Origin of the sequence: Chitinophaga filiformis, assembly GCF_021646545.1 — a bacterium.
Lineage (GTDB): Bacteria > Bacteroidota > Bacteroidia > Chitinophagales > Chitinophagaceae > Chitinophaga > Chitinophaga filiformis_A.
This window is the reverse complement of the sequence record NZ_JAKIRP010000002.1, coordinates 865070-908834: the sequence shown is the minus strand read 5'-3', so window position 1 is coordinate 908834 and position 43765 is coordinate 865070. Positions and strand designations below refer to the sequence as shown.

Genomic DNA, 43765 nt, shown 5'->3' with positions numbered 1-43765 from the left:
CTGTATTTGCTGAAGAACATGCTCCGCACGGCTGCGATCATGCTCCAGCGCATCTACAAAATATCTACGTGCGTGAGCCATGCAATGGATGAGATTTATTCCACTGCTTTCAGCGATAGTGTCGTAGACCTGGTAGCCATCCGTCTGGATTGTACCTTTAAATTTTTGTAGCATTTGCGTAGGCCCATCTTTATTGCGCCCCTCCTGGTAATCGAAGACCACCAGCTTGTTTATACTGTCCTGGTAGGCCCAGAAGAAGCCTCGATGAGTTTTTCCTTTCTTGTCCTTGTCCAGCACTGGCATTGGACTCTCATCGCACTGTATGTAATCAGCATTAAGTACCTGATCGACGAGAGATCCATAAAGAGGGGTTATCAGGTTGGCTGCAGCACCAACCCAATCCGTCAACGTCGAGTAAGGAAGTTTTACGCCGGAACGCTCAAAACGTTGCATTTGACGATGCAGGGGCAAGTGATCAACAAATTTGTCGATGATCATCTGTGCTAACAGACCCGGCCCTGCAATGCATTTTGGTAATGGCATGTCTGGCAACGGTGCCGTTATTATCTGAGAGGAGTCTACTGCATTAGATTCCGGTGCCAGGTACTTGGGCCGGATGTATCTTTTAACATATAGTTCTGCAGCCTTATATTCCAAAACTTCTGTTTCCAGTTGCCCAATCCTCTTGCTTCCTTGTGGAAGATCTATCGGGTCAATGATAATTTCCTCTCTGCGTAAGTGATCGGGTAGTTTATTTCTACCCGGGTGCTGAACCGGTTCGGTATTGATTTTGTTGCGGGTGTAGGAGATTCTCTGAGCGCTTATAACACTGCTGGTAATCGTTTGGTCAGCTTTCATATCCAGTGACAATTGTTGTACTGATGCTTCTGTGGAAACAAACTTCTCATGACGGCTGCCAAAGATCATCTTCTTCAATACTGCCAGCTCGTGCTTTAACTGGCTGATGGTTTGCTCAGCCTGTTCATAACGTTCCTTATAATCAATGTTAGGGTGTTGCATCGCTGGATGCAATGTTAGCCAATCATTGCGTAAATATTGTTAGCGCGATGTTAACGTGCTGGCATTTTTTGATTATATCGTTTTCGATAGTGTACCTTTTGCAGACTAATCCCCTGCAAGATCAATATCAGCTGGCTATAGTTAATCACCACATGTGTTTGATCGTGCAGGAATGGTGGTAATTCAAACGTACCTTCCTCCAATCGTTTATGAAAGATGGCAAAGCCATCGCCCTGCCAAACGAGTAATTTCAGCTGGTTACGATTATTGTTCAGGAAAATAAATACAGCCAGCGACAATGGGTCTACCTTCATCTGCTCTCTAGCGATAGATGCCAGGCTATAAAAGCTCTTGTTGATGTTAATAGGGGATCTGTAAAGGAAATACCTGCATTCTGGGTTTAAAGCAATCATCTTTCTGCGGATAATAGTTCATTGAGGAAAGACACCGGAACAGGATGGTTGATTATGAGTTTCCTATTATCAGGCAACAAGTATTCAGCAAAAGGAATTACCGGGTTCGATCTTTCTGGAATCAGGGCAACAAAAGATCCAGGTTGATTTACTTTGGACTTTCTCTTACGCCCCATATCGAACTGCTTTATCCAGTTCTTCAACGCATTTACTGATATTTGCTTTTGTTCACAGAATACTTTCATCTTCAGGTTACTTTGCTGCCATTCAGAAAGTAACCGCTTCTTTTCAGTGACAGACATACACACCGCTGCCGCTTCTATTGGTTGTGATAAATCTTGGCTCATAATGAGCGCAAACTAGTCACTTCCGATGATTAAGGGAAGATGCTGTTGCTCGTGGGGATACGATCTCGGATTACGTTAATCTAACATTTTGTATTCTTATGTATAACTTATCTATTTCGGATTGCATTTCCTTCAGCCCCTTTTAGTTGCCCTGTTTATCGGTCTTTAATGAATTAGTGATACGCTGGAGTAATAGTCGATGATTGGTGCATTGATAGCTATTTCGTTTAAGTGTCTAATAAATGCCTCGTTGATTGTATCTGCCTGGAAACGCTCTTGATACTGCTTGACAAACTGGCAGTTATAATAGTAATAAATCCTGCCATTACCCTTAGAACCACTTCTGCCTATCTGCCTTTCACAACGGGGGCAAACTAGAAAGTCTCTAAGCGGTAAATGTTCGTCAATTTCGGTAAACACATTCACCCCCGTACATCGTTTCCTACCTTTCAAAACACCCTGACCGTCGCCAAATAACTCTCGGGAACAATAGCCTAATGGCTGAACTTCCTGGAGATCCTTCATAAAAGGTTTCCATCTTTGTAAGAAACATACTTATGAGAGTTACCTATCTAATGTACAATGCAAAGTTGTACTTCTATTGAGGGAAGATGCAAGAAGGACAATACGATAGTGGAATATTTTAAGCCAACAAGGCTTCTATTCCCTTGTTGTAATAGACCTTACAGTGGTACAAAGTGTTGTATGCTCTTCAGATACCTTTGTAACAGATATATTTCCATCAATATTTCTTTCCAGTAAAATTTTTGCTCTTACAATAACTCCTGTCCCTCTTACCTTAAATTCTTTGCCATCGTAAAAATATGGTTGACCCATAATTTCTTGTGGATTAGAAAAATTAAGTTCTTCAAATTGAATAACGAATTTTGCGTGAGTCCTTTCTAAATTAGGGTCAAATGCCAAGTTCACGCAATTCGACGAAACATCAAAAGGAGATCTTGCAGTCCCCTCAAAATCTAAATAAACAGTCTCGCCAACCTTAACAGTATCCACATTAATTCCTTGACTTCCACGTGGTATAACAGCTTTCTTCTGCTTTTTTAGTGTTGTTGGTTCCGTGGGGAGGTACTGTTCATCCTTAAAAGTTGTTATATAAGGATCATAAGTATTGTTTAAGTCTTCGTTACATTCATTACATACAGTTGAAGAAATTGCACACGTTTTTGCGCAATCAGTCAACTTATCAGTCAATGATTCGTAAGTACGTATCAATTTTTTTGCAGAGTCAACAGATGACTCTCTAAATAATGAAGCATTATCTATAATAAATTGTGAACTGGCCGATGCAGTCCTAATTTCGTCAATTTTTTTTGCAACTAGTTCTATTTTTCTTTTCCTATTGTAAATATTCAGTAAGTACGATTGTGGAAAAGATATGGGCAAATTATCAACATTTTTTATGGGCTCAGTAATTACTTCAAGTGCTACTGGATTCTTAGAATTTCTAACTTTCTCAGGAAACCTAGCGGCATACCTTATCAAAGAGTCTAAATCGTTTTCCGGTATTGAATCAATTGTACCTTCTCGAATTACTTTAATATGCAATTCAGAACTTGATTTTAATTCTTCTAATGCTGATTTGAAATTAGCAGAAGTTGCCCCCCCGGCACTCATTTTCCTTGCGGAGGCGGTAATAGCGGCATTTGTTTTAGAGAGTTCTTCTTTACTATTGCTTGAGAATTGAAAAAAAATGTATAATTCTCCACCACTTACTTTGCCATAAATATACTCATCACCAAACATATCGAAGAACTCTTCCTTAGATTTTTCTATTAAGCTTTGTGCTCGCATGGTCAAGCAGGACGTTTTTAATATTTCTGTTGGGTTTTTAACTATTACCTTTGCTAACAGCAATGCTGTGTATTGATCTATTTTTACTTTATTGTAATAATCATATTTAGCTGAACCCTTAAAAATGCCCCATTTTAGGGAAGCATTCGTTTCTAAGTCCATCATTTTCTTCAGTTGATCGTATGATTTTATAACCTTTACGTCGAAATCAGTCGTTTGCCCCTCTGTCTCCGAAACGGTTTTCAAATCATTACTATCGGCAAATTCTACTACTTTACCTGTCACTTCATTATTTACCGTATTATAACCTCTGCCTATATCGAATCGGTCACCGGGTAAAACTTCTCTCAGAGCAAAGAATGTCGTCATTGACGTATCTCCATTGGATGTAATAGCGATACTATCAATTTGAACAGAATCCATAATCGGGGTGGATCTAATTTCTTCAATTATAACTTTACCCTGCATCTTTCCATTATTCGAACAACTAAATAAAATAACGGCTACAAATCCCATGATTAGAGCGCGCATAAGTTCGATCTTCATATATTTCAATTAATATCGTAGTTAATAATCATTTCTTTCATACCATTATTATATCTACTAGTTCGCGTGATCTAGCAAGCCAAAACGTCTCAACATCCAACTTTTAATTTAATTGAATTTGGACCTCCTCCGACGTGATAAGATCGTTCCATTAGTTATATTTTCAGTGTTTATAATGGCGAGGCGAAATAGATACTAATCTTTCGGTTAAAGGTGTCGAAAATTGTATTATTGGACAATACCAACTAGTTGGTATTTTGGGAAATTTCATTTCAGAATGGCCTTTTCCTTCAATTGCCATTGCATTCTTACATGTCTGATTCTTATTATAGCTACCAATTTTTCTTTCTAATGGCGCCTTCGAAAGAGAATGCAAGTAGATTACAGACACTATTTGAATATTTTTCGAGTAATATCAAACATTAGTGAAAGACTAATAAGGTTAACTTCCCTCTGTACTCCGATTATAATATACCAAACAATACTGCATCCCCGATTAAGTCAACAATATTCTTAACTTACTAAAAATCAATATCACTTGGTTCCGGGTAGAGCGGATTGTTACCTCCCCCGCTCCCCCACAGACCCGTGCGAGTAGCTTTCCTGCACCCAGTTCCTCTGTTTACGGCTTCGCTAATTGATAGCTGTGATAGACCTTCGGCCTTATAAGGAGCCTCCATTCGGGCTAATAGTTGTTTGACCATATCAACATTGGTAAACACCCGAGATCGAGGCGTATAGATTTTATCAGAATAAAATCGTAGTAATCAATTTAAGGATATCCAGTTGTGCGCGAGTAACTCGCTAAGTCTGTTCACGGGATGGTTGTTAATTCGCTCAAAGATATCTTTCAACCATTCATAAGGATTTACATTGTTCATAGCACAGGTACCAATGAGGCTATATAACATGGCCAAGCGATGAGCACCTTTTTCACTGCCTGCAAATAAGAAGTTTTTTCGTCCCAATGCGATAGGACGTATATTTCTCTCCACCGGATTATTGTCAGGGATAAATTATCCCATCTTTCAAGGGAGTATTTCAAAGCGGCAGTAATAGGTGCAGATGGTAGTGTCTGGTATTGTTGCTGCATCCATTTATGCAGATCATCTAATATTGGAACAGATTCTTTTTGCCTAATTTTTCTGATCTGGTCGTAGTCCAGTTGCTGTTCTTTACATACCCTTTCAATGGCGTATAGCTCATTAAACCTGGTCAGTGCATAACCTGCCAGTTCCTTATCATAAACTTGCGCGTCTGTAAACTTTCTTCTTGCATGCACAAGGCAGCAGATCTGGGTAATATCTTTTTGTTTAGCTGCATTTTTTTCATAAACCTGCCAGCCATCAGTCTGGATCACACCTTTGAAGTCCTTTAGAATCCCTATGGTGCAGTTTTGCCTTCTGCCTGGCTGATAATCAAAGAACACCAACTTTTTGATGCTATTGTTATAGCACCACATGTAGCCATCATGTATTTTCTGGCGGGATCTATTCTCTTCTGCACAAATAACTTTCAGCGTTGTCTCATCAACATGGATATATGGGAAGGCAAGTGCTTCCTTTCTTAAAGAGCCATATAACGGTGTTATCATATCAGCGGCAGCTCCATACCAATCTAACAATGTATTATAAGGCAAGCCACTACCGATGCGTTCAAAAGCCTTACTCAACCTATACAGTGGCATATGATCACAGATTTTAGCCGTAATCAGATGTGCAAGCATAGTTGATCCGGCTATACATTTAAACAATGGCTGTTCCGGAGCTGGCGCAGAAAGAATAATAGTCTGATCTTTATCTGCGTTTATATTGATTTTATATCTGGGAGTAATAATTACACGAACGAATAGTTTCCCCGGAGTATATTCAAGAACCTCATGTTGCTCTTCTCCAATCTTTTCAGCACCTAATGGTAAATGATTAGGTTCTCCGGTTTCATACACCCTGGGCAGTTTTTCCAGATAGGCATGTAATGACGATTGTTCTGCCCTGGACTTTTTATCCGTTTTTACGTAGGTAACTTTCTTTACATCGTTTAACGAAGAAGAAGGATAAGCTTCTGTTGTGTTAAGCTCTAGTAATAATTGAGCAGGATTATCAATAAACCGGTCCCGTTTACTGCCAAACAACATTTGTTGGAACTTATTCATCTGCAACTGCATTTTATGCAGTTCAGCTTTAAGCTCCTGGTTCTCCTTATGAACCTGTTCGTAGAGTTGTTTGTAATCTTTTTGGGGTACCGTATCCATGCTGATACAATATACGACAATAACATCACAGCGGATTGATTACCAATTATTCCGGACGACTATATCGTTTTCGGTAAGTGACTGTATTCAGAACAATCCCTTTAAGAATCATAATTAGTTGTGCATCTGTAAGGGCTATAGACCGGAGCACGGGATCGTATAACGGTGATTCAAACGTCCCCTTCTCTAATCGCTTATAATACATAGCAAAGCCATCACCTTCAATGCTTAGTAGCTTTATGGCATTGCGTCGTTTACTCAAGAATATATAAATGTCTCCATTCAATACATCCTGTCTCATACTGTATTTTACCATTGCAGCAAGGCCATGGAATGATTGCGCATATCAGCTGGTTCACTGCAAAACAAATACCGGTTGGTTGAGGATATGTGCAGCATTAGATTAACACAGTGACTTTATAAATTCCACCGATACCTGCCTGAATAACCTAATTATTATTCCTCCTGGCTTTTCAACTTCAACGAATGGGCAATCTCCAGATGATTTTTTTTGAATACTAGCCGGAAGAAACGTTGTTACATTATCGGATTGAGATACAACTCTCTTTTGCCAGTTATAGTAAGTAGCATCGCTGATGCTGTTTATCTTGCAAAATTCTTTGAAGGGAATACTTTCAAGTTCCTTCTGCTCCAGTAGACACCGGATTTCTTCAACTGTACGTTTATTGCGTTTCATATTTTAAACTTTTGATCCGCAATATTATTTTGATGCTTTTAGATTAAAAAGACGCTCTATCTCGGGTGTTTACATTTTACCCTCTGATTGAATCCTGCCACCTTAATGACATTGATCCATTTACATACCTATGCGATATATATGATCGCCTGCATGACTGCCCCGCTAATCAGCTGATTAATTTATTACCGCACAACTGGAAGAAGAAAGAACAGACGCAAAGATAATGCCTCTGCTGATTGGTTCATAGATGCCGAGAACCGAATCGTTACGCAGCATCTGGTAGCTCTGTAATTAGTATTTGAGTTAAAGGTCAAAGGTTAATTGTGTTGCTTGACTCTTAAAAAGCTCCATTCCAGAGATGTCATCGTAGCGTTCATTAAGCTTACTTCTTAAACCAAACAACCGTTTTTCCGCAGTATCTACCAATTGCGAAAATGTAGACAAGCGAATTTTCCCCATTTCCACATCATTCGCATTTTTTACAGTAGCTATTGGCTGAAGATTTTTAGCAAACGACTTTCCAATAACAAATGCTTCTATATAGGGAGATCCTATCAAGCTTCCACAATTCATAAAATCCTCTACATACCCTTGAGCTTGATTCCTTTCTTCACGGGTTAAATTGAAGCCACCTCTCTTTAGTTCAATTATTAGAACTTTATTTACACTAGCTAAGCCAGAATCGTTATCAAAAATTTCCGTACCAGTTATAGATGCAGTTGATTCTTTTAATAAAACTATATCAGGTCTCTTTCTATTATTTAAGAATACTGAGGGATCAATTTTCTTTTTGAATACTTGCTCTACTGCAGTTTGCAACTGCCTATTTGAGGAATACTCAGCAGATTCAAACTCAGGCCCAAAGAGCCAACGAGCACCCGAAACCAAAGGATGCAAAACATGTAACTCGTCAACGCCAGGATCCGATGACAACTTTCGAATCGCTTCGATCAACGAAATACGATTGTCTATCTCATTTAATACAACGAGAGCATCTTTAACAGACCATTTTTGCAAAAGTTCACCCAATCCAACGAAATCATCTTCCGAGAGGCTAGCAAGTCTCACCAATAATTCTTTTCCAGAGCGTGTTTTTTCAAGATTGATGATAGCCTGAACCGCGATTGAAACTGTTTCATGACGAGCTGTTGGATGAGTAGATGTGATGGAGTCTATTGCTTCAATAACTTCGTACTTTCCTAAAGGAGTTAACTGTGCTATCTCTTCATGAAAAGTACTTTTCAAATGTTGTTTAGTGTCTTCGATGTATTCATCAGCGACAGTTGCAAGCATCCTTTTTACATATTTCACGACCTCCTCATATATCTTCTCCATATAAGGATGGCTCTTAAAACCGGTCCAATCTTCTATTATATAGTCAGCAAGATCATTTGTTTCTACTACTATAGTATATCTTTTAGCAAATTTAGTTCTTCCATCTATAATAATTTCTCCACCTAATGACCATGAAGGTTCTCCTACCAGTTTATTGCTTTGCCAAAAAGCAATACCCTGATAAATAGTAGACCTCGCACTTTGCTTTGAATCTAAAAAATGAGCTTTAAGAGTAGTTTTATCATCTATCCTCAAGACAGAGGTGTCTATTAACCCAGTATGTTGGCTTAGCTGAACAGATTGTCTATTTATCAAGACTCTGAACTGCGGATCATGGAGAAATCGTGCAGATATTATTTGCAAAATTCGCTCTGACTGAGGTAAGTTTCTAGTTACAAGAACTTTTAAAACTGTACCGTAAGTATCAGATTGCTCAACATTCTTTTCTTTGATAACAAATGGCTGCTCTTCACTTTCAGTTGTTACAATGAATGTTGACTTTTTACCATTAGAATGAGTAACAACTGTGTATTCGTTATTGAAGCAAAGCAATCCGTGCCTACCAATCCCATTTCGACCATATGCCAACCTATTGCCTTCTACTCCCGGCGGGAAGACTACATTCTTCCCTTGATGTTTTAATCTGTTGTACCCAAGTTTCATCCAGCGATTTTCAAATTCATCTGGTGTCAATCCCATTCCATTATCTTCTATAGTTAAATAGTCCCCGCTACGTTCTGGGATGAAAATTCTCACTTCGGTGGCACCTGCGTCCCAAGCATTAGAAACAAGTTCTGTCAATGCAACTTCAGATGAGGTGCCGAGGGGTCCAAGTGTTTTTATTAGGTAATCTTCTTCAAATAATGATCCTTTTACGAATGAATTTTTATTGTTCATAGATTACTTTTCACAGAGAAATTTAGCACAGTAATGCAAAAATAATTTAGAAAGGTAACATTATAATGACTTAAAAATGATCGGTTTTCTAAACGATACAGAATTGCATCGCTTTCCAAATATACGAAGTAATAAGCAGATTTCAACTCTACATTTACAGCATGTTGTTAAACAGTATAGTTTTAGGTATGGATATAAAAAATGTACGACAATTCTTATATAAAACTCGGCCGCCTTCAATGCAAGAAGCCGTCTATGGCTTGATGACAAGACCACTCTTTTGAGTTTGCATATGGCATCCTATAGAAAATGATAAAAGAAGTTGCAGCTTGCCGAGCAATGTCTGCTTAGAGAAGATTATTTTTATAGGAATAACAAAGGCCGGTTCCTAAGAACCAGCCCTTATAGATCTTTTTTTATTCTTTTTTATTCTCGAGGCTTGTTTTTCAACATAGAAGACGCCCCCTCCGATGCAATGAAAAAAAAATACCAGCTATTTATTATAAGGCATAACAATCACCTTATACCCACCACTCTCCAACAATTTCCTCTCAAAAAAAATCTCCAGCTGTTTACTCTCCCCTTTCATCAACGTGAAATAGTTATCACTCATCACCACCGGCAATACCCGTTCATTGTCACCCGCTCTTACCACCTGCACACAGACCGCAAATGCAGGTGCTGCGGCATTGGAAGGATTGCTCACTGTCGCTGTAATGCGCGTACTATCACTCACCTGCACCGCCTTCGAACTCACCTTCAGCTGTACGGCTGGTAGTTCATTCAACGCTGTATAATCACCATTCCGGTTGCCTCTCCAGTAGAAATTATCAGATTGCAGATTACCTTTCGCATCACTCAGGCGCAAGCGTATAAATTGTACATCTGAAAGGCTTGTACTACGTTTACCATATATCTCCAGCTCATACAAAGAATACCCCCATTGTGAAGCCCGCTTACGTCCCAGCATTCTTACATAACGCGCTCTCACCGCCTGCAAGGCAATAGTTTCCGTACCGCCTTTACCTGTCTCTGTCTTATAGACATCTGTCCAGGACTGCGCATCATCAGAGACCTGTAAACTATAAGCAGCCGCATGTGCATCTTCCCAGATCAATACGACATTACTGATTTCCTGCGCAATACCCAGATCCACATAGATCCATTCATTGTCGTTATAGTTACTGCTCCAACGGGAACCAACACTACCATCTGCTACAGCAGTAGCACCTGCGCTCTCCGGGGAAGAAGAGGAAGCAACCACTGTTTTCCTGAATGCCAGATTATCGGCGTTAAAATTCAAATCAAAACAAGGTGTTGTATTGTTGGCAACAGCACGGATAGTCGCCGTCCGACCAATTTGCCTGGCCACCGTTCCATCCATGTTATATACAATCGCTTCCGCCTTCAGGTTACTATAATCCTGTAAAGTAGTATTCACCACCTTTACAGAATTATCTGCCGCACTCCATTGAATGTGCAAAGGCTCACAGGCTTTTTTCACGCCCCAGTAAGCGCCTGTCAGGTCGTAGTAGTAGTCGTAAGTCTGCCATACCATACTTGGGTAAGCCGACTGACTCATCCAGGTCATAATACCCGAAGCATCATTCCACATATGATGTAACCAACCCTCATACATCGCCTTATTGACTTCAATATTCACCAGCTGGGCCTTCCGGCAATAGTCTTCAATATTACTGGCTGTACCGTAACCTTTGTTGATCGCTTCGTCATATCTGTCCGGACCAGCATTAGCCGCCGAAGGACCAAAGAAATGCAGGTCCCACATTTTATTACGTGGCCACCAGCTGCTATCAGGCATAAACTGTTTAAAGCTCTCAAAAGAAGGAAACACCGCGGTACCGATCTCTGTACGTAGTCCCCATCCGGGCGTACCGCCAAATCCACCGGGAAATCTGGTAAAATACCAGGCGGGGGCAAAGTTCGTCCACGGACCACTACCCGTCAGACCATCAGCATGAGAATTTGCCTGGTACAGACGGTCATTCCCATCAAACGTGGCGACGTCCTCTTTCAGCCAGTTGTTTAAGGGGGGTAAAGGATACCCTTCATTATCGCCACACCATACCGCGATACTGGCATGATTACGAAGCCGCTTGATCTTCCCGACCGCATTCCTGTTGAAAGCAAAGATATCTTTGGGCAGGTTCGGATGTGAATTTAACCAGAAATCATCCCATACCAGCAAGCCATATTTATCACAGGCATCATAGAATTCTTCATCTGTCGTACTCCCGATCCAGTTGCGCACCATATTAAAATTCATCTCCCGATGCAGCTTTAGCTTCGTATCATACTCACTGCCCCGACAACGTAACAGGTACTCCGACATCCCCCAGTTACCGCCCTTGATGAAGATCTTTTGTCCGTTGATATAGATATGCAACACACCACCGGTGGTATCATAACTGAAACGTCTCACACCAAAAGTCACTTTTCGGCTGTCAGACGCGCTGTCTTTTACGGTGAATTGCAGATCGCAGGTATATAACGGCTGACTACCATACCCGTTCGGCCACCAAAGCTGTGGATGGGCTATTTCCGGCTGAAAAGAGACTTGTTCCGTCTGTCCGGCTGATAGCTTTATATTTTTGGAGAAACGGATATTACCCGGCTGAATCGTGCCGGAAATAGTACCCTCCTGCGCCTGTGCTGAATGATTCTCCAACTCCATCGAAACACTCAGTTTCGCCAGCGCCGTATCAGCACTGCTGGTGCGTATCCACGGATCCTGGATAGTAATGGCGCCGGAACCGGTAATGTATACATCATCTGTAATACCCATGTTCAGTCCGGGCACATAAGGCATCCAGTCCCAGCTGGCACTGGAGATATACGTAGGACTTGAATAGTTCACAATAGGTGTCCCTGGCCAGCTCACCAGCAAAGCCAGTACATTCGGCTCGTCATACCGCAACAGGTTCGTCACATCGAACTTTCCCCGGTCCATAAAACCATCCAGTAAACCAAGCCGATGGCCATTCAGGAAAACTTCCGCTTTCCTGTTCACGCCTTCAAAATTGAGCCATTGCTGCTCTCCTGCTTTCCGGCGGGAAAATGTAAACGTGCTGCGATACCAGAAGTCCCGGTCATACTTCGCTTTATCTACCCGGTAAATGTTATCCGCATAATCAGGATCTTTCTCCAATCCCGCCGCCACAAATGAGCCGAACACCGTCCCGGGTACAATCCCCTTCACCCAGTCCTGGTCATTATAAGCTGTTGTATGAATATCCGTTGTCTGTCCCAGCTCCGCTGCCGCTTTTACCTTCCACTTCACGGCCGCATTGCTGCTGTTTAAGGTCATGATCTTTTCCTGTCCGTTTGCCGCCAGGCATAATATCCCTAAGACCGCTGACAGCACCCATCGTTTGTTTCTGAACATTTTAGCAAATTTTCCTCGTTAGTTTGTATTTATTTAAAGCCGATCTGCACCCCCAGATTGACAACGCGCTGATTGATATAAGCGTCGCCCGCTGAGTTGCTGGATACCTCGGGGTCCTGCTGGTACTTATCGTAGTTGGTCCATGTTAACAGGTTATAAGCACTCAGGTACAGTCGCGCGTTGTTAAGGCGTTGTGGTAACCAGCGGCTTGGCAACTGATACCCCAGATCGATCGTTTTCAGACGTACATAACGTGCATCGATCAACCAGAAATCTGACATATAGGTGCGTGCGCTATTTACAGTAGTCGGATTGCTGGTCAGACGAGGGAATTGTGCATTATCCGCATTCTCCGGCGTCCATCTTTCCTGGTGGATAGGCTGAAACTGACTCTGAAAAGTCTCGATACCGGTACCTACCACACTGAAACTATACCCAAACGCTCCCTGGAACAGCAGACTCACACTAAACCCTTTATAATTAGCTGCCAGTGTCAGACCAAGCACCGTATTAGCCAGATTCGGACGACCGATAGGGCCGCGGTCATTATTGTCTATAATACCGTCGTTGTTCAGATCCCTGTATTTGAGATCACCTGCCTGGATCGGATATTCACTCAGCGGCGTAGCGGGTTTATCATGCGTATTCGCCTGGATCTTCTGAATATCCTCCGGTGTATAATACCCGATAAAAGTATAGCCGAATGGCTGATCGATAGGACGACCTGTTTCCCTCAACCAGGGGAAAGCCGGCTGTGCTTCATCCTTGAACAGTACCTTGTTTTTGAAATGCTGGAATACCAGGCTGGTGGTGAAGTTCACGCGACGGATGCTGCCACGGTAGTTGATCTGCCCGTCAAACCCCCTGTTACTTGTCCTGGCCACATTCGTCGGACTGAAACCAATACCGATAATACCGGGAACAGAACCCTTCCGTACCAGCTGATCATAGCGGATATCATGGAAATAATCGACCGTCACAGAAAGCTTGTCTTTAAACAGATTCATATCGATACCCACATCTGCTTTCTTCGCTTTCTCCCAGCTTACATCCATATTACCCAATTCTCCCTCATAAATAGAACTTTGTTGCGAATCATTCTCTCCGAAGGAGTAACCGCCACTATAGTAATACTCCTGACGATAGAGATAGCGGTTGCCCGACGTCACATCAGATCCCACTACACCATAGGAACCACGCAGTTTCAACAGACTGAAAGGCAGATTACGTTCCTTAAAGAACGACTCCTGTGAAATATTCCAGCCCACACCTACTGCCGGGAAGAAACCGTTCCTTTTCTTCGCCTGAAAACGGTCAGAACCATTATAAGCCCCGTTAAAATCGATCAGATATTTCTGCTGATAGTTGTAGCCAACCTTGAAGGAAAGTCCGCGGAAATTGGCCGGAACATCCGATTTAAAGGCATAACTCTGCTTATTGTATAGTATGAGTGAGTTAAAGGTATGCGCACCAAAGCTGCGGTCGTAATTCAGGAACGCCTGCGTGTTCACATTCCTGCTGTACAGGTCCGTATTCCCTGTAACCCTGTAAGCCTGTAAACGGTAATTTCCACGGGGATCCAATGTATAAGACCTGTCCACGGGATTATAGTGATAAGAAGGCGGATCCTCTGGCCGGAACAGGTTCCTGGAATATTGCTCTACACCGGCATAAGCCACACGGGCTGTCAGGGACAAACCCTTCGTCATAAAATCCAGTTGCTGCGTAGCACCAAATAAGGCATTAAAGTCCGTACGCTTACTACGGGTATACCCCCCATTCGCCAGACGGGCGTTGATAGTCGGCAGCTTATCTTTTGTATCCGCTGCAAACGCATAACTACCATCCGGGTTCATAACAGGCGCGGAATAAGGATGTATCTTTTCAAAATTATAGACTTCCGATACCACATTCGCCGCATGTGGTTCGTTGATATCACCGAAACGCGCTGTCAGATCAAGACGCAGTGTCAGCGTCTTATTCGCCCGCATATCGAGATTGGAGCGGAAGTTATATCTGCGGAAGAAATAGTTTGTATTCACTTCATTACGGGGATCAGAAAAGTCCTTTACAAGCCCGTTCTGTGTTAAAAATCCACCGGAAATAAAGTACTTCACGGCCTCCGTTCCACCGGAGATATCGACGTTGGTATTTGCCTGCTGCGCAAATTTCTTAAACACCGTTTCATACCAGTTGATATTCGGATGGCCATATGGATCTTTCCCATTTCTGAATAGCTCCAGGTCTGCATCCGTAAACAGTGGCGTCAGACCGTCATTCTTGTAGGCTTCATTTACCAGCAATCCCGTATTGTAAGCATCCAGTAACCTGGGCGTCTTTACCGGCGCCTGCAGACCTGATTCTGCACGCACGTTTACCTGCGGACGGCCGCTTTTACCTCTGCGGGTCGTTACCACCAGTACGCCATTAGCACCCTTAATGCCATATATCGCGGTAGTGGACGCATCTTTCAGGATAGAGATACTTTCAATCTCATTGACGTTGATCTGTTGCAACTGGTCATAAGAGTATTCAATATCATCCACAATGATCAATGGCTTGTTTCCCTCGCTGTTCAGCGAACTCACACCACGGATAAAGAAGTCAGACGCATCCCTCCCCGGCTGACCGGAACGTTGCTGCGACACAAATCCTGGCAGTTTACCCATCAGTGTATTTTGTACATTGGCAGTGGGTACATTCCTGATCTCAGCCCCGGTAATACCACTTACCGCACCGGTATTTGTAATACGTCTTGTCTGCGTAAAACCCACCACAACTACTTCATCAATTCCCTGTGTAGCAGGTTGTAATATGACGTCAAGCGTCACTAAACCTGTTACACTGATTTCCTGGGTTGTAAACCCGATCAGCTTCACGATCACCGCATTCGACTTTCCCTTCAGGGTCAGTTTAAACCGGCCATCTGCATCTGTAATAGCCCCATTCGTAGGCACGCCCTTCTCTACAACTGCCGCACCAGGCAATACGCCATTCAGGTCTTTCACAGAACCGCTTATGCTTTTTTGCTGTGCCATCGAAGACAGGGAAATGGCCAACAGCAGCAACAGTAAAATATGTTTCATCTTCAATCAGTTGATTTCATGTCAGGAATAAAGCTTACCATCCAGGATTCTGGCGCATATTGTCGTTTTTCACTACCTCGTCGTACGGTATCGGATACAGGTACATTTTCGGCGCACTGAACACCGGTTTGAAGGCTTCCGCTACGCTATAAGACAGATCTCCTCCGTTCCGGATAATACTCATGCCATGCAGCGGCTTGCCATACACCTGGTGTGCGATCTTCCAGCGACGGATATCCCAGAAACGATGCTCTTCAAAGGCCAGCTCTATACGACGTTCATTGCGGATCTGCTGACGCATTTCATCCTGAGATAAACCCGGACGTAATCCATACAGCCCATTATCTCCAGGTGTGATACCTGCACGGGCACGCAGGTCTTTCAATACCTGGTACACCTCTCCCGTAGGACCATTGTACTCGTTTTCCGCTTCCGCAAAATTGAGCAGCACTTCGGTATAACGCAGCAGTATCCAGTCATGACTGGTATTACTGTATTGGGTCGCATTCTCAAAATTGCCCATGAACTTGCGCATATAGTATCCTGTCCTGGTACCAGGCTCCGCTCCGCCGGGTCTGTGCTGACCGCCTTCATACGTTTGTATCTCTGTATTCAGCCATCTCGCACCGTTGTAAATGATGCTCATCGTCAGACGTGGATCACGATGCGCATAAGGGGCATTCGCATCATATCCTGACGCCGGGTCAGTAATAGGAAGGCCCGCATCCGTAGGAAAAGCATCTATCAGCTCCTGTGTCGGATTGGTACGACCACGGGCTACCTGCGCAAAACCTACCGGACCGTTCGTTGATTCAATATCCGTTGAATTACCTCCCTGACGGAAGAAGATGACCTCACTGTTATTCTGTGTGATGAAGATATCTTTGAAGTTAGGCAGCAGGGAAAAAGTATTTTCGTCTATCAACGCTCTGGCCGCATCTGCCGCCAGTTTCCAGCGCTCTTTATTATAACCGGTATAACCGGTGAGTGGATTGCCTGCATCGATATTCTCCCCGTTAAACAGCGGGCTCGCAGCATACAACAGCACCCTTGCTTTTAATGCCAGTGCTGCACCCCTGGTAGCACGGTGACTGTTCAGCTCCGGCGCTACAACCGGATTCGGACGCAGACTATCCTTGATCGCATCACATTCACTAACGATATACTGTACGCATTCTTCAAAAGAACTACGTGGCACCTGTACATCATCTCCTAATTCCCGTACTTCATCACCCATCAAAGGCACACCACCATAACGTTTCAGTAATTCGAAATAAAACAGCGCCCTGATAAACCGCGCCTCTGCTTTCCAGGCATAACGCACCGAATTACCATTAGGCAACTTATCTTTCACCGGAGAAATATTAATATTAGACACAAAGATGCTTGCCGCCCGGATAGCCGAATAAGCGCTGTTCCAGGGTGTTTCTTCCGCAATCGTCTCAAAAGAAGTATAAGCGCCTGTTGCGAGTTTAGATACGCTGGTAGTGCCGGTAAAACCAGAAATAGCATCATCAGAGGCTGCATCCAGCAGATCACCGCCTACGCGGTTGTAACCGCCGGGTAATTTGGAATACACCGTATTCAGGAACTTATTCGCATAAGTACCCAGCGAATCATCTTTGTCAAAGACATATTCTATCGTCACTTTCTCAAGCGGTACCGCTTCGTAATCCTTTTTACAGGCTACCAGGGCAATCAGGAAGCCGGCCAGGAGAAATATAGTTGGGAATTGCTTCATGTTACTTTATTTAAAATGGCTGACTAGAACTTAATATTCAGACCTGTATTCAATACCCGTTGAATCGGATAGGCGCCTACTCCAACTTCAGGATCTACAAAATCGTAAGGTGCATGTGTGAACAGGTTCAACCCGTTGGCAAAGATTTTCACCCCGCCCAGTTTCAGTCGCTGTACCCATACATAAGGCAGGTTATAGGCAATACTCACATTCTTCAGACGGAAGTAGTTGCCGTTACGCACCCAGAAAGTAGAACTGGCTTTATTGTAGTTGTAGTTTGCATCTGCAGACAAACGGGGATATGTTGCTGTACCTGCTGTTTCAGGTGTCCAGCGGCCGGTAATCTGTTCGTAAGCCTGTCCGTAAGTGAAGTTGACGAACTGGAATCCTAACTCTGTAGCAAAGTTGGCTACGTAGTTTGTGCGGTTACTGACACCCTGCAACAAGGCGCTTAATTCCAGCCCCTTCCAGGAAATACCGGCGCTGATGCCATAGTAAATACGTGGACTGGATCTGGCAATAGGCGCTTCATCAAATTGATTGATCACACCGTCTCCATTCAGGTCTTTATATTTGATATCGCCGGGTAATGGCTGGTAACCGGTAATGACAGGTGCAGCGGCAGCTTCTTCGGCTGTCTGCAAAAAGCCATCTGCAATATATCCGAAACGCATACCTACCGGTTGTCCTGTTCGTTTGTTCCATTCATAATCGCGCCGTTGTTCATCCATGAAAATCACCCTGCTCTGCTCCACGCTGCCATTTGCAGTGATGAAATAATGGAAGTCGTTGATATCCGACTGCCAGGTCACCGTCAGCTCTCCTCCTTTGTAAAGATTGATGCCAATGTTTTCCGGTGGATAGGCCGCTCCGGATAAACCAATACTCTTTCCTCTTATCTGTAAAAGATTCGCGTAACGGTCATGATAATAATCACCCGTTACCTGCAAACGGTTATTGAACAGGGAGATGTCAACACCTACATCTATCTTACGGGCTGTCTCCCATGAAATGTTTTTGTTCGCCAATCCATTTTCCTGGAAACCGGACGCCGGTGAACGGGCAGTACCCTGTTCATAAATACCACCACCTATGCCATTGTTCTCACTGAAATCCTGACGCCAGATATAGTAGCCGGAATTATCGATCCCATTGCCCGTCTGCGCATAGGTAGCCCGCAGCTTCAACTGGTTCAGCCAACCTGCCTGGTCCTGCATAAAGGCTTCCCTGGCGATGTCCCAGCCAATGCCGCCCGCATAGAAGGTACCGTATTGTCTGCCCGGCATATAGCGGTTATAACCGCTTCTGTTGATGGCAGCTTCCGCAAAATATCGGTTACCATAGTTGTACGTAGCCTTCGCTGACAGGTTCGTGGCTTTACCCGGAAGGTCATAGTTGAAGATCGTCTGTCTTCTGTCCGCCAGCACAATGGCACTCAGTCCGTGCCCACCAAACTGACGATCATAATTCAGAGAGATCTGTCCGAAGAAATACTGTGCATTGAAAACAGAGATAAAGTCATTGTGCTGGCTCACCGACTGCCCAAACCTGGCATACGTGGTGTCGCCCTGTGTGACGTTCATTTTATAAACAAGATCCTGCTTACTGCGGTTAATCGCATTGGCGGACTGGATCGACAGGTTGCCCTTGCCTTTCAGCGACAAACCAGGCAGCCAGTCACCCAGGTCATAACGGAGGTCCACATTCGCCATCACGTCTTTACTATTGTCCTGAATATAACCACTGTTGACCGTAGATGACAGCAGGTTGGTGGTCAGGTTACCTGTACCACCCCAGCTGCCGTTGATATTGGTGATAGGATAGGCTGCATTGGGAGTAGAAAGCAGATCACTCAGTATTTTACCGGTACCTGCTCCTGGTTGTGTACCTTCCTGTAAACGGCCGAATAACTGCATGCCGACATTCAGGTTACTGGTGACGTCGATATTGACGTCTGTGTTGATCAGGTATCTTTTCAGACCGGCATTCGTCGTATAACTATTCTCTGGTGATGATTTGAAGATGCCCTGTTGACCGGTATAATTCAGTGATACGGAATAACGGGCTACATCCCCACCGCCATTGATGTTCAGATTATATCGTGACAAAGGCGCATTATCTCTCAATACCTGGTCATACCAGTTCACATCAGGGTGACCATAAGGATCGGAATGATCACGGAACGCACGTATGTCTGCTTCTTTGTATAAAGGCGCTTTGCCGTCATTCTGCAAAGCTTCATTTAACAGGTATGCATACTGCCAGGCTGGTAAAGCTTTTGGCATACTTAAAGACTGCTGTATCGCTGTCTGTGCGGTAAATGACAAACGTGGTTTACCGGCACGGGCACGTTTGGTGGCCACCAGTAACACACCCCGTGAACTACGCTGTCCCAATAAGATAGTAGACAATCCATCTTTCAGCACAGAAATAGATTCAATATTCTCCGGATCTATAGAAAACACATCGCGTTGTACACCATCTACGATCGTGACAGGCGTTTGTCCCCGCAACCACAGATTGATCTCAGCGTTGTCATTCGCTTCCAGTGCGCCCGACCTGGGGATATTTCCTACAAACTGATCCACATCAAAGTTATTGCCGGTACCAGGATTGCGGAAACCACTTGTTTGCTGGGTATACAAGCCCGCAAGACGTCCTGGTAATGCATAGGCATACAAAGTAGCCGGTGTAGATGACAATTGACTGGTATATACAGTGCCTATCGCGCCCACACTACTGCGACGATCCGCCTCTCCGTATAATACAGGGATGTGCTCCGGATCAGGAATGAAAACTTCTTCCATACGCAACACGACGGTATTGTTTTTTACAACATGTTGCAGCTGTTTATAGCCGGGATATTGCATTACAAGAACGCTGTTGCGCCCGGCTGCCAGTGTAAATTTTCCTGCTGCGTCGGTAAATGTGCTGTCGCCTGTTCCTTTAACGTAAACAAGGGCTTTTGCCAGCGGCTGACCATAAGCATCTACCAGTCTGCCGCCAATGCCAGCAGCCCCCTGCCCGTATACGCTGCCGCTAAGCAGGCATAGCAGACAGCTAAGCGCAGAGATATATCGTTGAATATAATTGAGTGCCATTGTATAATTTTTATGCGACATGTTTTACTGGCATTTGAACGTGTAGACGAATGGATTAGCTGTATTGCTGTAACCCACGTTTGTAGTACCGCTGGCATCTGTAAAGAAGTACGTTATCTTCTCCAGCTTATCCCCTTCCTGCATACTGAAATACGTACGGGGCCAGAAAGTAATAGCCGATTTCCTGCCGGTGTAAGGCTTCAGCTTCGACTGGTCTGTCTGTATACAGGCGTCCAGCAGTTTACCGGTACTGGTATAAGCTTTCGCGCACAGATAGATATTCGCTTCTCCGCTGAGCGCTGTAGATACTACATCCGGATCAAATGAGATAGTCAGCAGGTCATTGTCTGTCGCTACGCCAGGTGTTACCGCGCCGATCTGCGGATTACAGAAATCAGTCAGATCGCTGATACCATCACTCACGGTGAAGCAATCCATAAAGCGGCTTTTATACACGTTGTTAGAACCGAATACATCGCTGAGTCCATCCGTACTGGTACCCACGAAATAGCCGGTTTTAAACTGTACGCTCTCCGCACCAGGCATTGTCTTAATCGTTACATTAATCGTCTCTTTTACGCCCTGCGGCACACTATAGGACTGCTCCGTCCAGAACACCACCCATTCGAGGTCGTCTGCCATAAAGTTGCCGCCCATGCCGAAACGGTTCTTCAGGGCTGCCGGCCAGTTTTGTCCGCCGCCGGCATCTACGCTCAGTGGTACGGGTACCATTTTGCCACTACCATAGGCCCTAGTGGTATAAGTGATAGAAGAATTTGCACCGGCCTGCCAGTTCTTAGGCGCCAGGAAACCAATGATCAGCCGCACATTAGACCGTCCGCCATCTGCCACATCAATGCGCGTTTCCATCGTAATGGTCATCTCTTCGCCAGGTCTGGCATCAGCAGGTTGCACCACATTATCAAGGAACACACAGCCTGCCAGGAACAGCAGCATCCCGCTTATAATCCATATATATTTTTTCATATCGTGTCGTATTGAATCAGGTTAGGGAGCCACTCTTTCAAGTGTGTACAGATAAGTATTGGATGCGCAACCAGGACTGAAGGAAAACACCATGTTACGTTTACCATTCACTACCGGATAAGTAAAACCGGTACTGACAGCAGCATCGGTGCCCGTTTGCAGGAACGAGATGCGTAAAGGATACGCGGGATCATCCAGTGAATAACTACCGTTTTTGTTCACGACAAAAGGCATCGGATGCTCAATATTGTACTGCCCCTCTTTGAAATGTATTCTGAACTTCGTGAAATCTGCCAGCGTAGTAATTTCTACGCCATTCCGGACTGCCTTGACGATACGCCACTCACCCGAAATGTCTTTTATCTGCTCAGGCACAGATATTTCCTGCCGTTTGCAGGCATTGATACTGAGTAACAGTATCAGTAAACAAAAGGAGATGCTTACTTTCATGGTGGTTGTTTTACCAGTTTGGATTTTGCGCCAGTTCGGGAGATTTGGCGGTTTCACTTTGTGGAATTGCCCACAGGTACATAGCCTTGCGGAAATTATGTTTACGTACGGGAAAGACGGTATATGTGGCATTGTTGCCATTGCGGACTACTTTCATACCGGTCATCGCCTTATTCTGTGTGGTTTCAGCGATCTTCCACCTTCTCACATCCCAGAAACGATGTCCTTCAAATGCCAGTTCCACTCTCCTTTCGGCCTGTATTGCCTCCCGCATCTGATCCTTTGAGAGTCCGGCAGGTAATTCATAGGGCATCAGTCCCGCTCTTCTGCGCACCAGTTGTATCGCATCGTACACCGCTTGTGTCGGCCCGTCAAATTCATTACTCGCTTCTGCGAAATTCAGCAGTACTTCTGCATACCGGATCAATGGAAAACAACGCTGACTACCATGAATAAAGTTGGCGCTGATATTTTCATCCAGCATCTTCTTCGTATAGTAACCGGTAGGCGTTCCCGCCAGTACGGCGTCCTGGCTCACACCACTGCCACCTGTGGTGAGGTAGATATTGACCGGTTCTTTCAGACCATTGTTCTGTATCAATGGCGTCTGGTCACGAATCACAGAATAAGCAAGCCGTGGGTCCCTGTCCTTATAAGGATCCGTTGCGGCATAACCCGAAGCAGGATCTGTGATCGGTTTACCATTCGCCATACCAAAAGCGTCTACGAATTCCTGGTAAGGAAATCCTCCCTGTCCACCGCCACGGGAAGGTGGTTGCCAGGCAGTCTCCAGTTCACGGTTCAACCCCTGCATTTTTGCCAGGATATACTCTGAATTGACACGCAGGGTAAACACTTTATAAAAGCCATAACCCGGCGCCGTGGCATTGTCCTCATACAAGGAATAAGCATTGGAATTCATCACAAGGGCTGCTGCATCTGCGGCCAGTTTCCATCTCTCGGGCACATTATCGGTATAACCGGTCAGCGGATTCTGAGGATCTACGTTTCCGCCATTGAACAGCGGACTGGCAGCATACAGCAATACCCTTGCTTTCAGGGCCATTGCGGCGCCACCACTGGCGCGGCCATAATCCTCTCTTACCCGCTCCAATGGCAATGCGCCAGCGGCAGCATCACATTCGGAGACGATATAGTCCACACATGCTTTAAAAGAATGACGGGTGGCCGGGATCTGGTCCGTAACATTATACACGGAATCGCCGACAAGCGGTATCCCCCCGTAATGCTTCAGGAGGATGGCATAATACCACGCCCGCAGGAAACGGGCCTCTGCCCCCATTACATTACGGATATAGGAAGGAATAGGCGTACCTGGAAGATGTTTCAGCAGGAGGTTGACCCGCCGGATGTTCGTATAACATAAACTCCAGGCGTCACCGCTGATAATAGAAGGATTGACGGTTCCCGTGGCAAACTGGACAGAAGTGGTGATAGAAGCCGACTTCTGCGGCTCAGCCTCATCACAGGCAGCGTCCAGTCCACCGTTCCCGAAACGGGTGGCATTCTCAGTAAAACCGATGTCAATGTAAATGTTGGTAAGGAATTGTACTGTCCTGGCACTGTCGGAAAAGACCGATTTCTCGTCCAGGTTGCTTGTCTCCGTCTGATCGAGGAAGTTCTTGTCACTGCAGGATACCAGTGTAAGAATTCCCATGCACAGGCACAGGGAAGCTGCGAACATGAAGGTCAGTTTCATAACGTAATACGTGGTAGCGTTCAGTTTTTGGTGATAAAATCTATGTCCCCATTTTTATTATGACACCTCAAAAGAAGCCTACCGCCATCCGGATACTGATTTTATCAAAAATGACCTCCCTGCGCCTGTACAGGGTCCTAATATCCCTCATTCTGTCGTAGCAGTCCGTTACTTAACCGGATCTCCCGCAAAGGGATAGGCAGGTGATTGTGTATCCCTTCTTTATAACCGGGTAATGTGCCTGCCGCCTTGCCGGTCCGCACCAGCTCAAAAAAACGGATATGATCCCCCAGGGCCGTTTCTACCCGCTGTTCATGGTAAATATTGTCCAGCGTCACGGTCCCATAAGGCGGTAATATCCGCATATCGGTATTCCCACCACTTTTACGCGCCCTTTCCCTCACTTTGTTAACCAGGTCAGTCGCATGACCCACCTCGCCATTATGCACTGCCGCTTCAGCCGTCCATAACATGACCACCGCCAGGCGGTAAATACGCTCATTGGTCGGACCATCCCCTGCGCCGCCCCCGTTATTGTAAGGAATCTCATTCTGAGGTAGCCAGTATTTCTTATTATAGTATCCTGTCTGGCTGGAAGTCGTATTTGCCACCGTACCATCCGAAAGAAGGTCGCCATTGGCAATAACGGTCGCTTTTAGCCTCGGATCGCCTGGTTCGAAGCTGTTCACCAGGTTTTGCGTCGGACAAACAAATCCATAGCCCCAGGTATTCCGGGGATTCTGCCAGAGGTTGATATTACTTCCCACGTTTTTCCCCGGCACATTTGCCATATTGATCTCAAAGATGGAACCGATATTGAACTCTCCTGCCGTGGTAAAGATCTTTGTATAATCCGCCGCCAGGGTATACTGACCGGAATTGATGATCTCATCTCCTATACGTTGTGCATCCGCCCATTTCTGCTGCCACAGATATGCATACAATAACAATGCTTTCGCTGCGCCAACAGTCGCTTTTCCGTTCTTATCAACGGTCAGTTCGCTCTGCTGTGGTAATACCGCTATCGCACTATCCGCATCCAGTTCGATCTGCGCCCATATCTGTGCAGGTGTGGCTTGCGGTTGGTTATAATCTCCTGTCTGTAACGGTTTCGTGATCAGGGGTACATTCCCAAATAGCTCCATCAGCTGCAAATAAAAATAAGCACGGAAAAAGCGGGCCTGCCCAAGGATCCTTTGCTTATCCGTCTCATTCATCGCAATAGGTGGCACCCTGTCCAATACCAGATTAGCCAGGTAGATGCCATGGAAATTAGCCTGCCAGGCGCCTTCTACATAACCATTATCCGGTTTGGCAACAAATAACTTCAGTTGCTGCATCTCCGCCACATCGGAAGCGCCGCCGCCACCTTTTTCCGCATCATCCGACATAACATCACCTACCGCAATACGGGTTTCCAATGCAAAGAAATTCTGTGGCCTGGCGGCGGCATAAACGGCATTAATAGCAGCTTCTGCATCAGCAGCGGTTTTATAATATGTAGTGGTAGATAAATGCGCTGTAGGATCCTCTTCCAGGAACTTGGAACAGGAAGTAAATACAACAGTAAAGACTAAAAGAAAATTAATAAATTTCATACAACTGTTTTTAATGGATACGATAAGATGATACCCAGACTGACATTTACTATATATTTGTTACCCTGCATTCGTTCCTCGTTGCATGAACGAAGGAATGCAGGGCAAGCATTATAAAGTAAGGTTCAAACCGGCAGTAACAATTCTCGGCTGCGGGTAGTTCACCTGATCCTGTCCCAGGTTCAGGGTACCGGCATTACCACCGAAAGTGATCCCGATTTCCGGGTCATAACCGTCATACTTTGTAAACGTCAGCAGGTTTTGTCCGGAGACGAATACCCGCAGTCCACTCATCTTCCATCTCTCCATCAGTTTACCCGGGAAATTATAACCCAGGGTCACATTCCGCAGACGCAGATAAGAACCACTGCTCAGATAGTAGCTGGAAGCACGCGCATTGTAATTCGGATCATTCGCATTCAGGCGGGGAATAGTATTACTCGTCCCTTCACCATGCCACCGGCCCAGTGTCTCCTGTTCCATATTGTAGTTGGAGATAAAGAAGCCGTTTGTGTTGTATTTGTAGGATTGATAGATCTTATTGCCGGCTACGCCGAAAAAGGACAGGTTCAGGTCAAAGCGTTTATACCCTGCACCCACATTAAAACCATACTGGATTTTCGGGATAGGCGATCCCAGGTAAGTCTGATCAAGATCATTGATCACCTTATCATTATTCAGATCTTTAAAACGGATATCGCCAGGCGCTGCATTCGGCTGTGTAGCATGGTTGGCAATCTCTTGCTGGTTCTGGAAAATACCGTCAAATACATAACCGTAGAATTCAGCAACCCGTTGGCCTGCACGGGTCATATTCGGACTACTGAAGATCTGTGCCCCTTCATTCTGTAAACTCAGTACCTTATTTTTAAGCGTAGAAAGATTTACACCGGCATTCAGACTTACACCATTGCCAAAGGTATGATTGTAGTCCAGTTGAAACTCAAACCCTGCGTTGAACATAGATGCCACATTGGTCAGCGGACCGGTAGAGAATCCGCTTTCATATAAAATAGGGATCCGCAACAGCATGTCCTTTGTCTTTTTGTTATAATAATCAACCGTACCACTCAAGCCTTCCCACAATCTGAAATCAAAACCGATATCCCATTGGCGCACCTGCTCCCATTTCAGGTCAGGGTTACCTAATCCATTGGGTTCGGCAGTCAAAGCCGCATTGGCCGGATTGCCATAGGCATAATAATAGTTGTTAATGGTCGAAGAGAAGTCATAATAACCGGCGCTGGACTGATTACCCACTACCCCCCAGCTGGCCCTTAACATCAATGAATGAAGTGCTTTTACATTGTCAAACCAGCCCTCTTTGGTCAACGACCAACCGACAGAGGCAGAAGGAAAATTACCATACTTGTTATTTGCGCCAAACTTGGAAGAACCATCTCTTCTCAAGGTGGCAGTTAAGAAGTATTTCTCCCTGAAATTATAGTTAACGCGACCGATATATGAAAGCAGGCTCCAGCGCACCATACTGCCGCCTACAGCAGGATTGGCAGTACCTGCATCAAGGTATTGCAGATAAGGATCATTACCGGGTTGTCCCTGGTTACTCCCCCTGATAAAATCATAACTGAAACGCTGCTGAGAAACACCTGCCAGTAACTTTATCTCATGATCATCTCCGAGCCGCTGTTCGTAAGTAGCAGTGTTATCCCATGTCCAGCTATAGCCGACGGCTTTTGTCTGCGAAAGATTAGGTATCGGATTATTCTGTGCAGCAGACACATAATAGGAAGGCGCAAAAGCCTTGTCATCTAAAAAGTTCAGATCAATACTCAGGTTAGATCTCAACGACAGTCCTTTCACCGGTTTGATCTGCAGATACGTAGCGCCTACAACAGACCAGTTATTATATGGATGATTTTTGGAAATATTATTGATGCTGGCAATGGGGTTCTGGATATCCGAATACCTGGCCGGTACATAGTTACCCGCTGAATCCAGTAAAGGCACCGTAGGATCCATACTAAGTGCCGACAACAGATCCACCCTGCTGGTAGCGCCTTCTCCCACCAGGTATTGTGTACTTTTCGCAATAGAGATATTCTCTCCTACCTCCACCTTATCATTGGCCTTAAACGTTGAATTAAGCGACAAAGAGGCACGTTTGAAAGAAGAACCAATGACGATGCCGTCCTGGTTAAAATAGTTTCCACTCAGGCGGTAAGTAAGCTTCTCGCTGCCACCGGCAAACGCCAGATCATAACTCTGGATAGGCCCCGTACGGAACATCGCATCCTGCCAGTCGGTGTTCAGCTGATATTGAGCCGGATCGCCCCATGGAGAAGCTTGTCCCGCATTCTTATATGCTTCGGTATTCAACGTAATAAAATCCCGGGTATCCAGCATTTTCAGTTTCTTCCTGAGTTGCTGTACACCGCCATAAGCATTGAAGTAAATATGAGACGAATTCCTGCTACCCTTCTTTGTTTCTATCAGCACCACACCATTCGCACCTCTTGAACCATAAATAGCCTGCGAAGAAGCGTCTTTCAGTATCTGAACAGAAGCAATATTTGAAGGATCGATCGCATTGATCCCGTTGGCCGTCAGCGGTACGCCGTCCACGACATACAGTACATCTGAGTTGTTGATAGAGGTTAATCCCCTGACGCGGACCTGCGCGTTTTTACCCGGTGAACCGGAGTTCTGGGTAATCTGTACACCGGCGGTTTTACCTTGTAAAGATTGCTGCAGACTGGCAGCTGGCAGATCTTTGATATCACCGGCATCAACAGAGGAAATGGCCCCTGTTACCTCTCCTCTTTTCTGTGTACCATAACCCACCACCACTACTTTTTCAAGACTGGTCGCCTGGGCCTGTAAAACAATGTCTACGCGTTGCCTGCCATTAATGGCGGCCTCCTGACGGGCATATCCTACAAAAGTAACAACCAGTACATCCTGTGGAGAAGCCTGTATACTATATGTACCGTCAGGACGGGTCCTTACACCTTTTGAAGGCGCACTGCGTAGGGTTACATTAGCACCTGGTAAAGGTTCATTCCCTTCGCCGCTTACGCGGCCAGTGATAAGCGTATCTGCATACAGCTTAGTAGCAGATGCTTGTACACCAGTCAGCAGCAGGACTAAAAAGAAACATAGAGGGAATAGTTGAACAAAAGAAAAGCCGGCAACAGACCCGCGCTTTTTATAGCGCATGAAAGGGCCATAGGAGGAAACTGTGGAATACATACATGACCGTTTGAATTAACAAAAACGGGGAGAAGCGGTTAACCCTGACTTCATTTCATAACGCTGACATGCATGTTCGTTGACAAACGACATGGCAGTACCGGTGCGTAAAAAGCAGCTTTCTGCTCTCCCTTGTTGTAATGACACGTTACAACACCGGTACCGCCATTCGCTGAACTGGATTTATTCTATACCCCAGTCTTTATTGGGCCTTGCTCCCATTTCCAGCAGCAGGATGCCACCGCTGGCAATATCCGCATGATCAATATGCGCATACTTATAAGGTTTGCCATTTAACCAGGCTTTCTGGATATAACGGTTTGCAGCACTGTTGTTACGCGCAACAATGCTGAACTGCCTGCCTTTGGCATATGCAGGATCAAGCTTTAAAGTAATCGTATCAAACACAGGACTGGTGATTTCATAACGGGTGCTTCCCGGACATACCGGATGCAGGCCACTGGCTGCCAGTACGTACCAGGCGGACATTTGTCCGACATCCTCATTACCCACCAGCCCCTCCACGGAATTATGATAAGCGCGTGCGCAGATAGCGCGTGTCCACTTTTGTGTCAGCCATGGGGTACCAAGGTAATTAAACAGGAAAGGTACGTGATGCACCGGCTCATTCGCATGATTATAGTAATCATTCCACATCATGTTCTCCGGTGCTTTATCAAAGAAAGCCGTCAGATCGGCGAGTACCTTTTCCTTTCCTCCCATCAGTGCAATCATTCCTGGCACATCCTGTGGTACAAACCATCCCTGCTGATAAGGGCTGCTTTCGATAGTACCATATCCCTGACGCATACGACCATCTTCCGGCCATGCCTGCCAGCTGCCATCATCATTGCGCGGACGGAACCATGCTTTTGAGCTGTCAAATACATTACGGTAATTGGCGCCGCGCGCCGTATATGTCTGCGCATCCTCTTTTTTATTCAGAAAACCTGCCAACCGGCCTAAACACCATTCAGTATATGCATACTCGAGTGTTAAGGATATACTTAGTCCGCCGGTAGAATAGCCCTTACTACCATTCCCGAATTTCTCTATGGTATTCTTTGCAAAGCCATACGCTTTCTGTACATCGAAATTCCGGATACCTTTTGCATAAGCATCCGTGATCACAGACACAGCAGGATTACCAATCATACAACCACTGTAAGCATTCAGTATCTCCCAACGTTCAAGATAATGGTTACCGCTTTCATCCGCGAGCGTCACCAGTGAATTGATCTCATCATTTACAACAGCAGGGTTGATAATGGTCTGCAGAGGCATCTGACTGCGGAACACATCCCATCCGCTGAAGATGGTGCGTCTGCGAAAGTTTTTGTCTGTATGCACCTTGCCATCGCCACCCATATACTGACCATCAACATCTGCACAATGACGCGGATCAATCATCGTATGATACAGGGCACTGTAGAATACTTTGCGTTCTTCTTCAGTACCTCCCCTGATAGCTATCTTACCTAATGCCTGGTTCCACAATGCTTTCGCATGCTGCTGTACACCATCGAAATCCCAGCCTCTTATTTCTGCCTGCAGGTTCGCCTTTGCACCATCAACGCTCACGAAAGAGATACCGGCCTTCATCAATACTTTTTCATTTGCAGTAGTAGCAAATTCTGTATAAAAACCAAGGTGTTTGCCGGCCTTTTCTTTTACACCGGGCAATACAGCGGCTTTAGCGATCTGCTGCTGATAACGGTCGCTCTCAATGTCTTCGCGTTTGCGGGACCAATCATCCGGAATATCAGCGCTCCATACTCCGGACTTACGCAGCGGCTTACTGAACTGTGCATAGAAGTATACGGTGTAATTTGCCTTTCCATCACCATTTCCCCAGCCGCCACCATCAGGTGTACAACGCATATAACCCGCGATGGTATGATCATCGATCACTTTCACTTCCTGCCATACAGACGTACCACCTACCCTGCGGGCCAGGTCTATCTGTATACGTGATTGCTGATTAGCAGGAAAAGTAAAGCGCAGGATACCGCTATGCGGAGCGGCCGTCATCTCTGCTTTGATATTGTGCTCCGTCAGTTTTACGCCATAGTAACCCGCACTGGCTTTCTCATCTTCTTTTGCGTAGGAAGAGCGATAGCCTTGTTCCGGATGTTCCGGTTTACCGGCAACCGTCTGCAGCGGACCAGTCGCAGGCATCACCAGAAAATTCCCCAGATCGCCATACCAGCCGATACCACTCATCTGCGTAAAGGCAAAGCCTTCTATAGTTGTATGCTCATAACTATACCCGGAGCCGTTGTCGCCACCGGTGATGGTATTAGGACTCAGCTGTACCATACCAAAAGGCGTTGCAGCACCCGGAAAGGTTTTACCCAATCCGTGATAGATGCCGGCTGCTCCGGTGCTCGTACTGGCGCCTATGAATGGATTGACATAGTCAGCCGGCTGTTGCGCTAAACTGATGAAAGGCGCCATGAGTATGGCGCCCGTTAATAGCTTACTATTCTTCTTCACTATATTAAATTTTAACGATCTCAATTTTATGGCTGACAGGTTTATTCAAACGATATACCAGATTGATGATCAGGTCAATCTCTTCCTGCCAGTGTGTACGCAGCTCCTTGTACATAGCCGTTTCATAATTCTCTTCGTGGTAACGCAGCATGCCATCTTTCTGCGCCTGCTGGCGGACACTATCCAATGCAGCGGCATCATCCTGCATACGCATATTCTTTTTATCAAAGAAATTGCCCTGTACCCAGTAATACCGGCGCAGGCGTGATTCCGTTTCCATCCGACGCATATTCAGCTGCATGATAGAAAGCGCCTGTTTGTACTGAGGCGTTTCCTGCTGTGTTGCCAGGTTAATGCCTTTTGCAAATGCATCGGCAGACCATTTACCAATCGGATGACCATCTATCAGCAGCTTGTAGTCTCCTGCCGGCAGTCCCGCAACAGACAACATTTCACGGTTAAAGTCTTCGGTAAAAGGGATCCAGTTCAGGGCGTCGGACTGCTTCTGGTCATTTCCCCATATACGGGATACGGTATCCATCGGGAAAGGTAAAGCAGCCGCCAGGTAATCAAAGCTGACTTTTCCTGCACTGGCACTCAGACCACTTACTTTACAGTTCTGCGCCTGCTTTAATTTTCCCCCTTCGATACGTACATCAGCCACCGGCTGGCCACTCAGACCCTGACTTTTCAGGAACAGGGAAGCCATCACCAGGTGACCGGCATTACCAGGATGGATCCTGTCCGGACCGATCATCGTAAATGTAGTGTCTTTTTCCTGGAGACGGGCGTTTAGAGCCGTCATCGGACGAAAGAGATCCACAAACGGCCATTTATTTTTTTTCGCAGCAGCTTCCTGGAAAGCCACCACTTCCTGCATCGCTTTAGACTTACCTTTAAAGTAGTTGCCTTTGATCTTCGCTGTTTCATCATAAGGAGGAGAAGACATCAGGATCTTTTGCAGATCAGGTAGTTGCAGCAGGCGTTGCTCTATCTGCTCATAACTGCGGCGGGAAGCCTCAATACGTTCACGTGCCGTCTTATCTGCATCATCGCTGTTAAACTCAAAATACCCCGTATCATTCATCCCGAATGTCAACACCAGCGTATTGGGCTTTTTGGCAAGGATATCATAGTCCAGCCTTCTGTATATATCAGATGCTTTATCACCACCAATGCCGCCATTCATAATGACCAGTTTTCTGTCGGGGAAATGCGTCATGTAATAGAGATAAACATAAGACACATAAGCGCCGGCTTCTGTGATACTGTTACCTACAAAGATCACGCGGTCATTCTGCTGGAAGGGTTTCACCTGGGCGGCAGCAGATAATGATGCCAGGCAAAGTGAAACGGAATAGAGTACTTTCTTCATACGGAGCGGATTAATGCTGAATATTTATATTTTTTAAACGAATAGTGCGGATACCAAAACGAGGTATCGCTAAACGGATGATTGTTTTACCTTCCTGTTGAGCTGCAGGAAGCGTTTCCAGCGACTGACCATCCAGTCGCTCCATGATGGCAGCAGCAGCAGTGCCGGTAACAGACAAGGTATGTTCCCTGTTATCACCAGCCGCATTATATACCCGGATCAGCAGGTCATCTCCATCCATCATCATCGCAGGTATCTGCCAACGCTGATCTGCCACAGAGAGCAGGGAAAATGCAGCTTCGCTGGCAGCAGGCAATAGTTTAAGCGGCTCACACCAGCGGGTAGCTTCCTCACTCACGCCACCTTTATCCCAGGCCCCGCTATGCGGAAGAATGGCATAGTGTATATCTGTCGGTCCTGTCACATTATAATTGCGGCCCCATAGTGCGGTACCGGTAAATTGCACCGTAAAGCCCAGGGGATAGTTTTCTCCGTGTACATAACTCGTCGTATGATCCGCAAACAGTGCCAGCCCGGTTTTACCATCTGTCACATCAGCCCAGTGTAACAATACATTATTCTTGATACTATCCCAGCTACTGAAAAAAGTATTTGTCAACCGGCTCTCTGTTACATCATACGGCGCATCTTTACTTAACTGCTGCTGTGCCAGATTGAGCGGAAGCAAGACCTGCAGTTTGAAACTGTCGTTATAAAATGCTTTGTGATAATCTTCCACCCGATAATGCTTCGCCGGGGGCGCACCAATACCCGGCTCACCCTGCCAGTCAATTTTCAGCTGCATATCTATGCGGCTTGCAGCATTCGCTAAAGTGATCAGCTGCGTAAACGGATGTCCGCCGATAGCGCCTTTGATCTCTACTACAGTACGTGCGGGATTGTCTTCTTTCAGCCTTACAGCTGCCGCCGTATCTGTGCTGGAACGCCAGGCCGATTGCTGATAAAAATAACCCCTCAGTTCATTAAAACTGCGTGAATGGTTACGATCTACCATTTCCCGGTTGTTCAGTTGTTTCGCGATCAGACTGGTAATAACCCCGCCTCTGGCCGGATCTATGATCATCCGGTACTGATCTGTTTCTATCTGGTAGCGGCCATCTGCTAATTGTCTGTTGCGTGTTGGACCAGCACCTGTCTTTGCACCTTCGCTGATATGATAAACATTGAATCCCATCGGCGCAACGCTCGCTTTAAATATCAGTGAACTATCCCGCTGTATATATGCCTTTACCGCCTTGCCCTTGTTATCAGTTACCTTTGCCGAAGCGCCCCTGTAAGCAGGCACCACGACCCACTCTTCTCTGGCAGTGGCAGTCGTGTTAAGCACTCGTAAAGCACGATCTGTCTCCGTTCCCTGCAGGAGAATACTATCACTCACACGCAGCGTATTGTCTGTCCAGTCCTGCACCTTATCTATCCAGGTATCGCCATTGCTGCCATTATAAGGCACGATCCAGCAGTCATGATGCTGAGAAAGTAACAAAGTCTTCCAGGCGCTGTCCAGGTCAGCTTTGGGCCAGGGAAGATGCTGTACCAGCGAACTGATAGCTGCATACTTTTCTGCGACAGCCAATTTATTTTCTGCCTGTCTCACCTGTTGTGCGATGCGTTGTAAAGCCTGTGCGCCCCATACCAGGCTCACTTGTACATCTTCCTGGTTGAATGCCCATACGGCAGCATGTTGCGTATCTGCTACGTGACCGATATAATGACGCCAGGTTTCGTATTTCGCCTGTTGTTTCAACCAGGGACCATTACGCCAGCCGGCATCCTGTAAACACATCCCTATTGGTTGCCGGATGCCGGCGGCAAGTGCTGATTGTATATACTCACTGCTGTTATTCCAGGCAGTCGTCTGCCAGGTAGAATTAGGCAGCAATGCTTCTACGCCATATCTCGGTACTGTAGGTATTATACTTCCGTCAGGACCCTGCCATTGCACCACTTCACCACCAAAGGCACGGGTATATCCACCCCAGCAGGTATTCGGATTTTTCAGCGCTGCATATTTAAAGCCAAAGGACAACAGCACCTGTGGCAATGCACTGGTAAAACAGGGCTCTTCACTGGAATAAGTACTGAAAACAGCGCCAGGAAAATGCTGTCTGACATGCTGCATCCCGTAACTGAACTGCCGGATCATACTCTCGCCTGAACCGGTGTACAGATAGCTCTGTCCGTAACCCGGATTGACATATTCGATCCTGCCAGCATCTGACTGATCGGCAAATAACTGCTGCAGCCTGGCATATGCTGCCGGCTCTTCCACCTTCGCCACATCCCAGGTTTCAGGTTCTATTTCCAGGTTGATCTTCCATTCAGGATGTGCCTGTAACTGCTCTACAATGTATTGGGTATATCCTGGCGGATAGTGTCCGTACTTTCCGCCATGATAACCATCGATAAAATAGTGCTGCTGGGCAATGGACTGCCCCACCCCAACGGTGCATAGCACCGCGAGGCAAAGAATAGTATGTTTCATCTTGTCGTTTAAAGTGCTAAATCCGGGTTTTTCTGAACTTCCGCTAATGGCAGCGGAAACGCAAGGTCTTTCAGTTCAAAGGCCCGTAGGTGATTCGGTGCTTTGTATCCTAACAGGTTGGTTATCGTACCGTTGACCACATCAAACGCTTTACGTGTGCGCAACATGTCATACCATGTCTGGAATTCAAAACAAAGCTCCCAGTATCTCTCTTTCAGAATATCGTCTGTTGTTAATATTGTTGGTTGCACTGCTGCCGGAAACGCGCGCTGACGTACCGCATAATAAGCCGCAATCGCTGCCGCATCTGTGGTACTGCCACCATCCAGCTGACTCTTTGCTTCTGCACACACCAACAACAGATCTGCATAACGTATCAGCGGAAAGTTAGCGCCTGAACGCCCCGTTTTTTCTGCATCCGCATCCCAGAACTTAAAAATATAAGGGTCTGAAAACGTGATCATTTCTGTTGGGTTATCATATCGCGGATAGCGGGTATAATAAAACGCCTGCTCCTGTTTACGCCCATCATTCGCCGCATAAGAATTATAGAAAGCAAGTGTCGGCGCCATAGCCCCACCATAGGCAGGCTGTATGGAAATCGGCTCAGTAGGATATGGCAGATACGCACTATGAATATTACTTTCCGCCATCGTCGGATGACGTTGTAACATAAAGATGTTTTCTCCCGTATTCATCTTCGCCGGATCACGGAGATCTTTATAAGTCTCAAACAGATTAAACTGTCTGCTGTTGATCACCTCCAGCGCCTTATCATATGCCTTTCCGTAATACGTGATCCCCCTTTGCATCGGGTAACCGGCCATTGTCAGGTATACTTTTGCCAGCAATGATTTCACCGCCCCCAGACTCACATGCCCGCTCTGATCTACCCAGGGCAAACCGCTGTTCTCGGCCTTTAGCAGGTCTTTCACAATCTGATCATACACCGCTTCCTTGGGTGAACGGCGGATCCTCACATCATTCGGATCTTTCGTTGTGGTCAGTTTCAGTGGTATATCCCCGAAGAGCTGTACTCCCTGGAAATAATACCAGGCGCGCATGAAATACGCCTGCCCCAGGTACCGTTGTTTAGTGGTCTCATCTATCAGCGTACTGACACTCACATTTTCTATCACACTATTACAGTTCTCAACCGGATAATAAGTCGCATTCCACCATGCCTGCAGCCTGGAATTAGCGGCATCCAGTCTGTCCAGCCGCAGGAACTGATCATCTTCAAAACCCGAAGGTCTTGGGCGTCGGCTGTAGCCGGTGATATACTCCAGAGAATACACCGGGCTAACAGCTACGCCTATATTCTCGGTATAGGGAAGCGACAGGCCCTCATAAGTGCCATTGACAGCCGCTTTGATCTGCTCTGCCGTTTTATAGTAGTCGTCAGGCCCCAGGGAACCAGATGGCTGTTCATCCAGAAAATTGACGCAGGACGTTAAGACCGTCAGCAAGGGCAGCAGAAAGCGCATTCGTTTCATATCTCAATTCCTTTATTCAAAATGTAACGTTTAGTGTGACGGCCAGCGTTTTGGCCTTCGGATACTGGTACAGATCCACACCCTGGTTAAAGTCTCCGTCAAAAGAAGAGGCTTCCGGGTCATACCCTTTGTATTTCGTGAAGAGAAAATAATTCTCCGCACTCACACCCAGTACTGCCGACCGCAGGCGACAGCGTTTCAGCCATACCGATGGCAAACGATAACCCAATGTGATATTACGCACCCGCAGGAACGATCCTTTCTCGATATTATAACTGTCGATCTCACTGTCAAAACCATCACCTGGTAAACGCAGGGCACCATTCATTGTGCCCTGATGTTCCGGTGTCCAGGCATCCAGCAGGCTACTGTAACTATTCGTAGCAGGCGCCGCATTTTCCATAATCAGCCGTGTCAGGTTCGCCAGACTATGCCCGTATATCACCTGCAGATCGAGGGCCAGGGAGAAATTCCGATAGTTGATGGTATTCACAATACTACCTTCGAAATCAGGCATCCCATTCCCCAATACTGTACGGTCTCCCGCGTCTTTCACCTTGTTATGATTCAGGTCTGCATATTTGAGATCGCCTGGTTTCTTCCCGTATACAGCCGCTTCTGCAGCTTCATTTGTACCCCAGGTACCCAGTCGCTGATAACCATAGAATTCATTTAAGGGCCTTCCCTCCATGATACGTCCTGCCCACGGATACATGATATCTCCGTTCAGGTCCAGCACCAGCGAGCGGTTCATGGAATAGATCAGTGAAGTATTCCAGGAGAAATTCTTCCTGCGGATGTTCTCCGTCGTCAATGACAACTCAAGTCCCCTGTTACGGATCGATCCTATATTATCAAACACTCCTTCATATCCGGAGGTAGACGGCAACAGTTTAAAATACAGCAGGTCTTTGGTGATCCTGTTATAGACATCTGCGGTAAACTGTACCCTTCTATCCAGCAAGGTGGCATCCACACCAAGATTCAGCTGATGCGCCCTCTCCCATTTGAGATCCCGGTTACCCAATCCGCCGAGTGTGGCAGAAGGCTCTACCTGTCCGCCAAAAGGCGTCTGACCACTATTAATCCTGCTCTGTGTCACATAATCGCCGATATCAGAATTACCCACTATACCATAGCTGACACGCAGTTTCAGACTGTTGATGCTACGCACGTCCTGCAGAAAAGGCTCCGACGATACACGCCAGGCGGCCGAAAAACTGGGGAAGTAACCATAGCGGTTATTAGCGCCAAAACGCGAGGATCCATCTGCCCGCAGGGATATGCCGAACAGGTAGCGGTTATCAAAGTCATAGTTGAACCGCATGTAAAACGAATTCATCGCATTCCGGCTTGAGCCGGACGTTGGCCGCTGTGGCACCAGACCTGTCTGCAGACTATTATACGAGAAGAAATCATCAAAAAATCCTTCACTGCCTGCCTGTGTATTCATACTGGCAAAGTAATACCAGCTGGCGCCGGCTACGCCTGTCAGGTGATGTTTCCCGAAATTGTCCTTCCAGGTAAAATAATCTTCCGAAGTCCAGGAGCCGGTCTGACCATGCCCCCGTGTAGCCACTCCCTGTTGTACATCGGAATAACCGATGATATCCCTGCCGGAGAAATATAAATTATAGCTGGCGCCTGTTTGTCCGCTGATACCTGCGGTAAACTGCAGCTTAGGACTCAGGTAAAAGGTAGCCAGCAGATTGCCCATGGTATAGGTACGTCCTGCTACTGATTGCACCTCATTCATCAGCCGCACCGGATTCTCAGAACTCTCTGCTCCCGGATAATCCGCTTTCCGGGAATAAGTGCCATCCGGGTATCTCACCGGGAAAAAAGGCAGAAATTCATAGATCTGGCGTACGGCATTCAGGCCGAACGTATTAATGTCAACGTTATTCTGCTTGAATGCACCGCTGTTCAGCACCGTCTGAATGTGCAGCCATTTCTTTACGTTCCAGCCGAGATTGATAAACCCATTCACCTGACGGGAATAACTGTTGATCAGAATTCCCTGTTGATCGTTATAAGAAAGTCCTGCCAGCGCAGAAATGTCTTCTTTACCTAAAGAAAACGACAGCGCATGTTCATGCGATACCGCCAGTCGACTGGCTTCTTTCTGCCAATCTGTATTGTACTTAGGCGTACCATCTGCATTGAACAGATCTTCTTTCCGGGAAAACTGCCTGTCAGGATCAAGATGCGGCGCAATACGGCCAGGCTGATATTCGTATTCACGCTTGAACATCTCCAGTGCTTCATTTGCATCCATCAGGTCTATCTCCCGGGCCAGTGTAGCAAAGCTGAGGGTATTACGGAAGGAGATGGCCGGTGTGTTTTTACCGCCCTTCCTTGTGGTGATGGCAATCACCCCGTTTGCCCCCCTGGCCCCATAGATCGCAGAAGCTGCCGCATCTTTGAGCACATCCACTGACTCAACAATGTTCGGATCGATGTTCATAGGGTCAGCGCCTACAATACCATCGACCACATACAGCGGACCGTTATAAGCATTGATAGAACCCGTACCCCTGATCTTCACGATAGGATTACCACCCGGTTTACCCGAATTCATCATTACACTGACACCTGCCACCTTACCGGCTAATCCCTGCATAACGTTTAAAGTCGTCGCCCTTTCATTCAGCTGCTCTCCTTTTACGGTGCCGATGGCCGTGGTCAGGTTCTCTTTACTGGCAGAACCATAACCGATCACCACTACTTCCCGGAGCGCAGATGAACCAGGCTGTAAGACAATGTCCTGCGGAGCAGACAGCGAAACAGCCGTTTCCTGGTCCTGAAAACCCAGCAGGGAAAAACGTAAAGTGTCTCCCAGGCCAGCTTCAATACGGAACGCGCCTTCTTCATCCGTGATCACCCTGCGTGCAGTACGTTTTACGGTAATACTGACGCCAGGCAATACATGCCCTTCCGCATCCGATACACGACCCGTGTGTAGCAGCCGTGGAGCGGCGCTGCTCACAGGCTTCCTTTCCTCAAGGATCAATATGTTACTACCCCGCAGCTCATATTGTAAAGGCGAAGGCAGGAGTCTGAGCACCTGCTCAACTGAAATATTTTTTTTGCTGATGGTGACCTTACCGCTCCGGGCGATTTCCGACGGATTGAATACAAACCGAAATGCGGTTGTGGCTTCGATCTGTTCAAATACTTTATCGAAAGACTGATTGACGACCTGTATGTCAACCATTGTACGTCTCAGATCTCTTTCTGTACCCGTTTGTGCAAAGACATTTCCAGCCATCATTAAAGCGCATAGGAATAACAGGCAGGCCATTTTGATGGCGCGCCAATGCAGACACTGCGCAATTCTCCTTTCATAACTTCCCATTATCACTTCATCCGAACAGTTGGATCCGGTCAATGATGTGGCTGCGCATCATACACCAGGTATTCCTCACTACCTGGTTCCTGCCGGTAGTTGAAACCATATATATCGCATAACATGCGTAGAATGTCCTTTATAGGCTCATCCTTGCCGAATCTGGCAGAAAGCAGGGCGGAAGCTGTTTTTTGTCCGTCGAAGCGGATATGCACCTTATAACGGCGTTCCAGCGTACGGGCAATGCTTTCAAAACTGGCGTTTTTAAATACCAGCAGCCCCTCCCTCCAGGCGCCAAAATCAGCCGCACTGATATCGTATCTGTTTATCCTGTCAGCCGTTGCCTTATACACCGCCTGTTGATTGGCAGCAATGGCGACGTCTCTATTTTTCTCCGTCCTGACCGCCACCTTACCGCTACTCACGGTTACAGTGATCGAATCAGCCGGCGCATAAGCGTCAATATTAAAACTGGTACCCAGTACCTGTACATCGAGTTGTCCGGTATGTACCAGGAAACCCTCTTCCTGCCGGGGCGCGATTTCAAAGTACCCTTCCCCTTCCAGCCAGATCTCACGGCCATTCTGCTGTGCATAGCGTATTTTACTATCTGCATTCAGCCAGATGATACTGCTGTCTGGCAATGTGATCTTCCTGATACTTCCCTTTTCAGCCCTTGCTGTGATCATGCTACCCCCAACTCCCTGCACCGTCGTACGGTTAAGGGCATAATACACGCCGCCTGCTGCAAGCAGTACCGCCACACTGGCGGCAGCCCACCAGTAACGGGCACGGGACCTGAGTACGCGCAACGGCGCCTCTGCCTGACTGATTTCCCGATGAATACGGGAAAAGAGCAGTTGCTCCAGTGCCACCTGCTGATCTGCGTTTAATTGCTCCGTGACGCCCTTATGCGACGCGAAAGACCCATACCATGCATCCACCTCACTGATCTCCTCCGCAGAGGCCGTACCATCGAGATATTTATCCAATAATTCTTTTAACCTGGTATTGCTTATGTCCATAGTTTCTAAACATTAGACACCTGAAAAGCGTCCTACCGCCACTGTATTTAAAATTTGCTGAAAATTTCCCATCCAAGCAGTACTAACAGCATCAGCCAGAACAGTGTAAAGTTATATTCTTTCAGGCGTGAACGCAGTATTTTCAATGCTTTCACCATGTGTTTCTCCACAGTGTTCACTGATATGCCGAGCCTTTGTGCAATATGCTGATACGACAGGTGCTCCTTCCGGCTCAGGAAAAAGACCTCCCGGCATTTTTCCGGCATGCCCGCACAGGAAGCATCGATCTGCTCCTGTAACTCCTTCAGTTGCAGACTGGTGGCGGCATCAGCCTGATACAGGCCATTGTCTGCCAGCATATGCTGCTGATAAGTGTTACGCACAACTTCAGCCCGTACTGCGTTCAGTACTTTATTTTTTAATGAAATATGCAGATAATTGCGGAGAGAGGTCCGGAGTTCAATCGTCTCCCTTTTCAGATAGAGGTTCACAAGCAGGCTTTGAACCAGTTCCATAGCAGTTTCCTGTACTTTTACGCGGCGATAGGCCGCATCCAGCAACTCCTGCCAGAAACGTCTGAAAATTTCTTCGAATGCTTTGTCGTCCCCCTTCTTCACGAGCAGGAACACTTCTTCATCGGTAAACGTGGAATAATCTTGTCGCATCGCCTGAGTTCAAACTACCAGCTAATATAATCGTTTTAGCACAAGTATCTAAATCTCCGCGGAAATTAGCGATGCGGACATCTTCAACGCCTGCTGATGGAATAAGGTTTGTCGGCTGCTTCCAGTCCACGGCCCTTCGCCGGCTCCTTTCCCATTTCCAGTACCAGCACTCCGCCATTGGTAATATCTGTGTGCCGGATCCAGTTATGTGGATACGGACGGCCATTGAGGGTGGCAGACTGTATATACACATTCTCCGGACTATTATGACGCGCCTCTACGACAAACTGTTTCCCGTTTTCCAGGGTGAGTGTGACCTTCGGGAACAGCGGACTGCCAATTACATACTCATCCGTACCCGGACACACACTATAGAAACCAAGAGCGCTCATGACGTACCATGAAGACATCTGCCCCTGGTCCTCATCACCGGGGTAACCGTCCGGACCGGCATTATACAGCCGTTTCATGACGTCTCTTGCATGTGCTTGTGCCTTCCACGGCTGACCGGCATAATTATACAGGTAGATCATATGCTGTACCGGCTGATTGCCATGCGCATATTGTCCCATATCCGCATTGACCATCTCCGTCATTTCATGGATCATCTGACCATAATAGCCGACATCCACCTTATTCCCGGCAGTGAAAACGGAATCCAGTTTCGCAACAAAACGGGCTTCCCCTCCCATCAGGTCTATCAGGCCCTGCACATCATGAAATACTGACCATTGCCAATGCCAGGCATTACCTTCTGTATATGGACCGCCCCATTTCACCGGATTAAAATGCTCCACCCAGCTGCCATCCAGCTTACGCCCCCGCATAAAACCGGTGGCACTGTCATACTGATTTTTATAATTGTAAAGGCTACGCCCGAATACATACTGATAGAATTGATTCCCTGTCAGCTTTGCCAGCTGATACGCACAGAAATCATCATAGGCATATTCCAGGGTCTGGGAAGTACTGCCATGCGATTCCGGAAAGCTGACATAACCCAGCTGATAATACTCCTTCCAGCCCGCACGGCCATTAGCGCCACCCCATGGGCCTTTATTCATGGCTTCATGGAAATAGGCGTCCAGTGCCTGCTTCGGATCAAATGTCCGGATCCCTTTCACCCAGGCATCCGTCAATAGGGAAATAGCATGATTACCCAACATACCGCCCGTCTCTCCGGGGAAAGACCAGGCGGGGAACCAGCCGCATTGTTGCTGTGCATCAAGTAATGCCTGCATATAACGGCCTTCCATCGTGGGATGCAAAATCGTATTCAGCGGAAACTGGGCACGGAAAGTATCCCAGAAACCATTATCTGTATACATATAACCACTGTGTACCTTACCATCGTAAGGACTGAAATAGTGAGCTGCGTCCTGTGCATCATATTCGAAGAACTGGTGTGAAAACAGGTTGGCGCGGAACAGACAGGAATAGAAAGTGGCTTTATCTTCTTCGGAACCGCCTTCCACCAGTACCCGGTTGAAAAGCGTATTCCAGGTTTTATTAGCAGCCGCCCTTGTCTGCTCCAGCTCCTTAAATCCAGCCAGTTCCTTTTGCCAGGTCAGCTCCGCCTGTTCGGCACTGATATACGAAGAAGCGACCCTCGCCTGTACCTTTGCGCCATTACGGAAGCGGATAAATGCGCCTATCCCTTTCCCCTCTCCAGAGAGAGCATCCGTAAAGATCTGTCCTTCTACATTTTCCCAGGTACCCGCCGCTTCGAATGGCTGATCAAAAACGATCACAAAATAGTTCCTGAAGTGCTGCGGAATAAACCGTCCGTTCGTAACATAGCCGGTGATCTTTCTTTCCACCGGATAGATCTTTACACCACTCAGCGCATTATAACCGTCCAGCACAACATAGGCCGGCGTTTTTGCCGGGAAAGTGAAACGCAGATGTGCCCCTCTCTCTGTAGGTGTCACTTCTGCAGTTGTTTTATTATGAAAAGTTACTTTATAGTAATCCGGTCTGGCCGTTTCATCTTTATGACTGAATGCGGCCGCGCGTTGTTCCTCGTTCACCTTCAAGGTTCCTACCACCGGCATCAGACTGAATACTGCATAATCTCCTACCCATGGGCTACACTGATGCACCTGTTGAAAGCCGCGGATCGTCGTAGCCTTATACTGGTATTTCCAGCCATCGCCGTTATTGCCGGTCTGTGGGGACCAGGCGTGCATCCCGAAGGGCAGCCCTGTTGTCGGATAAGTATTCCCATGACTGA

Annotated in this window: 25 protein-coding genes and 2 pseudogenes (1 of these 27 only partly in view); 1 reads left to right on the top strand and 26 read right to left on the bottom strand. The window is 46.4% G+C overall.

Features of this window, described 5'->3' with window-relative positions:
* From tnpC (L3C95_RS09825) to tnpA (L3C95_RS09800), 8 genes and pseudogenes are all read right to left on the bottom strand, one after another.
* The coding region (gene tnpC / locus L3C95_RS09825; protein WP_236387237.1) for an IS66 family transposase at positions 1 to 1020 on the bottom strand (1020 nt) is incomplete at its 3' end.
* 50 nt (positions 1021 to 1070) lie between these two features.
* Positions 1071 to 1433 carry an IS66 family insertion sequence element accessory protein TnpB gene (tnpB, locus tag L3C95_RS09820; protein WP_236387222.1) on the bottom strand — a complete coding sequence of 121 codons (363 nt, stop codon included), beginning with the start codon at positions 1431 to 1433 and terminating at the stop codon, positions 1071 to 1073.
* Positions 1430 to 1780 carry an IS66 family insertion sequence element accessory protein TnpA gene (gene tnpA, locus L3C95_RS09815; RefSeq protein ID WP_236387220.1) on the bottom strand — a complete coding sequence of 117 codons (351 nt, stop codon included), beginning with the start codon at positions 1778 to 1780 and terminating at the stop codon, positions 1430 to 1432. The genes tnpB (L3C95_RS09820) and tnpA (L3C95_RS09815) overlap by 4 nt, the downstream gene beginning before the upstream one ends.
* Before the next feature lie 660 nt (positions 1781 to 2440).
* The gene (locus L3C95_RS09810) at positions 2441 to 4138 is read right to left on the bottom strand and encodes a hypothetical protein (RefSeq protein ID WP_236387218.1); all 1698 of its coding nucleotides are present in this window, start codon (positions 4136 to 4138) and stop codon (positions 2441 to 2443) included.
* 767 nt (positions 4139 to 4905) lie between these two features.
* Positions 4906 to 5019, bottom strand: coding sequence for a transposase domain-containing protein (locus L3C95_RS35220; protein ID WP_410682957.1), 114 nt, complete (start codon positions 5017 to 5019; stop codon positions 4906 to 4908).
* Positions 5020 to 5118: 99 nt separating this feature from the next.
* A pseudogene (gene tnpC / locus L3C95_RS09805) lies at positions 5119 to 6272 on the bottom strand (IS66 family transposase); the annotation flags it as partial.
* Positions 6273 to 6435: 163 nt separating this feature from the next.
* Positions 6436 to 6717 (bottom strand): annotated as a pseudogene (tnpB, locus tag L3C95_RS35215) (IS66 family insertion sequence element accessory protein TnpB); the annotation flags it as partial.
* A gap of 75 nt (positions 6718 to 6792) precedes the next feature.
* Complete coding sequence (gene tnpA / locus L3C95_RS09800) at positions 6793 to 7086, bottom strand: IS66 family insertion sequence element accessory protein TnpA (protein WP_236387213.1); 294 nt, start codon at positions 7084 to 7086, stop codon at positions 6793 to 6795.
* 65 nt (positions 7087 to 7151) lie between these two features.
* Between tnpA (L3C95_RS09800) and L3C95_RS35210 the strand changes: the two genes are divergently transcribed.
* Positions 7152 to 7313 (top strand): transposase domain-containing protein, encoded by a 162-nt coding sequence (locus L3C95_RS35210; RefSeq protein WP_410682944.1) that lies wholly within the window; start codon positions 7152 to 7154, stop codon positions 7311 to 7313.
* 79 nt (positions 7314 to 7392) lie between these two features.
* Here the strand turns inward: L3C95_RS35210 and L3C95_RS09795 are convergent, their stop codons facing one another.
* The 18 genes from L3C95_RS09795 to L3C95_RS09710 all read right to left on the bottom strand — a co-directional run.
* A complete protein-coding gene (locus L3C95_RS09795) occupies positions 7393 to 9321 on the bottom strand; it encodes an ATP-binding protein (protein ID WP_236387211.1) in 1929 nt (642 codons plus the stop codon).
* A 493-nt stretch (positions 9322 to 9814) separates the two neighbouring features.
* Positions 9815 to 12727, bottom strand: coding sequence for a discoidin domain-containing protein (locus L3C95_RS09790; protein WP_236387209.1), 2913 nt, complete (start codon positions 12725 to 12727; stop codon positions 9815 to 9817).
* Between the two features lie 29 nt (positions 12728 to 12756).
* Positions 12757 to 15813 carry a SusC/RagA family TonB-linked outer membrane protein gene (locus L3C95_RS09785; protein WP_236387207.1) on the bottom strand — a complete coding sequence of 1019 codons (3057 nt, stop codon included), beginning with the start codon at positions 15811 to 15813 and terminating at the stop codon, positions 12757 to 12759.
* A 34-nt stretch (positions 15814 to 15847) separates the two neighbouring features.
* The gene (locus tag L3C95_RS09780) at positions 15848 to 17554 is read right to left on the bottom strand and encodes a RagB/SusD family nutrient uptake outer membrane protein (protein WP_236387205.1); all 1707 of its coding nucleotides are present in this window, start codon (positions 17552 to 17554) and stop codon (positions 15848 to 15850) included.
* 23 nt (positions 17555 to 17577) lie between these two features.
* Positions 17578 to 20655, bottom strand: coding sequence for a SusC/RagA family TonB-linked outer membrane protein (locus L3C95_RS09775; protein ID WP_236387203.1), 3078 nt, complete (start codon positions 20653 to 20655; stop codon positions 17578 to 17580).
* 24 nt (positions 20656 to 20679) lie between these two features.
* On the bottom strand, positions 20680 to 21642 hold the full coding sequence (locus L3C95_RS09770) for a DUF4961 domain-containing protein (RefSeq protein WP_236387201.1): 963 nt from the start codon (positions 21640 to 21642) through the stop codon (positions 20680 to 20682).
* Positions 21643 to 21663: 21 nt separating this feature from the next.
* Positions 21664 to 22092, bottom strand: a complete 429-nt coding sequence (locus L3C95_RS09765; RefSeq protein ID WP_236387199.1) for a DUF5004 domain-containing protein — start codon at positions 22090 to 22092, stop codon at positions 21664 to 21666.
* Between the two features lie 10 nt (positions 22093 to 22102).
* Entirely contained in the window at positions 22103 to 23812 is a 1710-nt protein-coding gene (locus tag L3C95_RS09760; RefSeq protein ID WP_236387197.1) for a RagB/SusD family nutrient uptake outer membrane protein, read from the bottom strand.
* A gap of 137 nt (positions 23813 to 23949) precedes the next feature.
* Positions 23950 to 25410, bottom strand: coding sequence for a RagB/SusD family nutrient uptake outer membrane protein (locus tag L3C95_RS09755; protein ID WP_236387195.1), 1461 nt, complete (start codon positions 25408 to 25410; stop codon positions 23950 to 23952).
* A 111-nt stretch (positions 25411 to 25521) separates the two neighbouring features.
* Positions 25522 to 28623, bottom strand: a complete 3102-nt coding sequence (locus L3C95_RS09750) for a SusC/RagA family TonB-linked outer membrane protein (RefSeq protein ID WP_236387193.1) — start codon at positions 28621 to 28623, stop codon at positions 25522 to 25524.
* Between the two features lie 183 nt (positions 28624 to 28806).
* The gene (locus L3C95_RS09745) at positions 28807 to 31119 is read right to left on the bottom strand and encodes a GH92 family glycosyl hydrolase (protein WP_236387191.1); all 2313 of its coding nucleotides are present in this window, start codon (positions 31117 to 31119) and stop codon (positions 28807 to 28809) included.
* Between the two features lie 4 nt (positions 31120 to 31123).
* Complete coding sequence (locus tag L3C95_RS09740) at positions 31124 to 32494, bottom strand: SGNH/GDSL hydrolase family protein (protein ID WP_236387189.1); 1371 nt, start codon at positions 32492 to 32494, stop codon at positions 31124 to 31126.
* 10 nt (positions 32495 to 32504) lie between these two features.
* Positions 32505 to 34997 (bottom strand): glycoside hydrolase family 38 C-terminal domain-containing protein, encoded by a 2493-nt coding sequence (locus L3C95_RS09735; RefSeq protein ID WP_236387187.1) that lies wholly within the window; start codon positions 34995 to 34997, stop codon positions 32505 to 32507.
* An 8-nt stretch (positions 34998 to 35005) separates the two neighbouring features.
* Positions 35006 to 36493, bottom strand: coding sequence for a RagB/SusD family nutrient uptake outer membrane protein (locus L3C95_RS09730; RefSeq protein WP_236387186.1), 1488 nt, complete (start codon positions 36491 to 36493; stop codon positions 35006 to 35008).
* 16 nt (positions 36494 to 36509) lie between these two features.
* Positions 36510 to 39767 (bottom strand): TonB-dependent receptor, encoded by a 3258-nt coding sequence (locus L3C95_RS09725; RefSeq protein WP_236387184.1) that lies wholly within the window; start codon positions 39765 to 39767, stop codon positions 36510 to 36512.
* 113 nt (positions 39768 to 39880) lie between these two features.
* Entirely contained in the window at positions 39881 to 40867 is a 987-nt protein-coding gene (locus L3C95_RS09720; protein WP_236387182.1) for a FecR family protein, read from the bottom strand.
* A gap of 47 nt (positions 40868 to 40914) precedes the next feature.
* Positions 40915 to 41532 carry an RNA polymerase sigma-70 factor gene (locus L3C95_RS09715; RefSeq protein WP_089833785.1) on the bottom strand — a complete coding sequence of 206 codons (618 nt, stop codon included), beginning with the start codon at positions 41530 to 41532 and terminating at the stop codon, positions 40915 to 40917.
* Between the two features lie 83 nt (positions 41533 to 41615).
* On the bottom strand, positions 41616 to 43765 hold the 3' portion of the coding sequence (locus tag L3C95_RS09710) for a GH92 family glycosyl hydrolase (protein ID WP_236387180.1). It continues 118 nt past the right edge of the window; the window shows 2150 of its 2268 coding nt (coding positions 119–2268); its start codon lies beyond the right edge, outside the window; its stop codon occupies positions 41616 to 41618.

What these genes read in the sequence shown, in the direction of transcription:
- L3C95_RS09755 (WP_236387195.1), bottom strand. Translation starts at nt 25,410, where the DNA reads ATGAAATTTATTAATTTTCTTTTAGTCTTTACTGTTGTATTTACTTCC.
- L3C95_RS09790 (WP_236387209.1), bottom strand. Translation starts at nt 12,727, where the DNA reads ATGTTCAGAAACAAACGATGGGTGCTGTCAGCGGTCTTAGGGATATTA.
- L3C95_RS09760 (WP_236387197.1), bottom strand. Translation starts at nt 23,812, where the DNA reads ATGAAACTGACCTTCATGTTCGCAGCTTCCCTGTGCCTGTGCATGGGA.
- L3C95_RS09780 (WP_236387205.1), bottom strand. Translation starts at nt 17,554, where the DNA reads ATGAAGCAATTCCCAACTATATTTCTCCTGGCCGGCTTCCTGATTGCC.
- tnpB (WP_236387222.1), bottom strand. Translation starts at nt 1,433, where the DNA reads ATGATTGCTTTAAACCCAGAATGCAGGTATTTCCTTTACAGATCCCCT.
- tnpA (WP_236387213.1), bottom strand. Translation starts at nt 7,086, where the DNA reads ATGAAACGCAATAAACGTACAGTTGAAGAAATCCGGTGTCTACTGGAG.
- L3C95_RS09795 (WP_236387211.1), bottom strand. Translation starts at nt 9,321, where the DNA reads ATGAACAATAAAAATTCATTCGTAAAAGGATCATTATTTGAAGAAGAT.
- L3C95_RS09730 (WP_236387186.1), bottom strand. Translation starts at nt 36,493, where the DNA reads ATGAAACGAATGCGCTTTCTGCTGCCCTTGCTGACGGTCTTAACGTCC.
- L3C95_RS09770 (WP_236387201.1), bottom strand. Translation starts at nt 21,642, where the DNA reads ATGAAAAAATATATATGGATTATAAGCGGGATGCTGCTGTTCCTGGCA.
- L3C95_RS35220 (WP_410682957.1), bottom strand. Translation starts at nt 5,019, where the DNA reads ATGAACAATGTAAATCCTTATGAATGGTTGAAAGATATCTTTGAGCGA.
- L3C95_RS09750 (WP_236387193.1), bottom strand. Translation starts at nt 28,623, where the DNA reads ATGTATTCCACAGTTTCCTCCTATGGCCCTTTCATGCGCTATAAAAAG.
- L3C95_RS09810 (WP_236387218.1), bottom strand. Translation starts at nt 4,138, where the DNA reads ATGAAGATCGAACTTATGCGCGCTCTAATCATGGGATTTGTAGCCGTT.
- L3C95_RS09740 (WP_236387189.1), bottom strand. Translation starts at nt 32,494, where the DNA reads ATGAAGAAAGTACTCTATTCCGTTTCACTTTGCCTGGCATCATTATCT.
- L3C95_RS09785 (WP_236387207.1), bottom strand. Translation starts at nt 15,813, where the DNA reads ATGAAACATATTTTACTGTTGCTGCTGTTGGCCATTTCCCTGTCTTCG.
- L3C95_RS09765 (WP_236387199.1), bottom strand. Translation starts at nt 22,092, where the DNA reads ATGAAAGTAAGCATCTCCTTTTGTTTACTGATACTGTTACTCAGTATC.
- L3C95_RS09725 (WP_236387184.1), bottom strand. Translation starts at nt 39,767, where the DNA reads ATGATGGCTGGAAATGTCTTTGCACAAACGGGTACAGAAAGAGATCTG.
- L3C95_RS09735 (WP_236387187.1), bottom strand. Translation starts at nt 34,997, where the DNA reads ATGAAACATACTATTCTTTGCCTCGCGGTGCTATGCACCGTTGGGGTG.
- L3C95_RS09715 (WP_089833785.1), bottom strand. Translation starts at nt 41,532, where the DNA reads ATGCGACAAGATTATTCCACGTTTACCGATGAAGAAGTGTTCCTGCTC.
- L3C95_RS09775 (WP_236387203.1), bottom strand. Translation starts at nt 20,655, where the DNA reads ATGGCACTCAATTATATTCAACGATATATCTCTGCGCTTAGCTGTCTG.
- L3C95_RS09720 (WP_236387182.1), bottom strand. Translation starts at nt 40,867, where the DNA reads ATGGACATAAGCAATACCAGGTTAAAAGAATTATTGGATAAATATCTC.
- tnpA (WP_236387220.1), bottom strand. Translation starts at nt 1,780, where the DNA reads ATGAGCCAAGATTTATCACAACCAATAGAAGCGGCAGCGGTGTGTATG.